Raw genomic sequence first — 40,911 nt, 5'->3', positions numbered from 1 at the left:
CGAACCCGGAAGCTAAGCCTTTCAGCGCCGATGGTACTGCAGGGGGGACCCTGTGGGAGAGTAGGACGCCGCCGAACAATCATTGTGGAAAAGCCTCGTGCCCTTGTGGCACGGGGCTTTTCTGCGTTCACGGACCAAAACTGGACCCACACTTGGGCCAGATGCCGGCCGGCCGTGACGGGGGAGCGTCTGGTGGGGCGAGGGGATGGGCCTGCCCTCGGAGGCCCTGGTGGGGCGCCAAGGTGACGGTGCGACAGGCGGTTTTGCACACCCCCTGGTTCGGGGTATGCTTTAGCTCGTTGCCGCAGGGCAGCAAGGCCCCAATAGCTCAGTCGGTAGAGCGTCTCCATGGTAAGGAGAAGGTCTGCGGTTCGATTCCGCATTGGGGCTCATATATGTGAAAGGCCCCCGCCTTCAGGCGGGGGCCTTTCACATATATGAGGCCTTTTCGGACTGCTCGATGCTGACAGCGCTAAACGGTGGGCTGTGGCTCTGGGACGCGCATCGCGAGGATGGCCATGTCGTCCGAGGCCGGCTCGGCGGCGAATCGCTCGACCGCCCGCAGAATGCGTGCCGCAACGGCGCCGGCTGTCAGCCCCGTGCAGTTGGCCAGAACGTCCGCCAGGCCGTCGTCACCAAGCATGCGTGCGCCCTCCCGGCGCTCTGTGACCCCATCGGTGACACACAGCAGGACATCGCCCGGTTCCAGGGTCACCGTCTGCTCGTACAGCTCCAGGTCCTCGATCACGCCCAGCAGGGGCTGAGGCTCCGCCGCCGACTCGACCGAGCCGTCCTGACGCAGGCGCAGCGGCAGCGGATGACCGGCACACACCACCTTCAGAAGGGCGCTGCCGTCCTCCTGGGGCCACAACTCCCCGTACAGAAGCGTCAGGAAGCGACTGCGGGCGCCCTCGTCGAGGATGGCGGCGTTCAGCCGCTCCAGGACGGCGGGGCCGCCGAAACCCTCGCGGGCGAGCAGGCGCAGGGCGTGACGGGCCAGACCGGTGACGGCCGCGGCCTCCGGACCCGTACCGCACACATCGCCGATGGCGAAGCCGTAGGCGCCGTCGCGGATCGGGAAGATGTCGTAGAAGTCGCCGCCCACTTCGTTGCCTTCGCCGGCTGCCCGGTAGATGACCTCGATCTCGACATTGGGCACATCGGGCAGACCCGGAGGCAGCAGGCTGCGCTGGAGGGACTGGCTGATCGCCGTGCGCTCCGAGTACAGACGGGCGTTGTCCAGGGCCAGAGCGGCCCGGCGCGACAGGTCCTCGGCCAGTTCCAGGATCTCCTGGCGGAAGTGGTCGTCGGACGGCTTGCCGAGCGTGAGCATGCCGATGACCCGGTTACGGGCGACAAGCGGGAGGACCACGGTCTCCCCGCCGACGGCGGCTGCCGTGGCGAGTGTCGTCCGGATGCCCGCGCCGAGTCCGCCCGGGTCTCCGAGGCCGATGCTGCGCATCGAGGTGCGCAGCGCCGCCTGATGGGCGGCCTCGGACGGTGCGGACCACACACGCGCTCCGAGCGTCGGCACCGGGTCCGGCGGGGCGATCTTGGAGAGCAGGGCCTTGAGGCCGTCGATGCGCTCCTCGTCCTCGTGCAGCACGTACGAGAGGTCCGGATCCGAGGACTGGTCGGCGATCGTGTAGACGGCGCACCACGTGGCCAGGGTGGGGACGGTCATCTGTGCCATCAGAGCGAGCGTCTGATCCCGGTCGAGCGTGCCGGCCAGCAGATCGGACGCCTCGACGAGGAAGGAGAGCGAGCCGCGGCGCAGCCGTTCCAGCTCTCCCAGACGGGCGGACTCGACGGCCAGGGCGATGCGGTCGGCGGCGAACTGGAGGCGCAGCGCCTCCTCGTTCGAGTACCGGCCTGCGGCTTCGGCCGCGACACCCAGCGAGCCCGTGAGCCGGCCCTCGACCTTCAGCGGGACCGTGACCACCGAGCGCATGCCCGTGTCGCCGAGCAGCGGGACGGCGCCCGGCACGGCGTCGAGGTCCTCGTGGACGGCGGGCATGCGCGCGGAGCCGTACCGTCCGGTGCCGGCCTCCACGGGGACTCGGGCGAAGCGCTGACGGGCGGAGGGCAGGCCGGTTGTGGCCCGTACCTCCAGTTCGGTCTCGTCGTCCGTCGCCAGCAGCAGGAAGGCGGCGTCGGCGTCGAGCATGTCGCGGGCCCGCTCGACGGTGCGCTGGAGGAGGCCGTCGAGGTCGTCGGGCGCGGGGGAGCCGATGAAGACCTTGAAGGGGTCCGTGGCGCGGTTCTCGGTGGTCGCGTCGGAGACGGGCGTGCGCGCCGGTGACTGGAGCACGGCCCGCTCGTAGTCGCGGACCAGCAGGCACACGGTCGAGGGTTCGCCCTCGGTGTCCCGTACGCGCAGATGGGAGCCGTAGACCGGGATCGTACGGCCGTCGCCGCCCCGGATGCCGTAGCTGCCCTCCCAGCGTGAGAGGCGCAGCGCGTCGGCGATGCCGGTGTTGGTGCCCGGGGTCTGCGGCCACGCGGTGAAGTCGGTGAACTGCTTTCCGGTGACCTGCTCCGCCGCATGCCCGAAGAGATACGAGGCGTCGTCGTTCCACGCCGCGATGGAGCCCGAGCTGCTGATCTGGACGACCGCTACCCGGACCCGTTCGTCGGTGACGGGGAGCAGATCGACGGGAAGCAGCGGGCCCGCCGAGCGGATGCCCACCGGCCGGTCGGGCAGATCGAGCTGGAACCAGACATGTTTGTGGGTGGGGGAGTACTCGACTCCCCAGCGGGAAGCGAGGGCCGCGCACAGGAGGAGGCCGCGGCCGCCTTCCCGGTCGGGGCTGCCGAAGTCCAGTGCGGTGGACTGGAGCGGGATCTCCCTTTCCGGATAGTGGTCGGACACCTCGACCCGGACGCCGTCCTCCGTGCGCAGGCACAGGACGTCCGCCGCCGTGCCCGCGTGGACCACCGCGTTGGTGACGAGCTCGCTGGTGAGGACCACGGCGTCGTCGACGACGTCGGTGTACCCCCACCCCTGGAGCGTGTCCCGGACAAAGGCGCGGGCCGTCGCGACGGAGCGCCCGACCGGGTCGAAAGTGGCAGCCGCGCGCGCCGTGATCACAGCACTCCCCATATGGTGTCTCGTCGCTTCCCCGAGTCCTGTGCCCGTTTCTCGCCGCTTCGATTCGCCTTGCCAGGCTAGACGCTCGGTGTGGGTACCGGATACACGAGGGCCGGTTCGGGCAAGGACGGGCAGGAACGGGCCTGGGACCGACAAGTGTGGGCTTCCCCGTGGAGGGATGTGGCACAACCATGGGAGGTTCCGCCCCGACCTGTTCCCGCCTGGTACGTTTCAACGATTTGACGGCCGCATGGTCACCCGTCGACGGTGGTCCCTGGCGGTGAGCCATTGAGGATCTGGGCAAGCTCTCGGACAAGGCCCGAGCGATTTCGGTCAACCCCTGCGGGAGGGACACGGTGGAGTCTGACGTGGCGGCGCGGGGAACAGGCACGCGCAGTAGAGGCGGACAGTCCGTGAAGAAGCAGCGTAATGGAACCGTCGAAGTCGACGCGGCGGCACTCAACAGACTGCTGTCGGGTCTGGTGGCCATGCGTGACGGGAACTTCCGCCGGCGGGTGACGGTCTCCGGCGACGGTGTGATGGCCGAGCTCGCTGCGGTCTTCAACGAAGTCGCCGACCGTAACGTGCATCTCACCGGTGAGCTCGCGCGCGTGCGGCGGGTGGTCGGCCGGGAGGGCAAGCTCACGGAGCGGCTGGAGACGGGGGCCTGCGAGGGCTCCTGGGCGGCCGCGATCGACGCGTCCAACGAGCTGGTCGATGATCTCGCGCGTCCCGTCTCGGAGGTCGGACGGGTGCTTTCGGCGGTCGCCGACGGTGATCTCGAACAGCGGATGGAGCTGCGTTCGCACACGGCGGACGAGACGGTGCGGCCGCTGCGCGGCGAGTTCCTGAAGGTCGCCCGGACGGTCAACAACCTGGTCGACCAGCTGTCGGCCTTCACCGAACAGGTGACACGGGTCGCGGTCGAGGTGGGGACCGAGGGCAAGCTGGGCGGCCAGGCCCAGGTGCGGGGGATGTCCGGGTCCTGGAAGGACCTCACGGACTCCGTGAACACCATGGCGTACCGGCTGACCGCGCAGGTGCGCGACATCGCCCTGGTGACGACTGCGGTCGCCAAGGGCGATCTGTCGCGGAAGGTCACCGTCCACGTGGCCGGTGAGATGGCCCAGCTCAAGAACACCGTCAACACGATGGTCGACCAGCTGTCCTCGTTCTCCTCCGAGGTGACCCGCGTCGCCCGGGAAGTGGGCACCGAGGGCGAGCTCGGTGGCCAGGCGACCGTGCCCGGGGTGGCAGGCGTCTGGAAGGACCTGACGGACTCCGTCAACACGATGGCGGGGAACCTCACCTCCCAGGTGCGCGGCATCGCGGAGGTGACGACGGCGGTCGCCAACGGTGACCTGTCGCAGAAGGTCCGGGTGAGCGCGCGGGGCGAGGTCGCGCAGCTCGCCGAGACGATCAACCAGATGACCGAGACGCTGCGCACCTTCGCGGACGAGGTCACGCGTGTGGCCAGCGAGGTCGGCGGCGAGGGCCTGCTCGGCGGCCAGGCGCAGGTGCCGGGCGCCGCGGGCACCTGGAAGGACCTCACCGACTCGGTGAACACCGTCTTCCGCAATCTGACGACCCAGGTGCGCGACATCGCCCAGGTGACCACGGCGGTGGCCAGCGGAGACATGTCGCAGAAGGTCACTGTCGATGTGGCCGGCGAGATGCTGGAGCTGAAGAACACCGTCAACACGATGGTCGACCAGCTTCAGTCCTTCGGTTCGGAAGTGACCCGGGTGGCCAGGGAGGTCGGCGTCGAGGGCCGGCTGGGCGGCCAGGCCGAGGTGCCGGGTGCGGCGGGTACCTGGAAGGACCTCACGGACTCCGTCAACACGGCGTTCCGGAACCTGACCGGTCAGGTGCGCGACATCGCCCAGGTGACGACGGCGGTCGCCAACGGTGACCTGTCGCAGAAGGTCACTGTCGATGTGGCCGGCGAGATGCTGGAGCTGAAGAACACCGTCAACACGATGGTGGCGCAGCTGTCCTCGTTCGCCGACCAGGTGACGCGCATGGCGCGGGACGTGGGCACGGAGGGCCGCCTCGGCGGTCAGGCGCGGGTCGACGGTGTCTCCGGTACGTGGAAGGAGCTCACCGACTCCGTCAACTTCATGGCGGGGAACCTGACTTCCCAGGTGCGTCAGATCGCGCAGGTGACCACGGCGGTGGCGCGGGGTGACCTGTCGCAGAAGATCGACGTGGACGCGCGCGGTGAGATCCTTGAGCTGAAGAACACCATCAACACGATGGTCGACCAGCTTTCCGCCTTCGCGGAGCAGGTGACCCGGGTGGCCCGCGAGGTGGGCACGGACGGGCGTCTGGGGGGTCAGGCGCAGGTGCCCGGCGTGGCCGGGGTGTGGCGTGATCTAACAGATTCGGTGAACGGCATGGCCGGGAACCTCACCGCTCAGGTCCGTAACATCGCGCAGGTCGCCACGGCGGTGGCGCGGGGTGACCTGTCGCAGAAGATCGACGTGGACGCGCGCGGCGAGATCCTTGAGCTGAAGAACACCCTCAACACGATGGTCGATCAGCTGTCGAACTTCGCCGAGCAGGTGACCAGGGTCGCCCGCGAGGTGGGTACGGAAGGCATCCTCGGCGGTCAGGCCGAGGTGCAGGGTGTGTCCGGTACGTGGAAGGACCTCACCCAGTCCGTCAACGGCATGGCGAACAACCTGACGCTTCAGGTCCGCAACATCGCCGAGGTCACCACCGCGGTCGCCAACGGTGATCTCTCCAAGAAGATCACTGTTGACGCCAAGGGCGAGATCCTCGAACTGGTGACGACGGTCAACACCATGGTCGACCAGCTGATGAACTTCGGTGACGAGGTGACGCGGGTGGCCCGTGAGGTGGGCACCGAGGGCATCCTCGGCGGCCAGGCCCGGGTGCGCGGTGCCACGGGCATCTGGAAGGACCTCAGCGAGAACGTCAACCTGATGGCCAACAACCTGACCAGTCAGGTGCGGAACATCTCCCGGGTCTCGTCCGCCGTGGCCAACGGCGACCTGACGAAGAAGGTCACCGTGGAGGCGCGCGGTGAGGTGGCCGAGCTGGCCGACACCGTCAACACGATGGTGACGACCCTGTCGTCGTTCGCCGATGAGGTGACGCGAGTCGCCCGTGAGGTGGGCACCGAGGGCGAGCTGGGCGGTCAGGCGCGTGTCCCCGGCGTCTCCGGTACGTGGAAGGACCTCACCGAGTCCGTGAACTCGATGGCGTCCAACCTGACCGGTCAGGTGCGCCAGATCGCCACCGTCACCACGGCCATCGCCGAGGGCGATCTCACCAAGAAGATCGACATCGACGCGCGCGGGGAGATCCAGGAGCTCAAGAACACCATCAACACGATGGTCGACCGGCTGTCCTCGTTCGCCGAGCAGGTGACCCGGGTGGCCCGTGAGGTGGGAACCGAGGGTCAGCTGGGCGGTCAGGCGCGGGTGCGCGACGTGGACGGCACCTGGCGCGACCTCACGGAGTCGGTGAACGAGATGGCCGGAAACCTGACCCGTCAGGTGCGTGCCATCGCGGCCGTCGCCACTGCGGTGACCAGGGGCGATCTCAATCTCAAGATCGATGTGGACGCCGCAGGCGAGATCCAGTCCCTCCAGGACAACATCAACACGATGATCGCCAACCTGCGCGACACCACCGCCACCAACAAGGAGCAGGACTGGCTCAAGGGCAACCTCGCCCGGATCTCCGGTCTGATGCAGGGGCGCCGCGACCTGGACGACGTCGCCTCGCTGATCATGAGTGAGCTGACCCCGGTCGTCTCCGCGCAGCACGGAGCCTTCTTCCTCGCCATGGCGACGGGAGACACCGACGCGCTCGGTGCGGACGGCGACCGGGAGGGCGCGTACGAACTCCGGATGCGGGGCAGCTACGGCTACTCCGCCGGCTCCATGCCCACGTCCTTCCGGCCGGGGGAGACGCTCATCGGCACGGCCGCCGAGGAGAAGCGGACGATTCAGGTGGACAACGTGCCGCCGGGATACCTGAAGATCTCCTCCGGTCTCGGCGAGGCGCCGCCCGCGCATGTGATCGTGCTGCCCGTGCTCTTCGAGGGGAAGGTCCTCGGTGTGATCGAGCTGGCCTCCTTCCAGCCGTTCACCCATATCCAGCGGGACTTCCTCAACCAGCTCGCCGAGATGATCGCGACCAGCGTCAACACGATCAGCGTCAACACCACGACCGAGAAGCTGCTGGAGCAGTCACAGGAGCTCACGGAGCAATTGCGCGACCGGTCCCAGGAGTTGGAGAACCGGCAGAAGGCACTCCAGGCATCCAATGCCGAACTGGAGGAGAAGGCCGAGCTGCTGGCCCAGCAGAACCGTGACATCGAGGTCAAGAACACCGAGATCGAGGAGGCGCGGCAGGTCCTGGAGGAGCGCGCCGAACAGCTCGCCGTCTCCATGCGCTACAAATCGGAGTTCCTGGCGAACATGTCGCACGAGTTGCGGACACCGCTCAACTCGCTGCTCATTCTCGCCAAACTTCTGGCGGACAACGCCGAGGGCAATCTGTCGCCGAAGCAGGTGGAATTCGCCGAGACGATCCATGGGGCGGGTTCCGATCTGCTCCAGCTGATCAACGACATCCTCGATCTGTCCAAGGTCGAGGCGGGCAAGATGGACGTCAGTCCGACCCGGATCGCCCTGGTGCAGCTGGTCGACTATGTGGAGGCGACGTTCCGGCCGCTGACTGCGGAAAAGGGGCTGGATTTCTCCGTACGGGTGTCACCGGAACTCCCGGCCACGCTGCACACCGACGAACAGCGGCTGCTTCAGGTGCTGCGCAATCTGCTCTCCAACGCGGTGAAGTTCACCGACAGCGGTGCCGTCGAGCTGGTGATCCGGCACGCCGGTGCCGAGGTGCCGAACGCCATTCGTGAGCAACTGCTGGAGGCCGGCTCGCTGCGGGACGCCGATGCCGATCTGATCGCCTTCTCGGTGACGGACACCGGTATCGGGATCGCGTCCAGCAAGATGCTGGTGATTTTCGAGGCGTTCAAGCAGGCGGACGGGACGACCAGCCGCAAGTACGGCGGTACCGGTCTCGGTCTCTCCATCAGCCGCGAGATCGCACGGCTGCTGGGAGGCGAGATCCATGCGGCGAGCGAGCCCGGCCGGGGTTCGACGTTCACGCTGTACCTGCCGCTGCACCCGAGCGAACTGCCGCCGCAGGGTTACCCGCAGATCGGCCCCGCGCCCATCGAAGCGCATGGCGCGGCGGTCGAGAGCGGGCGGCTTCCCGAGGCGGTCCAGGGGCAGGGACTGGGACAGGGGTCCGGACCGGGCTTCGAGACCTTCGGCGAGGCCGCGGGGACGCCGGGAAGCGTGTACGACCAGGGCGGTGCGGCCTCGCTGTTGAGGCGTCGGCGCAAGGCACTGGGCGGTGCGCGGCAGCAGCCCGCGCTGCCGCCGCGGGCTGCTTCTCCGGCGGATCGGCAGAGTCCGCAGGAGCCGTGGGCGCTCGGCGGCCAGGAGGAGCCGGCTGTCCGCAGGACGTTCCGGTTCGCAGGCGAGAAGGTGCTGATTGTCGACGACGACATCCGGAACGTCTTCGCGCTCACCAGCGTGCTGGAGCAGCACGGGCTGTCGGTTCTGTACGCGGAGAACGGGCGCGAGGGGATCGAAGTCCTGGAGCAGCACGACGATGTGACGGTTGTACTGATGGACATCATGATGCCGGAGATGGATGGCTATGCGACCACTTCGGCGATTCGCCGGATGCCGCAGTTCGCCGGCCTGCCGATCGTCGCGCTGACCGCGAAGGCGATGAAGGGGGACCGAGAGAAGGCGATCGAGTCCGGAGCGTCCGACTACGTCACCAAGCCGGTCGACCCTGATCATCTTCTTTCGGTTATGGAGCAGTGGATGCGCGGAGAGTGATCGTCAATTGATCGAATCAATCGTGTTTTGTTGACTGGCTGTGTCGGAAGGAGTGTGGGAGCGAGGTTTCCGGGGAACCTTCTCGTCTCCCGCCACGTTTTCCCTGTGTGCACAGTGACATCGCGGTGACAGGGTGTGGTGACGGGCAGGGTGCGGCTACCATGACCGGCACAAGGACGGACGGCGTAAGGGAGCCGTCCCCTGGGGCGGCGCCCGGTGTAATTCCGGGGCGAGGAGGACGGGCCATGGTGCAGAAGGCCAAGATCCTCCTGGTCGATGACCGGCCGGAGAATCTGCTGGCGCTGGAGGCCATCCTCTCTGCGCTCGATCAGACACTGGTGCGGGCATCGTCAGGGGAGGAGGCGCTGAAAGCGCTGCTCACGGACGACTTCGCGGTCATTCTGCTGGACGTCCAGATGCCAGGCATGGATGGTTTCGAAACCGCGGCGCACATCAAGCGCCGGGAGCGGACCCGGGACATCCCGATCATTTTTCTCACCGCGATCAACCATGGTCCGCACCACACCTTCCGGGGTTATGCGGCCGGCGCGGTGGACTACATCTCGAAGCCGTTCGACCCCTGGGTGCTGCGCGCCAAGGTCTCGGTCTTCGTCGACCTGTACATGAAGAACTGCCAGTTGCGTGAGCAGGCGGCGCTGTTGCGGCTTCAGCTGGAGGGCGGCGGGAACGGAGGCTCGAACCACGAGAAGGAGCCCGCCGGACTGCTGGCCGAACTCTCCGCGCGGCTCGCGGCCGTCGAGGAACAGGCCGAGGCCCTCTCCAAGCAGCTCGACGACGAGTCGGCGGACGCCGGGGCCGTGGCCACCGCCGCGCATCTCGAACGGAAACTGACCGGGCTGCGCCGGGCGCTGGACGCGTTGGAGCCGGGTACCGCGGGCGGGCCCGCCAAGCTGCCCTCGTAACACGGCTGTCGGCGGCGCCGTTCCTCTCCGGCCGGTCCTTTCGGGCCATCGAGGCGTCAACTGACCGGAGAGTGCGGCGCTGTTCGGCTGTGTGATGCGGACCGGGCCTGCCGATGACACCTGTGTGGCAGGCCGGGGGCCGGTGAGTGCGCGTCAGTTTGCAGCCGCCGTACGGCGACACGGTCGGGTGAACCGGCACGCGCACGTGTTCACTGCCGCGGACACCGGTAACCTCGGCCCCATGGCCTCACGTACGTCCGGCAAGGGTTCCCAGGGCACGGCGGGCACCGCGAAGCGCGTCGGTGGCGGAGCGGGCCCGGCGAAGAAAGCCGCGCCCGCGAAGAAGGCCGCCGCCAAGAAGACCGCGCCCGCGAAAAAGGCTCCCGCGAAGAAGGCGGCGGCCAAGAAGACCGCCGCGCCCAAACCCGCGCCGTCGCCCACCGGCGGTGTGTACCGCCTGGTGCGCGCAGTCTGGCTCGGTGCGGCCCACGGCGTCGGCGCTATGTTCCGCGGCATAGGACGCGGCGCCAAGGGGCTCGACCCCGCGCACCGCAAGGACGGTGTCGCGCTGCTGCTGCTCGGTCTCGCGCTGATCGTCGCCGCTGGCACCTGGTCGAATCTGCGCGGACCGGTCGGCGACCTCGTCGAGATGCTGGTCACCGGAGCCTTCGGCCGGCTCGACCTGCTCGTGCCGATACTGCTGGGCGCCGTCGCCGTGCGGCTGATCCTGTACCCGGAGAAGCCCGAGGCCAACGGCCGGATCGTCATCGGGCTCTCCGCGCTGGTCATCGGAGTGCTCGGGCAGGTCCACATCGCGTGCGGATCGCCGGGGCGCGAGGACGGCACCGAGGCCATGCAGGACGCGGGCGGCCTCATCGGCTGGGCCGCCTCCAAGCCGCTGATCTTCACCATGGGCGAGGTGCTCGCCGTACCGCTGCTCCTGCTCCTGACCGTCTTCGGGCTGCTGGTCGTGACGGCGACCCCGGTGAACGCCATCCCGCAGCGGCTGCGGCTGCTCGGTGCCAAGCTGGGAATCATCGACCCGGTGTACGACCCCGAGGCGCTGGACGAGGACGACGAGAGCTACGACGAGCAGTGGCGTGAGGCGCCGGCCGCCCGTTCGCGCCGTTCCACCGCCCGTGCGTCCGAGGCGCCCGAGGGGTACGACCCCGACCGGGCGGAGTCCGACGCGCTCTCCAAGCGGCGCAGGCCGCGCAGGCCCTCCGTGCAGCCGGCGATGAACCGGACCATGGACGCCGTGGACGTCGCGGCGGCAGCAGCCGCCGCCCTCGACGGCGCGGTGCTCAACGGAATGCCGCCCTCACCGGTCGTCGCCGACCTCACCCAGGGCGTCTCGGCGGACCGCGAGCGCACCGGCACCCCGGTGCCCGGTGCCAGGGAGGCGGAGTCCACCCGGCGGCCGGGGGCGAAGGCGTCCTCGCCCGCCGGGGGCGTACCGGACCTGACGAAGCCCGCCCCCGACCGCTCGCAGTCGCAGCCGTTGCCGCCCCGCGCCGAGCAGCTCCAGCTGTCCGGCGACATCACCTACTCGCTGCCCTCGCTCGATCTGCTGGAGCGAGGCGGCCCGGGCAAGACCCGCAGTGCCGCCAACGACGCCATCGTCGCGTCGCTGACCAACGTCTTCACCGAGTTCAAGGTCGATGCCGCCGTCACCGGCTTCACCCGCGGCCCCACGGTGACCCGGTACGAGGTCGAGCTCGGGCCTGCCGTGAAGGTCGAGCGGATCACCGCGCTCGCCAAGAACATCGCGTATGCCGTCGCCAGCCCCGACGTCCGGATCATCTCGCCGATCCCGGGGAAGTCCGCGGTCGGCATCGAGATCCCCAACTCCGACCGCGAGATGGTCAACCTCGGCGACGTGCTGCGGCTGGCCGACGCCGCGGAGGACGACCACCCGATGCTGGTCGCGCTCGGCAAGAACGTCGAGGGCGGCTACGAGATGGCCAACCTCGCGAAGATGCCGCACGTGCTGGTGGCCGGCGCCACCGGTTCCGGCAAGTCCTCCTGCATCAACTGCCTGATCACTTCGGTGATGGTGCGGGCGACGCCGGAGGACGTCCGCATGGTGCTGGTCGACCCCAAGCGCGTCGAGCTGACCGCGTACGAAGGCATTCCCCACCTGATCACCCCGATCATCACCAACCCCAAGAAGGCGGCCGAGGCCCTCCAGTGGGTCGTACGCGAGATGGACCTGCGCTACGACGACCTCGCCGCGTTCGGCTACCGCCACATCGACGACTTCAACCACGCCGTGCGCACGGGCAAGCTCAAGACGCCGGAGGGCAGCGAGCGTGAGCTGTCGCCGTATCCGTACCTGCTGGTGATCGTCGACGAGCTGGCCGACCTCATGATGGTGGCCCCCCGGGACGTCGAGGACTCGATCGTCCGCATCACCCAGCTGGCCCGCGCCGCCGGTATCCATCTGGTGCTCGCCACCCAGCGGCCGTCGGTGGACGTCGTCACCGGTCTGATCAAGGCGAACGTGCCCTCCCGGCTCGCCTTCGCCACCTCCTCGCTGGCCGACAGCCGTGTCATCCTCGACCAGCCCGGCGCCGAAAAGCTCATCGGGAAGGGTGACGGACTGTTCCTGCCGATGGGGGCCAACAAGCCGACCCGTATGCAGGGCGCCTTCGTCACCGAGGACGAGGTCGCGGCCGTCGTCCAGCACTGCAAGGACCAGATGGCCCCGGTCTTCCGCGACGACGTCGTGGTCGGCACGAAGCAGAAGAAGGAGATCGACGAGGACATCGGCGATGACCTGGATCTGCTCTGCCAGGCCGCTGAGCTGGTCGTCTCCACCCAGTTCGGATCCACCTCGATGCTCCAGCGCAAGTTGCGGGTGGGGTTCGCGAAGGCCGGCCGGCTGATGGACCTGATGGAGTCGCGGAACATCGTCGGCCCCAGCGAGGGCTCCAAGGCGCGCGATGTCATGGTGAAACCGGACGAGATCGACGGGGTGTTGGCGCTGATCCGCGGGGAAACCGGTTCGTAAGGTTTTTGGGGGCAACCGTTTCCGCGGGCCGTACGTCAAGTTGAGGGGAGGGACAGCAGAATGTTCCTTCCCGGGGCGGTCCGGCGCGTCAGACTCTGTTCGAGTCTGATGGCGTACAAAGTCATCCTCCCGGTTGCCCCACCCTTTCGTACCCCCCCTAGACTGAACACCCAGCAGGTGGCTCACGCTCGAAAGGCGCCCCCGTGTCCATCGGCAACTCCCCCGAAGACGACCGGCCTTCGATCGGTCGAGTGCTTCAGCAGGCTCGTATCGCCGCAGATCTCACGGTCGAAGAGATCAGCACGTCCACCCGGGTGCGCATCCCCATCGTGCACGCGATCGAGGAGGACGACTTCTCCCGCTGCGGCGGCGACGTGTACGCCCGCGGCCATATCCGAACGCTCGCACGTGCCGTAGGCACCGATCCGGAACCGCTGGTCTCGCAGTACGACGCCGAGCACGGCGGCCGTCCCGCGCCCACGTCGGCGGCCCCGATGTTCGAAGCCGAACGGATTCGTTCCGAACCCCGGCGGCCCAACTGGACCGCTGCCATGGTCGCCGCCATCGTGGCCGTGGTCGGATTCGTCGGCTTCACCTTCTTCAAGGGCGGTGACGAGCCCTCGACCGCCGGCCAGGTGGCCGAAGGCCCCACGTCCGACAAGATCACCCCCAAACCGGCGTCCAGCAAGCCCGTCGACCCCAAGCCGGCCCCCTCGGACAGTGCCATCGCGGCAGCGCCCCAGGACAAGGTGACGGTCAAGCTCAGCGCCAGCCAGGGCAAGAGCTGGATCTCCGCCAAGGACCACAACGGGCGGTCCCTCTTCGACGGAACCCTCCAGCAGGGCGAGACGAAGACCTTCCAGGACAAGGAGCGGGTCGACCTCGTCCTCGGTGACGCCGGATCGATCGATCTCTTCGTCAACGGCAAGAAGGTCGAGGACCAGTTCCAGCCCGGACAGGTGGAGCGGCTCTCCTACACCAAGGGCGACCCCGAGGTCGGCTGACCGCGGAACCCCGCAGTTCACAGGGCGGCGAGCGCCCGGCCACCGCGCCGGGCGCTCGCCGCTTTGTCACTCCCTGTAACGAGTGAACCCTGCACGGCGGGGCCAGTGCCGGGACAAAGTAGTCTTGAGCCCATGCCCGAACGCCGTACCGTCGCCCTTGTCACTCTTGGCTGCGCCCGTAACGAGGTGGACTCGGAGGAGCTCGCAGGCCGCTTGGCAGCGGACGGCTGGGAGCTCGTCGAGGATGCCTCCGATGCCGATGTCGCCGTGGTCAACACCTGTGGATTCGTCGAGGCCGCCAAGAAGGACTCCGTCGATGCCCTGCTCGAAGCCAATGATCTGAAGGACCACGGCCGGACCCAGGCCGTCGTCGCCGTCGGCTGCATGGCCGAGCGCTACGGAAAGGACCTCGCCGAGGCCCTGCCGGAAGCGGACGGAGTCCTCGGCTTCGACGACTACGCAGACATCTCCGACCGTCTCCAGACCATCCTCAACGGCGGCATTCACGCCTCCCACACCCCGCGCGACCGCCGCAAGCTGCTGCCCATCAGCCCGGCCGACCGCCAGGACGCGGCCGTGGCCCTGCCGGGCCACGCCCAGGAGGCCGCCCCGGTCCCCGCCGATCTTCCGGAGGGAATCGCCCCGGTCTCCGGTCCGAGGGCGCCCCTGCGGCGCCGGCTGGGCACCAGTCCGGTCGCCTCGGTCAAGCTGGCCTCGGGCTGCGACCGCCGCTGCTCCTTCTGCGCCATCCCGTCCTTCCGCGGCTCCTTCATCTCGCGGCGTCCCTCGGACGTCCTGGGCGAGACGCGCTGGCTTGCCGAGCAGGGTGTGAAGGAGGTCATGCTGGTCTCCGAGAACAACACCTCGTACGGCAAGGACCTCGGCGACATCCGCCTCCTGGAGACACTGCTCCCGGAGCTCGCGGACGTCGAGGGCATCGAGCGGATCCGGGTCAGCTATCTGCAGCCCGCCGAGATGCGGCCCGGTCTCATCGACGTACTGACCTCGACGCCGAAGGTCGCGCCCTACTTCGACCTGTCCTTCCAGCACTCGGCCCCCGGCGTGCTGCGTGCGATGCGGCGCTTCGGCGACACCGACAGCTTCCTGGAGCTCCTGCACACCATCCGGAGCAAGGCACCGCAGGCCGGGGCACGCTCCAACTTCATCGTGGGCTTCCCCGGCGAGACCGAGGCGGACCTCGCGGAGCTGGAACGGTTCCTCACCGGTGCCCGTCTCGACGCCATCGGCGTCTTCGGTTACTCCGACGAGGACGGCACCGAGGCGGTCGGATACGAGAACAAGCTGGACGCGGACACGATCGCCGAGCGGCTGGCGCACATCTCGCAGCTGGCCGAGGAGCTGACCTCGCAGCGTGCCGAGGAGCGTGTCGGCGAGTCGCTCCAGGTGCTGGTCGAATCGGTCGAGGCCACCGAGGACGAGTCGCGCGCCGTGGGCCGCGCCGCCCACCAGGCGCCCGAGACGGACGGTCAGGTGCTCTTCACCGCACGCGAGGGACTTGTCCCGGGTCGTATGGTCGAGGCAAAGGTAGTGGGCACCGAAGGCGTGGACCTGGTGGCCGAGTGCTGTGAACTTGCGGAGGTAGCCAGATGACCGGAGCACCGGCATCCGCGGCAGGTGGTACCGGCACGACGCCGGCCCGCGGCGGAAAACTGGGTGCTGCGGCCGTCAACCAGGCCAGTCTGTGGAACATCGCCAATCTGCTCACCATGGCGCGGCTGGTGCTGGTCCCCGGGTTCGTCGTGCTGCTGCTTCACGCCGGCGGATACGACCCGGCCTGGCGTTCCATCGCCTGGGCCGCGTTCGCCGTCGCGATGATCACCGATGTGTTCGACGGACATCTGGCGCGTAAGTACAACCTGGTCACCGACTTCGGGAAGATCGCAGACCCGATCGCGGACAAGGCGATCATGGGTGCGGCGCTGATCTGTCTGTCGTACCTCGGTGATCTTCCCTGGTGGGTCACGGGCGTGATCCTCTTCCGGGAGCTCGGCATCACGCTGATGCGGTTCTGGGTGATCCGGCACGGTGTGATTCCGGCCAGCCGCGGTGGCAAGTTGAAGACGCTGGCCCAGGGGACCGCCGTCGGGATGTACGTCCTGGCCCTGACCGGTCCGCTGGCCACGCTGCGCTTCTGGGTGATGGCGCTGGCCGTCGTGCTGACGGTCGCCACCGGCCTGGACTATGTCCGCCAGGCCGTCGTGCTGCGGCGCCAGGGACTCGCTGAGGAGAGGACGGCGGCGGCCCAGGAGGCCGCCGAGAACGCCGAGGCGGCCCTGGAGAGCACCAGGAGCGAGGGACAGGCCTCTCGCCGCTCCGGGGCTGCGGGTACTGCCGGGACGGTCTCCGACGGGCCCGGCGGCGTGGAGCGAGCTTCCGGGAACCGTGGTGTCGGGGAGCAGGCCCCCAGTGCCCACAGCGTCGAGCAGGCCTCCGGGAACCGTGGTGCCGCGGAGGCCGAGCGGTGACAGCCGCCGCCCAGGCGCTGCGGCTGCTCGTCGAGCGGGGCGAGACCCTGGCCGTGGCCGAGTCGCTGACCGGTGGCCTGGTCGCGGCCGAGCTGACGTCGGTCCCCGGTGCCTCGCAGGCGTTCCGGGGTTCGGTGACCGCCTACGCGACCCCCCTCAAGAGTGAAGTCCTGGGCGTGGACGCGGAGCTTCTGGCGGCGCGAGGGGCGGTGGACGCCGAGGTCGCGCGCCAGATGGCGACAGGCGTACGCCGGGCGCTCGGCGCAGACTGGGGAGTGGCGACAACCGGTGTCGCGGGCCCTGACGCACAGGACGGCCAACCGGTCGGAACGGTCTTCGTCGCAGTCTGCGGGCCCCGTGACGTCGGAAAAGTGGCCGCGCTGCGGTTGAACGGCGGACGGGCGGACATCCGTAGAGAGAGCGTACGGAGCGTGCTCGAACTGCTCTCCGGCGAACTCGGCGGGTACGCGAGCGCACAGGATACGGAACACAACGGGGGGAATTGATGTTTGCAGCCCTGAGTGAACACGACATCGCTCCCCGCACGGCCGCAGCGCTAGGCGGTACGGTGGGGCGTGAAGGATGCGGCTACGCGGTCCGAGGAGGGAGCCACCGATGATTCTGCTCCGTCGCCTGCTTGGTGACGTGCTGCGTCGGCAGCGCCAGCGCCAAGGCCGTACTCTGCGCGAAGTCTCCTCGTCCGCCCGAGTTTCGCTCGGCTATCTCTCCGAGGTGGAGCGGGGGCAGAAGGAGGCATCCTCCGAACTGCTCTCCGCCATTTGCGACGCGCTGGATGTACGGATGTCCGAGCTCATGCGTGAAGTGAGCGATGAGCTGTCTCTGGCTGAACTGGCCGAGTCGGCAGCAGCCAGCGATCCGGTACCAGTACCGGTGCGCCCCATGCTCAATTCCGTCTCCGTTTCCTCGGTGACGGGTGTACCGACGGGGCGGGTGACCATCAAGGCGCCCGCGGAAGCGGTGGATGTCGTCGCCGCCTGACCCGTTCGGTTCGGTGTGAAGCCGGAGCCCCGGTCCTCCCCTCAGGGGGCGGGCCGGGGCTTCTGCGCGTCCCGGGGCTTCCGTGCGTTTCGGGTCTTGTGCGTCCGGGGGCTCGCGTCTGTTTGCGGGCCCGGGCCTCTGCGTGTGTGGGGGAGGCGCGAGGGATGTGACGGCTGGGTCGGCGGTTGGGGTGTCGGCGGACATTCGACGGGCAGGCGCATGGATGAGAGCGGGGAACGATCTTTCCGAACGCTTCCCCGAATGACCGTTTTGCTTCGTTTGTGCCATCGTGGTTCGTGCTGAACAGAACGGATACCAGATCGGAGACGTACATGTCTGTGGTGAAGAGCCCGCTGTCGGAGACCGACCTCAAATCCGTGGGGGATGCCCTTCAGGGTGCCCTCGTGGACCTCGTCGACCTCTCCCTGGTGGCCAAGCAGGTCCACTGGAATGTGGTGGGGCCTCGGTTCAGGTCCGTGCATCTTCAGCTCGACGAGGTCGTCGACACCGCCCGCCTGCACTCCGACACAGTGGCCGAGAGGGCCTCCGCGCTGGGCGTCAACCCGGATGGGCGGTCGGGGACGATCGCGAAGACCACGGCCATCGATTCGGTGCCCGGTGGCTGGGTCAAGGATGTCGATGCGGTACGGGCCCTGGTCGACGCTCTGAGTGTGGTGATCGGCCGGATGCGCGAGCGGATCGAGGTGACGGGTGACCCTGACCCCGTGAGCCAGGACATCCTCATCGCGCTGACCGCCGATCTTGAGAAGCATGCCTGGATGTTCCAGGCGGAGAGCGCCTGACCGGGCTCTTTGTTCCACCCGGCAGGCTGTACCAGCCTGCCGGGTCTTTCCGACCGGCCCGCTCGGTACCGGGCGGGCCGGCCCCGAAGACGCGAGGAGTGACGATGACCGACGAGAGTGCGAAGGACAAGATGGCCGGCAAGGCCAAGGAAGCCATGGGCAAGATGACCGGCAACAAGCGCATGGAGTCCGAGGGCAAGGCGGACCAGGCGAAGGGCAAGGCCAAGGGAGCCATGGGTGAGGCGCGGGAGCGCGCCGAGGGCGTCAAGGACTCCCTGAGCCGCGACGACAAGGACTGAACGGCGGCTGGCGGAGCCCCCACCGGAGGCGGTGGGGGCTCCGGTCGCCGAGGTGGGCCTCCGAGGCGGGCCGCGCGGCGGGAATGCGGAGCGCGCACGGCGGGAATGCGGAGCGCGGCGGGCGGGGAGTGAAAGCGCGGGACTGCGGCATGTGAGCCACACGGCGGGACTGCGGGGTGCGTGCCGCGGCGCGTGACTGGGGCTCGTGAGCCACGGTGTGTGACCGCGGAATGTGCGCCGGTACTGCGTTGGTGCGCTCTCCCGCAGGGGGATCGCGCCGGGCTATGGTCTTCCGTTCGGGTCAGGACGGATTCCACGAGCCCGCAGTGCTCCGAACGACAGGCCCCGGGGTTCGCCCGAAGGAGGCAGCCATGGTCCGGCGATGGGTGCCGGCGCTCGTGCTCGGCGGTGTGTGGTGGTGGGCCGTACTGAGGCTGGTGCTGGAGCCCACGCACGCGGGGCCTGTCGAGGGCGTGGTGGCGGCCGGGGGGTGGGGGCTCAGCCTCCTGCCTGTGCACGTGGCCGAGACGGTCCGCCCTACCGGGATCTTCGACGCGGGCACCAGGCTGCTGCGACGGTGCGCCGCGGGTGTGCGTGGGTCGGGCCGCAGTCGGCGGTCGCTGATATCCCAGTCACTGATATCCGGCTCGTCCGCACCGGCCTCGTCCGCGATTTCCGGCTCGTCCGCGGCAGGATCGTCCGAGTCTGCGTCCGCGTCCGCATCCGCGTCCCTCTCGTCGCGGCGTGAGGTCGGCCGGTCCCGGCATGTGTCCATCCCTCCGGGGTGTGCGAAGGGGCCGCTCCGGCGCAGGGGTGGCAGGTCCTGGTCCGTCGGAAGGACGTGGCGCGCTACCAGGGCATGGCGACGCCGCCGTTCGGGCGGAGGATCTGGCCGGTCATGAAGGCCGACGCGTCCGATGCCAGATGCAGCACCGTCTGTGCTACGTCGGTGGGCTCGCCGACCCTTCCCAGCGGCGATATGCGCGCCATCATGGCCTCGGCCCGGTCCTGCTGCTCCGCATCGTGCCGGGCGGTCATGGGGGTGCGGATCCAGCCGGGCGCGACCGCGTTGACCCGGATGCCGTGAGGTCCCAGCTCGGTCGCCAGTGTTCTGGTCAGCTGGACCACGGCGGCCTTGGCCGCGCTGTAGCAGAGCAGGTTCGGGCTCGCGGAGTCGACCGCACCCGAGGCCATCGTGATCAGCGAGCCGGGGGCGCCGCGCGCGATCATCCCTCGGGCGGCCTCCTGGCAGGCGTACAGGACCCCCTTGAAATTGACCGAGAGCACCCGGTCGAGGTCCTCGTCCGCGGTCTCCAGAACGCTGCTCGTATGCATGATCCCGGCGATGGCGGCCAGGATGTCCAGTTCGCCCGCGGCCGCGACCTCGGCCCGGACCTGGTTGCGGTCGGTGACGTCGAGCGGGTGCGTGTGGGCTTCGCCACCTGCGGCGGCGATCAGGTCGCGGGTCTCCAGGAGGCCTTTTTCGTCGAGGTCGGCGCAGTGCACGACGGCACCTGCCTGCGCCAGCAGGACAGCGGTGGCACGGCCGATTCCGCCGGCGGCGCCGGTGACGAACGCGGAGCGGCCGGTGAGGTCGTACGCGGCGAGAGGCATGACCGGACCGTACGACTGTTTCTGACGGGTCGTCAACTATGGTGCGACTGTGGGGCGTCCGCTATGGAGTGGGTCCCGACTGGCAGTGGGGGCACCAGTAGACGGGGCGGGAGTCCTGCTCCGCCGTGCGGATCGGTGTCCCGCAGCGCAGGCAGGGGCGGTGGGTCCGGCCGTAGACCCAGAGGTTCTCGCTCGGGCGGCGGGCGCGGGGAGCCGGGGCGGGGGTGGCGTGGGGGCGGGCGCCGGCGGTGGTGATACGGACCGGGCTGTCGCGGTTGGCTTCCAGAAGCTTCTTTGCCGTGCTGACCAGGAGCGCTGCCGTGGCTTCGGGCAGCCGGCCGATGGGGAGCCAGGGGGTGGCGCGGGCCAGGAAGCAGAGTTCGGACTTGTAGATGTTGCCGATGCCGGCCAGGTTGCGCTGGTCCAGGAGGGCCTCGCCGAGGGGGCGGGCAGGGTCGGTGAGCAGACGGCGCAGTGCGGTGTCAGCATTCCAGTCGGGGCCCAGCAGGTCCGGCCCGAGATGGCCGACGGCCTGCTCCTCGTCCCTGGTGCGCAGGAGTTCGAGAACGGGGAGGCGGTAGCCGACGGCGGTGTGCGCGGTGTTGGCCAGAATGGCGCGGATCTGGTGGGCGGGGCCACCGCGCCAGCGATCGCCGGGGGCGTACACACGCCAGGCGCCGTCCATCCGCAGATGGCTGTGGAGGGTGAGACCGCCCTCGACGCGGGTCAGGAGGTGCTTGCCGCGCGCGGAGACGTCGAGAACGGCCCGGCCGGTGAGATCGGCGGTGGCGAACCGGGGGACGCGTAGATCGGACCTGATGAGGACCTGGCCGGCCAGCGCGCTGTTCAGCCGTTTCGCGGTCTGCAGGACGGTGTCTCCTTCGGGCATACGTCCATGATGCGCGGGAGGGCGGGTGTGGGCGGGGAGACCGTCCGATCCGTGGGGGTGGCGGTCACGGCCCGTGGGAGCAGCGGCCACGGCCCTTGGTTGGCGGCCACGGCCCGTGGCGCGTGAGTCCAGGGGCCGTGGCCGCCGGGGCCGTGGGCCGCCGGGGGACGGTCGGGTGCGCCCGCATGGGGCGTGGCGCTCTCGGCGTGTCTTCGGCGCGGAGGTGGAGGACCGGGAGCTCAGGCGCGCAGACGCAGGCCCCTCGGGGTGGCGAGGAAACCCGCCGACTCCAGAGTGCGGCCGAGGGGTGAGGTCAGCGACGATATGCCGTTGGTGCGCTCGACCGTGACCGTGCCCAGGGCTCCGGCACGGGCGGCGGCGGCCAGGGCGGTCGCGGCCGCCCGGAGCGCGGGGGCGTCAGGATCGGCCGGCCAGGCCAGCAGCGTCTTGCCGCCACGCTCCATGTACAGCGTCAGCTCCCCGTCGACCAGGACCACGAGGGAACCCGCCTTGCGCCCGGGTTTGTGCCCGGCCCCGGCCGGTGGCTCGGGCCACGGCAGGGCCGCGCCGTAGGCATTGGCGGGGTCGGCCGCGGCGAGGACCAGGGCACGGGGATCCGCGCCCGGCTCCGTCCGGTCGCGAGCGGTGGACACCGCGCGGAGCCGGTCGACCGCGCCGTCCATGGCGAACTGTGCCGCCCCCAGCCCCTCCACCACATAGCCGCGGCGTGCCTGCCCGTTGTCCTCGAAGGCGGACAGCACGCGGTACGCGGCGGAGAACCCGCCCTCGACACCCTCGGCCTGGACCGCGCCGCGGGTCACCACCCCGTGCCGGTCCAGGAGGGTGCGAGCCAGGGCGTGGGCCCGGTGTGTCGGCTCGGGTTCGGCGGGCGGCAGCAGCGACCAGCGGCCCGAGACCGTGGGCGGGCCGGTACGGGAGACGGGGCGCGCCGAAGCGCTCAGCGAGCCGTAACGGCCGCGCGGAACACTCCGCTTGGCGCGGTGAGCGGTCGATCCGGCCGTGCGTCCGGAACCGAGCAGCGCACGCAGCGGGGCGAGCGTGTCGTTGGTGAGCCGGCCCGACCAGGCGAGATCCCAGACTGCGTCGGCCAGTTGTGGATCGGTGGAGTCCGGATGCGTGGTGGCCCGGACCTGATCGGCGATCTGGCGGAAGAAGAGCCCGTACCCGCCGCTCAGGGCGGTGAGAACGGACTCGTGCAGGGCACTGATTTCGAGCGGCCGAGGGGGAGGCAGGAGCAGGGGGGCGCTGTCGGCCGGGTAGAGGGAGAGCCAGCCGTCCTTGCCGGGGAGGGCTCCCGCACCGGCCCATACGACCTCGCCCGTGGTGGTGAGTTCGTCCAGCAGCGCGGGTGAGTAGCCGCTGACGCGGCCGGGCAGGATGAGCTTCTCCAGGGCGGAGGCGGGCACGGGTGCGCCCTGCAACTGCTCGATGGCGCGGGCCAGTCCGTCGATTCCGCGCAGGCTGTTGCCGCCCAGATGCTGCCACTGGGGGAGGAACCCCGCCAGTGCCGCCGGCGGCACCGGCTCCAGCTCATGGCGCAGCGCGGCAAGCGAGCGGCGTCGCAGCCGCCGCAGCACCGTGGCATCGCACCACTCCTGGCCGATACCGGCGGGGTGGAACTCGCCCTGGACGATCCGCCCCGAGGCCGCGAGCCTTTGCAGCGCCCCGTCGGTGACGGCGGTGCCGAGCCCGAACCGGGCCGCTGCCGTGGTGGAGGTGAACGGGCCACGGGTACGGGCGTAGCGGGCGAGAAGGTCACCGAGGGGATCCTTCACCGGTTCGGTGAACGCCTCGGGGACGCCGACCGGGAGCGCCGTGCCCAGAGCGTCGCGCAGCCGGCCCGCGTCCTCGATGGCCGCCCAGTGGTCGTCACCGCCGATCCGGACCCGGATGGCCCGGCGCGCCGATGCCAGCTCCGGCGCCCACTGGGGCTCGGCCCCCCGCTCGGCAAGCTCCGCATCGGTGAGCGGGCCGAGGACCCGCAGCAGATCGGCGACCCCTTCGATGTCCTTGATCCGGCGGTCCTCCGCCAGCCACTGGAGCTCCCGCTCCAGCTCGGTCAGGACCTCTGCGTCGAGCAGCTCGCGCAACTCCGCGCGGCCGAGCAGCTCGGCCAGGAGACTGGAGTCGAGCGAGAGGGCGGCGGCCCGCCGCTCGGCCAGCGGCGAGTCGCCCTCGTACAGGAACTGCGCGACGTAGCCGAACAGGAGCGAGCGCGCGAACGGGGAGGGTTCCGGGGTGGTCACCTCGACCAGACGGATCCGGCGGGCTTCCAGATCGCTCATCACCTCGGTGAGCCCGGGGACGTCGAAGACGTCCTGAAGGCACTCGCGGACCGCCTCCAGAACGATGGGGAACGAGCCGAACTCGGAGGCGACCTGGAGGAGCTGGGCGGCCCGCTGCCGTTGCTGCCAGAGCGGCGTGCGCTTGCCGGGACTGCGGCGCGGCAGCAGCAGCGCACGGGCCGCGCATTCGCGGAACCGGGAGGCGAACAGGGCTGAACCGCCTACCTGGTCCGTGACGATCTGCGCGATCTCGCCCTGGTCGAAGGCCACATCGGCCGCACCGACCGGGGGTTGGTCGCTGTCGAGGGCGGCGTTGGCCGGGGGGAGCGGTGTGGTGCCGGAATCCGGGGCCGAGTCCCGCGCGGGGTCGAAGTCGAGGAGGTCCAGGCCCATCATGTCCGCGTCCGGCAGCCTCAGCACGATGCCGTCGTCGGCATGCATGACCTGGGCGTCCATGCCGTACCGCTCGGCGAGGCGGGCACTGAGGGCGAGCGCCCACGGGGCGTGCACCTGGGCACCGAAGGGGGAATGCACGACGACGCGCCAGTCGCCCAGCTCGTCACGGAAACGCTCGACGAGGATCGTCCGGTCGTCCGGTACATGGCCACAGGCCCGGCGCTGTTCGTCGATGTACGACAACACGTTGTCCACGGCCCAGTCGTCCAGGCCCGCGGCCAGCAGCCGCTCCCGGGCGTCCTCGGGGGACAGCCCGCCGAGCTCGCGCAGGAACGCGCCGAGCGCACGCCCCAGCTCCAGCGGACGGCCCAGCTGGTCGCCCTTCCAGAACGGCAGCCGCCCCGGAACGCCGGGGGCGGGTGACACCAGGACCCGGTCGCGGGTGATGTCCTCGATCCGCCAGGACGTGGTACCCAGCGTGAAGACGTCACCCACCCGGGACTCGTACACCATTTCCTCGTCCAGCTCGCCGACCCGGCCACCGCCCATCCTGGGGTCGGAACCCGCCAGGAAGACACCGAAAAGCCCACGGTCGGGGATGGTGCCGCCGGAGGTGACGGCGAGCCGCTGAGCGCCGGGGCGGCCCGTGACCGTACCGGCGACCCGGTCCCAGACGACGCGTGGTCGTAGCTCGGCGAAGGCGTCGGACGGGTAGCGGCCGGCGAGCATGTCGAGCACGGCGGTGAACGCCGACTCGGGGAGCGAGGCGAAGGGGGCGGCACGGCGGGTCACCGCCAGCAGGTCGTCCACCTGCCAGCTGTCCAGGGCGACCATCGCGACCAGCTGCTGGGCCAGCACGTCCAAGGGGTTGGACGGGACCCGCAGCGCCTCGATGGATCCTGTGCGCATCCGCTCGGTGACCACGGCCGCCTGCACCAGGTCGCCCCGGTACTTCGGGAAGACGACCCCGGTGGAGACCGCACCCACCTGGTGCCCGGCACGGCCGACGCGTTGCAGCCCGGAAGCGACCGACGGCGGGGACTCCACCTGGATCACCAGGTCGACCGCCCCCATGTCGATGCCCAGCTCCAGGCTGGAGGTGGCGACCACCGCGGGCAGCCGGCCCGCCTTGAGGTCCTCCTCGACCTGGGCACGCTGCTCCTTGGAGACCGATCCGTGGTGGGCCCGGGCGAGGAGCGGGGGCGCACCCTTCGCCGCACCTGACTCCGCCATGATCTCGGCGGGGGAGTGGGCCTCGGGCATGGTCTCGCCGGTGGCACGCTCGTAGGCGATCTCGTTGAGCCGGTTGCAGAGCCGCTCGGCGAGACGACGGGAGTTGGCGAAGACGATCGTGGAGCGGTGGGCCTGGACGAGATCGGCGATCCGCTCCTCCACATGGGGCCAGATCGATGGTTTGTCCGCCTGGCCGGAGGAGTCCGGGTCGGTGGCCGGGGAACCGCCGAGCTCGGCCAGATCCTCGACCGGCACGACCACCGACAGATCGAACCGCTTGGTGGAAGGCGGCTGGACGATCTCCACCTTCCGCCGGGGCGAGAGGAAACGCGCGACCTCGTCGACGGGGCGGACCGTGGCCGACAGGCCGATCCGCCGGGCCGGCCGGGGCAGCAGCTCGTCGAGCCGTTCGAGCGACACGGCGAGATGGGCGCCCCGTTTCGTCCCCGCGACCGCGTGCACCTCGTCGAGAATCACCGTTTCGATGCCGGCCAGCGCCTCCCGTGCGGAGGACGTCAGCATGAGGAAGAGCGATTCGGGCGTGGTGATCAGGATGTCCGGCGGCCGCGTCGCCATCGAGCGGCGCTCGGCGGGCGGGGTGTCACCGGAACGGATTCCTACCCGGACCTCGGGTTCGGGCAGTCCCAGACGCGCCGATTCCTGGCGGATACCGGTCAGCGGGGAGCGGAGATTGCGCTCCACGTCGACCGCGAGCGCCTTGAGGGGCGACACGTAGAGCACCCGGCAGCGCTTCTTCGCCTCGGCGGGCGGCGGAACCGCGGTCAACTGGTCCAGGGCGGCGAGGAAGGCTGCCAGGGTCTTGCCCGATCCGGTCGGCGCGACGACCAGGACGTCCGACCCCTCCCCGATCGCCTTCCAGGCACCCTCCTGCGCGGCCGTGGGCGCGCTGAAGGCGCCCGTGAACCAGCTGCGGGTCGCGGGGGAGAACGAATCGAGTGCGGAGCCGGTCATGTCCCCCATCGTGCACCCCGCCACTGACAACGGCTCCGGAAAGGACCGGTCAGCCGCCGTGCAGCGGTCGCCGGTCGCCGGTCGCCGGTCTATGGTCTGCGGCCGTCGTGCAGCGGTTTGCGGTCTGCGGTCCGTGGTCCGTGGTCTGCGGCATCGGTCTGCGGGCCGTGGCCCGCGGCCACCGTCGTAGCGGCTCGTGCCCGCGCACGCCCGCGCACGTTGCTGTACCGGAGCCGGAGCCGGAGCCGGAGCCGGAGCCCGGTAGCCTCGCCGCCGTCACTCCACCGGAGCCCCGCAGCCGGCGGACTGCGAGAATCCGGGCATGGTGGGAACGACGGAACTGTCGGGACCGGCGGGACCGGCGGAGTGGGCGAGGTACTGGCAGTACGCGGAGCTGCCCGACCTCGACCTGCTGCGGGCCCGTTACATCCGCCACACCTTCCCGCGCCACAGCCACGAGGGCTACGTCCTCGGCACCATCACCCAGGGCGTCGAGGACGTCGGCCTGCCCGGCGGAACCGTTCACGCCGGCCCCGGCCTCGTCGTCATGATCAATCCGGAGGTCCCGCACACGGCCCGCGCCGGTGTGCCCGAAGGGTGGGTGTACGCCACGCTCTACCCGTCCGCCCGGGTGATCAACGACATCGCGGCCGATACGACGAGTCTGCGGGGCACGGTCGGCTTCACGGAGACCGCCGTCGTCGATCCGTACGCGGCCCGGTTGATCGGAGAGGTCCACAGGGCGGCGGAGGAGGGCAACGCGCTTGCCGCCGACAGTGTGCTGCGGGTCGTGGTCACGCGCCTGCTCACCCGGCACGGCGGCACACTGCCCGTCCGCACGGCCAGGGCGGCGGGCTCGCGGGACGCGGCGCGTGCCCGCGCCGTGCTGGAGAGCAGGATGGCCGCGCCGCCCACCCTGGAGGCACTGGCCACCGAGCTCGGCACGAGCCCGTTCGCCCTCCTCCGGGCCTTCAAGAAGCAGTACGGGATGCCGCCGCACACCTGGCTCACCGACGCCCGGGTCCGCCGTGCGCGGCGGATGCTCGACGCGGGCACGGCCCCTGCCGCGGCGGCCGCGGCGGTCGGCTTCACCGATCAGCCGCATCTCAACCGCCACTTCACCCGGATCGTGGGGGTGCCACCCGGCGCCTACCAGCGTGAACGCGCAAGAACGTACAAGACCGGTCCGGACCTGCCCGGGTAGCTTTCAGGACGTGGCAGAACAGACAGCACCCCCTCAGAGCGCGGCAGGCCCGCCCGAAAACAGTGTGATCACCAACAGTGTGATCACCGCCGAGGCCAAGCCGGACGCGGCCGTCGTGCGTGACGCGCTCGGCGTCGGCGTAGCTGTCGGCCTCTCCGGCTTCGCCTTCGGCGTCACCTCGGCCGGTTCCGGACTGACTCTGCTGCAGACCTGTGCGCTCAGCCTCCTCGTGTTCACCGGCGCCTCCCAGTTCGCCCTGGTGGGCGCCCTGGCCGCCGGCGGCAATCCCTACACCGCGGCGGCTGGTGCCTTCTTCCTCGGCGTGCGCAACTCCTTCTACGGTCTGCGGCTGTCGCAGCTGCTCGCCCTCCCGCGCGTCGCGCGCCCCCTCGCCGCCCAGTGGGTCATCGACGAGACGACCGCCGTGACGCTGTCCCAGCCCACCCGCCGCGCCGCCCGTATCGGTTTCACCGTCACCGGGCTCACGCTCTATGTGCTGTGGAACCTCACCACGCTGGTGGGCGCACTGGGCGCCGACGCGCTGGGTGACACCGCCGCCTGGGGACTGGACGCGGCAGGCCCCGCCGTCTTTCTCGCCCTGCTCGCCCCGATGCTGAAGGGCACGACGGAGCGGGTCACCGCCGCGCTCGCCGTTCTGCTCGCCCTCGGCCTCCTGCCGGTACTGCCCGCAGGGGTGCCGGTACTGCTGTCCGCGCTCGCGGCGCCCGTCGTCCTCTTCCTGGCGGGACGGGGCAAGGACGTGTTCCCGACGGGACGGGGCAAGGGCACGGCGCCCGGAACGAAGGATCCCCGGGAAGCCGGGGAACCGCGCACCTCGATGTCCAAGGACGGCCGATGAACGTCTGGATCGCCATCGCGCTGACCGCCGTCGGCTGCTACCTGGCCAAGCTCCTCGGCCTCCTGGTGCCCGCCGGCGCCCTGGAACGCCCCCTCGTGCAGCGTCTTGCCGCCCTTCTGCCCGTGGCCCTGCTGGCCGCCCTGACCGCGCAGCAGGCCTTCGGCGATGGACAACACCTGGTGTTCGACGCACGGGGCGCGGGCCTTGCCGCCGCGGCGCTCGCTCTCGTCCTGCGCGCGCCCTTCCTTGTCGTCGTAGGTGTGGCCGTGGCCGTGACCGCCGGAGTGCGTGCGCTCGGCTGAGCGCTGTCCCGGCCGGCGCCCGACGACGGGTACGGCACCTCGCCGCGTTGCCGGAACGCCCGGATACGTTCCGTACGAGGGCGCTCGTTTCCCGTGCGTACGTTCCGTATGCGGGCGTTCCTCCGCTGCACCATGCGGGCGTCCCTCCGCCTTGCGGCGCGTCGCGTCCGATGCCGCGGGCTGATCCCCGGAGGGAGGGGTGCGGGACAGCCCTTGGCCGGGGCGCACGGACGGTCCTGCGCGGTGTGGTCAGTCCAGGTCGCGCCCGTACGCCCGCAGAGTCTGCAGGGCCCTGAGCGTGACCAGGGGGCGTCCCTCCAAGGCGGTTCCCGGTGCCCACTGCCGCCAGGTCACCGGCCAGCCGCCGTCCGCCTTCTGCCCGGCCGCCAGATGGTCCAGCGCGCGATCCATCTCCGCGTCGGTGAACCAGCGCACGGCGAGCGATTCGGGCGCGCGGGCGTAGTCGTACGGAAAGTGCTGCTCACCCGGCGCGTATCCGGGCGCCACCGGGTACTCCGCGCGCCGTTCCGGGTCCAGAACGGCGAGCCGCTGGTCGCGCACCAGGCGTCCGAGCCGGTCGGCCGCAGCCTCGGCCCGCGCCCGGTCCGGCGCACCGTCCAGGAAGGCGACCGCAGCCTCGATCTCGTAGGGATGCGACACCTCCAGGGCGTCCACGGCCGCCCAGCAGAAGTCCGTGGCCCGGAACAGCCAGGCATGCCACACCGAATTGCGGTGGAGCAGCCCGACGACGGGCCCCGTGGCCAGGAGCTCGGCAGGGGGGTGATCGACGATCGGGATGAACGGCGCGGCCGGGTAGCCGCGCTGTGAGGGAAGCAGGGCGGGTAAGGCTCCTTCCTTGGTGGACACCTCGGTGAGGAATCGGCAGATGCGCTCCACTCGGAGCCCTCCGCAGCGGTCGATGGAGTCGAGGACACTCAGTGCGTGTGCTGTGTGCAGCGGCTGACTGACAGGGCCGCGCAGATCGGGTTCGAGCGCGTGACCGTACCCGCCGTCCTCGTTGAGATAGGCGGCCAGCGCCGTTTCCACGGCGTCCGCGCTTCCCTTCAGGAAGTAATGGGCGAACCGCCGCTGTTCGAGGACACGGGCCGTGAGCCAGATGAACTGCTCGGCACGGTTGAGGAGACTTGTTCCGGTTCCAGCCATGGACCGACCGTAGGACGGTAAGCGCTCCCGGTAAGGCCGGGCGGCCCGGCTGCACTCTCAGGAGCGGGATACTGGTGGCATGCGGTTGACGATTTTCTGGGAACGGATGGCGGACCACTTCGGCACGGGGTATGCCGATTCCTTCGCGCGTGACCATGTGATGGCGGAGCTCGGAGGGCGCACGGTGTGGCAGGCCCTTGACGAGGGGTGGGAGGCCAAGGACGTGTGGCGCGGGGTATGCGCGGCGGTCGGCATCCCCGCGGACAAGCGATGACGCGCCGCGCGACGCGGGGTGGCGGCGGGCTGCCCCCAGGGGCGCGCACCCGATTGGCTCAGCGGTAGGCGAGACTTGCTCCGTGGCACCGACAGACGAGACCGCTCAGACCCAGCCGCCCCTCACCCCGCCCGTTCCGCCGGCCGCGCCACCCGCCCCGCCGTCCGGAGCCGGGAGTGCCCGCATGCCCCGCTGGCTGCCGCGTGCCATGGTGCTGGCGCTGGCGCTCTACGCCTGTTTCCGGCTCGGCAGCTGGGCGTTCGACCAGCTCATCGGTCTGTTGATCAATGTGCTGATCGCCTTCTTCCTGGCGCTCGCGATCGAGCCCGCGGTGAGCCGGATGTCGGCCCGCGGTATGCGCCGGGGCTTCGCCACCTTCCTGGTCTTCCTCTGTGTGCTGATCGCCGGCGCGGGTTTCGTCGTGCTGCTCGGCTCGATGCTCGCGGGCCAGATCGTCGACATGGTGGACGACTTCCCCGACTACCTCGACTCAGTGATCAACTGGGTCAACCAGACCTTCCATACGGAACTCTCCCGCGTCGAGGTGCAGGACAGCCTGCTGCACTCCGACTGGCTGCAGAAGTATGTCCAGAACAGTGCGACCGGCGTGCTCGACGTGTCCACCACGGTCCTCGGTGGGCTGTTCCGGCTGCTGACGATCTTCCTGTTCTCGTTCTACTTCGCGGCCGACGGCCCTCGGCTGCGCCGCGCGCTGTGCTCCGTCCTCCCGCCCGCCCGCCAGGCGGAAGTGCTGCGGGCCTGGGAGATCGCGGTGGACAAGACGGGCGGATATCTCTACTCGCGCGGCCTGATGGCGCTCATTTCCGGCATCGCGCACTACATCCTGCTGCTGGCCCTCGGCGTGCCGTACGCGCCGGTGCTCGCGGTCTGGGTCGGACTCGTCTCGCAGTTCATTCCCACGATCGGTACGTATCTGGCCGGCGCCCTGCCGATGCTGATCGCGTTCACCGTCGACCCCTGGTACGCGCTCTGGGTCCTCGGGTTCGTCGTGGTGTACCAGCAGTTCGAGAACTACGTGCTGCAGCCCAAGCTGACTTCCAGGACGGTCGACATCCACCCGGCGGTCGCCTTCGGCTCGGTCATCGCGGGTACGGCTCTGATGGGTGCGGTGGGCGCGCTGATCGCCATTCCTGCCGTGGCCACGCTGCAGGCCTTCCTGGGCGCCTACGTGAAGCGCTACGACGTCACGGACGATCCGCGGGTGCACGGGCGCCATCAGTGGCGGCGGGGTGAGGCCGTGTCCGTGCGGCTGCGCCGGCTCTGGCACGCCCCCGAGGGCGAGGCCGAGGGCGGGCAGAGGCGGGGCGAGGAGCGGCAGGACCGCGGCGAGGAGCGACAGGGCGAGGAGCGGCAGGACCGCGGCGAGGGGCGGCAGGACCCTCGGGCGGGCTCCTGAGACAGCGTTCCCGGTCCGTGTCGTCCCTGTACGGCCGGGATTACGTGTGGCGTCGCACACGTGTCATTGACCCCCGGGGTGCTTGATGCTAGGGCGGTATCCTGGGGGCGAGTCGGTGCGGCGTGGTGCGCTTGACACCAAAATCGAACATCCATTCTCATGGGATTCCGGCCGGGTTTCCCGGGCTCGACCGTGGAGTTGTCCACAGGCCGGGAGGACGTCGAGGCCCATTGTCAGTGGCAGGGGTTAGCGTCTTTGACGTGAAGCGATCGACTCAAGCAAATCGGGTGGAACCCATGGCAGGAAACGACCGCGAGAAGGCGCTGGACGCCGCACTCGCACAGATTGAACGGCAATTCGGCAAGGGCGCGGTGATGCGCCTCGGCGAGCGGCCGAACGAGCCCATCGAAGTGATCCCCACCGGCTCGACCGCGCTGGATGTCGCGCTCGGTGTCGGCGGCCTGCCGCGCGGCCGTGTGGTCGAGGTGTACGGGCCGGAGTCCTCCGGCAAGACGACGCTGACGCTCCACGCGGTGGCGAACGCGCAGCGGCTCGGCGGCTCGGTCGCCTTCATCGACGCGGAGCACGCGCTCGACCCGGAGTACGCGAAGAAGCTCGGCGTCGACATCGACAGCCTCATCCTGTCCCAGCCGGACAACGGCGAGCAGGCCCTTGAGATCGTGGACATGCTGGTCCGCTCGGGCGCGCTCGACCTGATCGTCATCGACTCCGTGGCGGCGCTCGTCCCGCGTGCGGAGATCGAGGGCGAGATGGGCGACTCGCACGTGGGTCTGCAGGCCCGTCTGATGAGCCAGGCACTCCGGAAGATCACCAGCGCGCTCAACCAGTCGAAGACCACCGCGATCTTCATCAACCAGCTCCGCGAGAAGATCGGTGTGATGTTCGGCTCGCCGGAGACCACCACCGGTGGCCGCGCGCTCAAGTTCTACGCCTCGGTGCGCCTCGACATCCGCCGGATCGAGACGCTCAAGGACGGCACCGACGCGGTCGGTAACCGCACCCGCGTCAAGGTCGTCAAGAACAAGGTCGCGCCGCCGTTCAAGCAGGCCGAGTTCGACATCCTCTACGGCCAGGGCATCAGCCGCGAGGGCGGCCTGATCGACATGGGCGTGGAGCACGGCTTCGTCCGCAAGGCCGGCGCCTGGTACACGTACGAGGGAGACCAGCTCGGCCAGGGCAAGGAGAACGCCCGCAACTTCCTCAAGGACAACCCCGATCTCGCCAATGAGATCGAGAAGAAGATCCTGGAGAAGCTCGGGGTCGGAGTCCGGCCCGACGCGGAACCCGCCGAGGGTGCGGACGCGGCAGGTGCGGCGGCTCCGGCCGACGGCGCGGCGAAGTCGGTGCCCGCTCCCGCCGGCAAGGCCAAGCCGGCCAAGACGGCGGCGGCCAAGAGCTAGACCGTGACGCGTCGTACGGAGTGGCCGGGCAGCGCCGCCGAATCCGGCGCGGGTCCCGGCCCCGAATCCGCCGCCGGACACACCACCGGATCCGACAGCGGGTCCGACCCCTTCCACGACCCGGCAACGGGGGCCGGCTACGGCAGGGGTACGGGCCCGGATTCGGGATTCGGCGAGGGGGCCGGGCGCCGTTCCCGCTCCCGTTCCAGAAGCAGCGGCTCCCCCTCCTCGTCGAGGGCCGAGAAGGGGGAGCCGCGAGACCCGGTCGAGCAGGCGCGCAACATCTGTCTGCGGCTGCTCACCGGGACAGCACGCACCCGCCGGCAGCTCGCGGATGCCCTGCGTAAGCGGGAGATCCCGGACGAGGTGGCCGAGGAAGTGCTGTCGCGCTTCGAGGACGTCGGGTTGATCGACGACGCCGCGTTCGCCGATGCGTGGGTGGAATCCCGGCACCATGGCCGCGGTCTGGCCCGCCGTGCGCTCGTCCGTGAGCTGCGGACCAAGGGCGTGGACGCCTCCCTGATCGACGAGGCCGTCGGGCAGCTCGACTCCGAGCAGGAGGAGGAGACGGCGCGTGAGCTCGTCGCACGAAAGCTCCGGGCCACCCGGGGCCTGGAGCGCGACAAACGGATCCGCCGCCTCGCGGGCATGCTCGCCCGCAAGGGATATGGGGAGGGAATGGCCCTGCGTGTGGTGCGCCGGGCACTGGAGGAGGAGGGCGAGGACACTGAGGGGCTGGACGACCCGTTCTGAACGTTCGGCGGTGGGCCGGTGAGAGTGTCACGGTCCGGTGAGAGCGCTACGGTCCGGTCCTCGCCGTGGGTTCACCCTCGCCCGGCTGCTACTGCCCGGCACGGGCGGCTCGGCTGATGGTGGCGTCGATCAGGGCGAGGGCGTCCGCGGCGGTGCGCCCGGGGTAGCGGTTCCACGGCCCGATCAGCCCGGTCCAGCCCTGAGAGCGGAGTTCGGAGATCAGCCAGGCACCGGCCCGGTCGACGGTGTGCACCGATCCGTAGCCCAGACGGTGGGCAGTGAGCATGGCACCGCAGACGCAACGGGCGCCGCGGGCGTTGCGGAGCCGGTACGGGGTGTTCTGCCATCCCCATTCGGTCAGGATCTGCCGTGCGTGGGCGAGATGGACGGAGGGCCGTACCTCCGGCTGTCCGATGCGCCGCCAGGTATGGAGCCGGTCGGGCAGTACGGCGCCGAGACGCCCGGGAAGCGGGCGCTCGCGCGGTACGGCGGGCGGCAGCGCGCGCACCGTGTCGGCGATGAGCTGGTCCACGGGTACGGACAGCAGATCACGCCAGTCGCCCGACGGTTCCGGCCGCTGCTGGGCTTCGCCGGGTGAGACGGGGCGCGGGGGCTCCGGGACAGTGAGTTCCCAGCCCGTGACGATCTGCTGCCAGGCTTCCGTGTCGTGGAGGCGTGCGGCCTGGGCGTCGAGTTCGTCAGGGGTGAGGGCAGTGGTCGGCATGGGCGTGGGCTCCCCGTCGTAGCGGTGGCATGGCGACGCCGTAGCGGTGCGATGGCAAGGTCGCAGTGGCCCGGGCGTTGAGCCGAATGTCCGTCCGGTCTGCGGTTCGCTCCACCGGAGCGAGGCCATACGGGTGTGTCGCCCGGGATTCCGGTGAATCCCGCCGCTGGTTCCCCTGCGATGCGGGGGCCGGCGGAAGCGGGAGGGCGGAAGCGGGATGGGCGGGCCCTCGGTTCCGGGGGAAAGCCCCCCTACGAAGACGCCGGAACGCTCCAGTGCACAGGTATCTGTGCACAGAGCAGTGTGTGACGCATGCCAGAGAAGCCCGGCGGTACCGAGATCACGGAGCTGGCCGCTCTGAAGGCCCTTGCCCAGCCGCGACGTCAGCAGATCCTTCAGCACCTCACCCTGCACGGCCCCGCGACGTCGGCGATCCTCGCCCGCGCTCTGGGCCTGAACACAGGTGCCACCAGCTATCACCTGCGTGAGCTGGCCCGGTACGGCTTCGTGGCCGACACCGACACCGACACCGACACCGACACCGACACCAGCACCGGCACCGGCACCAGCACCGACATCAGCACCAGCACCGGCACCGGCACGGACACGGAGTCAGAGGCGGACGCGGGCACCGATGGTGACAGCGACGCAGCCCCGCTCCGGCCGGGCCCGCGCCGGGCGAGGTGGTGGCGGGCCGTACCCGGCGACCGCCGATTCCCGCCCCCGTCCCGCCGGACCCCCGGAACACAGCTGGTCATGGACGAGCTGAACCGTCACGCGTACGCCGCCGACCTTGCGCTCTTCGAGCGGCTCCAGCGAGAGAGCGGCACAGGGGCCGGCGGCCGGGGCGCCGACGCGTGGGCCGATGGTCACGCCTACTCGCGCGGCTCCCTGCGGCTCACCCTTCCCGAACTCCAGGAGTTCTTCGAGGAGTACATCGCTCTCATGAACCGCTACAAGCGCCCCGAAGCCGAGATCCCGCCGGGCGCCCGCACAGTCCACACGCGGCTGCTCGCCTTCCCGAGCCCGGGTGGAGACATCCCAGGTCCTGGTGATTCCGCTATGGACGGCGCCAACAGCAGAGAGAAGGACGCGTCATGATGCTGCGCTACGCCTTGCGGACGATCCGCGACCGGAAAGGAGGGTTCCTCGGGGCGCTGCTGGCCCTCATGTGCGCCGCCGCTCTCGTCACCGCCTGCGGCACCCTTCTGGAGACCGGTCTGCGCGGACGCGTCGCCACCGAGCGCTACGCGGCGACGCCCCTCGTCGTCTCCGCCGACCAGAACGTCCACCGGACCACTGTGAAGCACAAGGGGAACGGGAAGACGAAGGCCAAGCACAAGGCCAAGCCCGTCGCCGAACGCGCTTGGCTCCCCGCCACCATCGCCGACCGGATCCGCACCCTTCCGGGTGTGCGTGCGGTTGTCCCCGAACTCACCTTCCTGGCCGTGCCGTTGACGGCCTCGGACGCGGATGCGGGAGGCGGCGGCACACCCTCGTACGGACACTCCTGGGCATCCGCCGCGCTCACCCCGTTCGCCCTCACCGCGGGGCGGGCCCCTGGCTCGGCCGACGACGTCGTGATCGATCGGCGCCTTGCCGAAAGGTCGGGCCTGACGACCGGGGACCGGCTCACCGTGCAGTCCACGCAGGCTCCGCGCGCCTACCGTGTCAGCGGCATCGCGGCCCCGGACGGACACCGTGAACTCCGGCAGCAGACCTCACTGTTCTTCTCCGCGGCGGAGGCCGAACGCCTCGCCGCCCGTCCCGGCCAGGTCTCCGCGCTGGGTGTGCTGCCCACCGCCGGTACGGACACGGAGCAGCTGAAGCAGCAGCTCGCTCGGGCTCTCGCGGGCACCTCCGCCCAGATCTCGACGGGCGACGCTCGCGGCCCGGTCGAGTTCCTGGACGCTGCGGGTGCACGCGTCAAGCTGGTCTCCATGGGCGGCGCGATGGGCGGTACCTCGCTTCTGGTCGCGGTACTCGTGGTCGTCGGGACCTTCGCGCTCTCCATCCAGCAGCGTCACCGCGAGCTGGCCCTGCTGCGTACCGTCGCTGCCACATCGCAGCAGATCCGCCGCCTGCTCGGCCGTGAGGCGTTGATCGTCGGCGCCGTCGGCGGAGTGCTGGGCGCCCTTGCCGGACTGCCGCTCGCACGATGGCTGCACAGTCGATTCATCGACATGGGCGTGATTCCGCCGACGCTGGAGCGGACGGCCGGGATTCTCCCCGCCTGCGCGGCCCTGGCCGTCACCCTCCTCGGTGCCTGGGCCGCCGCCCGGATCGCCGGCCGCCGTATCGCCCGCCTCCGCCCGGCCGAGGCCCTGGCCGAGTCCGCTGTCGAGCGACGCCGCCCGGCCCGGGGCCGCATCGCCGCCGGCCTGGTCCTGCTCATCGGCGGCGGGGCGCTCGTCGCCGTCCTGAGCATCCTGCACACCGAGGCTGCCTCCACTCCCGTCACCTTCCTGGCGGTGGTGGTGCTGGCCACAGCGGTGTCGCTGCTGGGCCCGCTCCTCGTCCGGGCGGCCTCCTTCCTGCTGGTGTGGGTGGTCCGGGTGAGCGGCCACGCCGGGGCCCTGGCAGTCGCGAACATCCGTGGGAACTCCACCCGGATGGCCTCCGTCGTCACCCCGCTCACCCTGCTCATCGGCATGGCCTGCACGGTTCTCTTCGTCCAGCCGACCCTCGGCGACGCCGCCCTCGGCCAGGCCCGTGAGGGCACTCGCGCCACCTGGGTGCTGGGTGCGCAGGGCCCCGGTGTGCCGTCAGAAGCCGCCGAGGCCGTCCGCGTGACACCCGGGGTCACCGCCGCCACGGAGGTGGTCCGCACCACTGTCCGGGTCGGGCTCACCAAGTACCCGGCCCAGGGCGTCACCGCGGCAGGTCTCGCCCGCACCTGGGACCCCGGTGTGACGGGAGGGTCCCTCGCGGCGTTCACCGCGGACCCCCGTTCCGCCGCCATCAGCGAACTGGCAGCCGACCGGCTCGGGTTGCGTCCCGGCAGCGAACTGAAGCTGCACCTGGGCGACGGCACCCCCGCAACTCTCACGGTCGCGGCCGTCTACCGCCGAGGGCTGGGCTTCGGCGACCTGACGCTGCCGCACGACCTGCTCGCCCGGCACATGGACAATCCCCTCGCCGCGACGGTACTGGTCGCAGGCGACGCGAGCCGCGGTGAACTGGCCGCCGCGCTGGCCGGGTTCCCGGGTGTCGCGGTCGTCGCACCAGCCGAGGCGGACCGGCTCCAGGCGGAACGTCAGCAGGAGAACGCCGAGGTCAATCTGCTGGCCATGGGGCTGGTCCTGGCCTTCACCGCCATCGCCGTCGTCAACACGCTGGCCATGTCGGTGTCCGAGCGGCTCAAGGAGTTCGCGCTCCTCCGGCTGGCCGGGGCGACCCGACGCCAGGTGCTGCGGATGCTTCGTGTCGAGGCCCTGTCGGTCCTGGCCGTCGCCGCCGTCCTCGGTACCGGGATCGCGCTGGCCGTTCTGACCGCCTTCAGCATCGGCATGACGGGCGGCGCGGCACCCTCCGTGAGGCCGCTGGTGTACGCGACCGTGGTGGGCGCCGCCGCCCTGCTCGCTCTGATCGCGACGGCGATTCCCGGCCGGATGGCCCTGAAGGCCTGCCCGGTGGAGGCCGTCACGAGCCGGTGACGGAGGGGCGGCCCGAGGCGGCGGGGCTCCCCGGGCGGCGGGCTGCCGAGGCACCGGGCCTCCCGGTCATGCCTCGGCTGTCAGCCCCGCCGCGTGTCGGGGCTGCCGGTCACACCTCGACCGGGAGCCCCGCCGCGCGCCACGCCTGGAAGCCGCCGATCAGGTCCGTCGCCCGGTACAGCCCGAGCCGGTGCAGCGATTCGGCGGCAAGGCTGGACGCGTACCCCTCGTCGCAGATCACCACCACCCGCAGACCGTGGCTCACGGCCTCCGCCGCGCGATGGCTTCCCCGTGGGTCCAGCCGCCATTCCAGCTCGTTGCGTTCGACGACCAGCGCCCCCGGAATCAGCCCGTCCCGCGCCCGCAGTTCCGCGTAGCGGATGTCCACGAGCAACGCGCCTTCCTCGGCCGCCGCCTTCGCCTCCCGCGGTCCGAGCCGCTCGTATCCGGCCCGGACCCGCTCCAGGAGCTCGTCGATCCCGGCCCGCTCGCCGTCGCCCCTGCCCCTGCCCTCGCCCTCGCCCCTGCCCTCGCCCTCGTGCCGTACGTCGCTCACTGCCAGTCCTCCGGGCGTTCGGTCTGCTCAAGGCGGAGCACCGCGCCGGTGCGGCTGTAGCGCCGGATCTGCGGCAGCGGCGGGTAGTACGCGTGGACGGAGACGGCGTGCTCCGTGGCCGACTCGTTCAGCACCTCGTGGACGTGGTGCCGGCCGAACGCCTTGCCCTGGCCGGTCGTCAACTCTCGTGTGCGGTCGATGCCTTCGGACAGCTCCAGCGTCTTCCAGCCATCGGTGGGCAGCCGGGCCACGAGCGCGTGCTCCTTCAGCGTGCCGGCCGCCGTGAGGAAGGCGCCGATCGAGTCGGCGTGGTCGTGCCAGCCGGTTCCGGTACCGGGCGGCCAGCCGATCAGCCAGGCCTCACTGCCGCCGGGTCCGTCGAGCCGGATCCAGGTACGGCCCTCGGGATCGAGGGGGAGCGAGGCGATGAGCGCGGGGTCCGCGGCGGTGCGGCGGACGAAGGCGAGGAGTTCCGCAGCCGTCGGACCGGGGTCGGACGTACGTACGGACGCAGGGGAGAGGGAGGCAGACACAGGGACCGTCCTGAGAGTTCGCGAGGACGCTCCCGCCGTGCGTCACAGCGCGCGGCGGAGCGGGAGAGGGCGATTCAGCAGGACGGGCGACACACACAGCCCGCATAGCGGAGGAGGTCCATATGGACCCTCCGCCACAGGCGCACATCGGTGTCGGTCATGTTCGGGAGTACACCATGGGCGCCCGCGTCGGTCAATTGATGTCTGCGGTCCGGTCGGAGCGCACGGAGGTGAGAACCGCGCCGCCGCGCGCCGCGTCCGCCGCCGCGAGAAGTTCCGCCGGCCGGACCCCGCCGAACGACTCCACCAGATGTCCGTCCGGCCGGACCAGCAGCACGGTGTGCGCGGAAGCTCCGGGATAGCTCTCGGTGACCAGCAGTTCGGCCTTCACGGGCAGGCCGTCGACCGTCTCGACGAGCCGGGGCATGACCCCGGCCCGCATCCAGTGCCGCCGGTCCCAGACCCCGGTGCCCGGTGCCACGAGTACCACGAGCAGACGCCCCCGCCCCAGCCGCTCCCTCAGCCGCACGGACGTTCCGTCCGGCGCGGTGACCCGTACATCCGCGACCGGCGCACCGGGGGGCGTACCCACTGCGGTGTGCGCCTCGGCGCGTGGGGGCGCAAGGGGGGAATGAGAGTAGGAAGGGGGCGCACCGAGGGGGCCACAACCCAGATGCCCGTCGGTGAGCAGCGAATCGTGCCCCCGTGCGCTCCCCGGGACCAGGGTCCGCAGACCCCCGCCGCCCCGCAGTATCGGCAGCGACTGGTCGGCGGCGCGCAGCCGGGAGGCGACCGCGGCCCGGCGCTCGGCCTGGTAGCTGTCCAGGAGCACATCGGATGCGCCCTGATGCCAGGCCAGTGCCAGCTTCCACGCCAGGTTCTCGGCGTCCCGCAGTCCCTCGTCGAGCCCCTGGGTGCCGAGCGCGCCGAGCAGATGCGCGGCGTCCCCGGCGAGGAACGCCCTCTTCACCCGCCACCGCCTGGCCAGCCGGTGGTGGAGCGTGTAGACGCCGGTGTCCAGCAGTTCGTACGGGGGTGTCTCGCCGCACCAGCCCGCCAGGGTGTCCCGGACCCGGGTGACGAGGGCGTCCGGTGTGACGAGTTCGCCGCGTGGCGGCAGCAGCCAGTCCAGCCGCCAGACCCCGTCCGGCAGCGGCCGCGCGGTGATCTCGGCGCCACCGGTGCGCCAGGGCGGCAGCCGGTGCAGTACGGCTTCGCCGGGCCAGGGCAGCTCGGTGCGCAGCGCGGCGACGGCATGCCGCTCCACCGCCGTACGCCCGGGGAACCGGATGTCGAGGAGCTTGCGCACGGTGGACCTCGCCCCGTCGCAGCCGACCAGGTAACTCCCGCGCCACCAGGTCGAACCGGGCTCCCGGGTGTGCACCGTGACGCCGTCCCGGTCCTGCTCCAGCGTGTCGATCCGGCTGAGCCGCGCCGTCTGCACGAGTTCCTGCGCGGCGACCGCGTCCCGCAGCCCCCGCGCCAGCGTGTGCTGCGGGACGTGGACGGGTGCGGAAGGCCCGGCGCCGTCGGCCGCGCCCTCGCCGAGCGGGAGTTCGCGTACGAGCTGCCGGCGTCGCACGGACCGCCAGCCGCTCCACCGGAGGCCCCCGTCCTGGAGCGTCTTGCAGCCGAGCCGTTCCACCAGGTCGGCGGTGTCCTCGCGCAGCACGACCGTGCGGGCGGGACGTGTCTCGTCCTTGCCGGGGTCCTCGTCCAGGAGCACGGACGGCACACCCTGCGCGGCGAGGGCGAGCGACAGCACCAGGCCCACGGGCCCGGCACCGACGATGATCACCGGGTCCACGGCACGGCCCCCGGACCACCTGCGGTCGGACGCGCGGACGCGCACGACAGGAGCGAGGAGGCCGGCACGGCCCCCGGGACGCAGGGCGGTGTCGAAGGAGATGCGGCAGCGGAGGCTCGGGGCGCGATCACAGAACGTATGCAACCTACTGGGGGTGCGTGCGTCAAGTGACACCCGGAACGCGGCGGGGGGGGGGGGGGGGGGGGGGGCCCCCCCCCCCCCCCCCCCGCCGGCCCCGCGGGGGGGGGGGCAGGGGGGCGGACAGGCGCCCGGCGCCCCCCCCCCGCGCGGGCGGGCCCCCCCCCGCGCG

29 protein-coding genes, 1 tRNA gene and 1 rRNA gene are annotated in these 40,911 nt (G+C 70.6%); 21 read left to right on the top strand and 10 right to left on the bottom strand.

Going from position 1 to position 40,911, the window contains the following annotated elements; all coding sequences use genetic code 11:
• Positions 1-77, top strand: a 5S ribosomal RNA gene (rrf, locus tag ACZ4LX_RS33915); the annotation flags it as partial.
• Positions 78-317: 240 nt separating this feature from the next.
• Positions 318-390 (top strand) — tRNA-Thr (locus ACZ4LX_RS33910).
• Positions 391-472: 82 nt separating this feature from the next.
• Here ACZ4LX_RS33910 and ACZ4LX_RS33905 read toward each other — a convergent pair.
• On the bottom strand, positions 473-3,091 hold the full coding sequence (locus ACZ4LX_RS33905; protein ID WP_467641669.1) for a SpoIIE family protein phosphatase: 2,619 nt from the start codon (positions 3,089-3,091) through the stop codon (positions 473-475).
• A 413-nt stretch (positions 3,092-3,504) separates the two neighbouring features.
• Here ACZ4LX_RS33905 and ACZ4LX_RS33900 point away from each other — a divergent pair, with 413 nt between their 5' ends.
• The 10 genes from ACZ4LX_RS33900 (at position 3,505) to ACZ4LX_RS33855 (ending at position 18,521) form a co-directional block, all read left to right on the top strand.
• Complete coding sequence (locus ACZ4LX_RS33900; RefSeq protein WP_467641667.1) at positions 3,505-8,994, top strand: HAMP domain-containing protein; 5,490 nt, start codon at positions 3,505-3,507, stop codon at positions 8,992-8,994.
• Positions 8,995-9,239: 245 nt separating this feature from the next.
• Positions 9,240-9,917 (top strand): response regulator, encoded by a 678-nt coding sequence (locus tag ACZ4LX_RS33895; RefSeq protein WP_467641664.1) that lies wholly within the window; start codon positions 9,240-9,242, stop codon positions 9,915-9,917.
• A gap of 241 nt (positions 9,918-10,158) precedes the next feature.
• Positions 10,159-12,930, top strand: a complete 2,772-nt coding sequence (locus ACZ4LX_RS33890; RefSeq protein WP_467641661.1) for a DNA translocase FtsK — start codon at positions 10,159-10,161, stop codon at positions 12,928-12,930.
• Between the two features lie 203 nt (positions 12,931-13,133).
• Positions 13,134-13,934, top strand: coding sequence for a helix-turn-helix domain-containing protein (locus tag ACZ4LX_RS33885; protein ID WP_467641658.1), 801 nt, complete (start codon positions 13,134-13,136; stop codon positions 13,932-13,934).
• A 132-nt stretch (positions 13,935-14,066) separates the two neighbouring features.
• Positions 14,067-15,545: a 30S ribosomal protein S12 methylthiotransferase RimO gene (gene rimO, locus ACZ4LX_RS33880; protein ID WP_467641655.1), complete on the top strand. Its 1,479-nt coding sequence runs from the start codon at positions 14,067-14,069 to the stop codon at positions 15,543-15,545.
• Positions 15,542-16,420 carry a CDP-diacylglycerol--glycerol-3-phosphate 3-phosphatidyltransferase gene (gene pgsA / locus ACZ4LX_RS33875; protein ID WP_467641652.1) on the top strand — a complete coding sequence of 293 codons (879 nt, stop codon included), beginning with the start codon at positions 15,542-15,544 and terminating at the stop codon, positions 16,418-16,420. Before rimO ends, pgsA begins: the two co-directional genes overlap by 4 nt.
• On the top strand, positions 16,417-16,926 hold the full coding sequence (locus tag ACZ4LX_RS33870) for a CinA family protein (protein WP_467641649.1): 510 nt from the start codon (positions 16,417-16,419) through the stop codon (positions 16,924-16,926). Before pgsA ends, ACZ4LX_RS33870 begins: the two co-directional genes overlap by 4 nt.
• A gap of 109 nt (positions 16,927-17,035) precedes the next feature.
• On the top strand, positions 17,036-17,419 hold the full coding sequence (locus ACZ4LX_RS33865) for a helix-turn-helix domain-containing protein (RefSeq protein WP_148021270.1): 384 nt from the start codon (positions 17,036-17,038) through the stop codon (positions 17,417-17,419).
• A gap of 332 nt (positions 17,420-17,751) precedes the next feature.
• Entirely contained in the window at positions 17,752-18,222 is a 471-nt protein-coding gene (locus tag ACZ4LX_RS33860) for a Dps family protein (RefSeq protein WP_467641645.1), read from the top strand.
• 104 nt (positions 18,223-18,326) lie between these two features.
• Complete coding sequence (locus ACZ4LX_RS33855) at positions 18,327-18,521, top strand: CsbD family protein (RefSeq protein WP_467641641.1); 195 nt, start codon at positions 18,327-18,329, stop codon at positions 18,519-18,521.
• Between the two features lie 849 nt (positions 18,522-19,370).
• Here the strand turns inward: ACZ4LX_RS33855 and ACZ4LX_RS33850 are convergent.
• From ACZ4LX_RS33850 to ACZ4LX_RS33840, 3 genes are all read right to left on the bottom strand, one after another.
• Complete coding sequence (locus ACZ4LX_RS33850) at positions 19,371-20,135, bottom strand: SDR family NAD(P)-dependent oxidoreductase (RefSeq protein WP_467641638.1); 765 nt, start codon at positions 20,133-20,135, stop codon at positions 19,371-19,373.
• A 61-nt stretch (positions 20,136-20,196) separates the two neighbouring features.
• The gene (locus ACZ4LX_RS33845) at positions 20,197-21,024 is read right to left on the bottom strand and encodes a DNA-formamidopyrimidine glycosylase family protein (protein WP_467641635.1); all 828 of its coding nucleotides are present in this window, start codon (positions 21,022-21,024) and stop codon (positions 20,197-20,199) included.
• Positions 21,025-21,263: 239 nt separating this feature from the next.
• On the bottom strand, positions 21,264-25,931 hold the full coding sequence (locus tag ACZ4LX_RS33840; protein ID WP_467641632.1) for an Lhr family ATP-dependent helicase: 4,668 nt from the start codon (positions 25,929-25,931) through the stop codon (positions 21,264-21,266).
• 322 nt (positions 25,932-26,253) lie between these two features.
• Between ACZ4LX_RS33840 and ACZ4LX_RS33835 the strand changes: the two genes are divergently transcribed.
• The 3 genes from ACZ4LX_RS33835 to ACZ4LX_RS33825 are packed head-to-tail and all read left to right on the top strand — an operon-like array spanning position 26,254 to position 28,296.
• Entirely contained in the window at positions 26,254-27,135 is an 882-nt protein-coding gene (locus ACZ4LX_RS33835; RefSeq protein ID WP_467641628.1) for an AraC family transcriptional regulator, read from the top strand.
• Between the two features lie 10 nt (positions 27,136-27,145).
• Entirely contained in the window at positions 27,146-27,994 is an 849-nt protein-coding gene (locus ACZ4LX_RS33830; protein WP_467641625.1) for an AzlC family ABC transporter permease, read from the top strand.
• Complete coding sequence (locus ACZ4LX_RS33825; protein WP_467641622.1) at positions 27,991-28,296, top strand: AzlD domain-containing protein; 306 nt, start codon at positions 27,991-27,993, stop codon at positions 28,294-28,296. The genes ACZ4LX_RS33830 and ACZ4LX_RS33825 overlap by 4 nt, the downstream gene beginning before the upstream one ends.
• A 249-nt stretch (positions 28,297-28,545) precedes the next feature.
• On the opposite strand, the gene ACZ4LX_RS33820 is transcribed toward ACZ4LX_RS33825, so the two are convergent.
• The gene (locus ACZ4LX_RS33820) at positions 28,546-29,460 is read right to left on the bottom strand and encodes a hypothetical protein (RefSeq protein ID WP_467641619.1); all 915 of its coding nucleotides are present in this window, start codon (positions 29,458-29,460) and stop codon (positions 28,546-28,548) included.
• 79 nt (positions 29,461-29,539) lie between these two features.
• On the opposite strand from ACZ4LX_RS33820, the gene ACZ4LX_RS33815 reads away from it, so the two are divergent.
• The 4 genes from ACZ4LX_RS33815 (at position 29,540) to recX (ending at position 33,325) form a co-directional block, all read left to right on the top strand.
• Positions 29,540-29,734 carry a DUF3046 domain-containing protein gene (locus tag ACZ4LX_RS33815; protein WP_467641616.1) on the top strand — a complete coding sequence of 65 codons (195 nt, stop codon included), beginning with the start codon at positions 29,540-29,542 and terminating at the stop codon, positions 29,732-29,734.
• Between the two features lie 184 nt (positions 29,735-29,918).
• Positions 29,919-31,151, top strand: a complete 1,233-nt coding sequence (locus ACZ4LX_RS33810; protein WP_467641704.1) for an AI-2E family transporter — start codon at positions 29,919-29,921, stop codon at positions 31,149-31,151.
• Between the two features lie 296 nt (positions 31,152-31,447).
• On the top strand, positions 31,448-32,572 hold the full coding sequence (recA, locus tag ACZ4LX_RS33805; protein WP_467641613.1) for a recombinase RecA: 1,125 nt from the start codon (positions 31,448-31,450) through the stop codon (positions 32,570-32,572).
• A gap of 3 nt (positions 32,573-32,575) precedes the next feature.
• Positions 32,576-33,325 carry a recombination regulator RecX gene (recX, locus tag ACZ4LX_RS33800; protein ID WP_467641610.1) on the top strand — a complete coding sequence of 250 codons (750 nt, stop codon included), beginning with the start codon at positions 32,576-32,578 and terminating at the stop codon, positions 33,323-33,325.
• A gap of 88 nt (positions 33,326-33,413) precedes the next feature.
• On the opposite strand, the gene ACZ4LX_RS33795 is transcribed toward recX, so the two are convergent.
• Entirely contained in the window at positions 33,414-34,049 is a 636-nt protein-coding gene (locus ACZ4LX_RS33795; RefSeq protein ID WP_467641608.1) for a DUF6197 family protein, read from the bottom strand.
• Positions 34,050-34,361: 312 nt separating this feature from the next.
• On the opposite strand from ACZ4LX_RS33795, the gene ACZ4LX_RS33790 reads away from it, so the two are divergent.
• Both ACZ4LX_RS33790 and ACZ4LX_RS33785 read left to right on the top strand, forming a co-directional pair.
• Positions 34,362-35,150, top strand: a complete 789-nt coding sequence (locus ACZ4LX_RS33790) for an ArsR/SmtB family transcription factor (protein WP_467641605.1) — start codon at positions 34,362-34,364, stop codon at positions 35,148-35,150.
• Positions 35,147-37,705, top strand: a complete 2,559-nt coding sequence (locus ACZ4LX_RS33785) for an FtsX-like permease family protein (RefSeq protein ID WP_467641602.1) — start codon at positions 35,147-35,149, stop codon at positions 37,703-37,705. Before ACZ4LX_RS33790 ends, ACZ4LX_RS33785 begins: the two co-directional genes overlap by 4 nt.
• Before the next feature lie 109 nt (positions 37,706-37,814).
• Here ACZ4LX_RS33785 and ACZ4LX_RS33780 read toward each other — a convergent pair whose 3' ends face one another.
• The 4 genes from ACZ4LX_RS33780 to ACZ4LX_RS33765 form a co-directional block, all read right to left on the bottom strand.
• Positions 37,815-38,183 (bottom strand): rhodanese-like domain-containing protein, encoded by a 369-nt coding sequence (locus ACZ4LX_RS33780; RefSeq protein ID WP_467641701.1) that lies wholly within the window; start codon positions 38,181-38,183, stop codon positions 37,815-37,817.
• A 74-nt stretch (positions 38,184-38,257) separates the two neighbouring features.
• Positions 38,258-38,794 (bottom strand): cupin domain-containing protein, encoded by a 537-nt coding sequence (locus tag ACZ4LX_RS33775; protein ID WP_467641599.1) that lies wholly within the window; start codon positions 38,792-38,794, stop codon positions 38,258-38,260.
• Positions 38,795-38,868: 74 nt separating this feature from the next.
• Positions 38,869-38,955, bottom strand: a complete 87-nt coding sequence (locus ACZ4LX_RS33770; RefSeq protein ID WP_311307652.1) for a putative leader peptide — start codon at positions 38,953-38,955, stop codon at positions 38,869-38,871.
• A 32-nt stretch (positions 38,956-38,987) separates the two neighbouring features.
• On the bottom strand, positions 38,988-40,601 hold the full coding sequence (locus ACZ4LX_RS33765; RefSeq protein WP_467641596.1) for an FAD-dependent monooxygenase: 1,614 nt from the start codon (positions 40,599-40,601) through the stop codon (positions 38,988-38,990).
• Positions 40,602-40,911: the final 310 nt, after the last annotated feature.

It is taken from the genome of Streptomyces sp. NPDC026062 (genome assembly GCF_055568375.1).
This window is presented reverse-complemented; position numbering and strand designations above follow the sequence as displayed.

Coding starts and splice junctions, on each gene's coding strand:
- ACZ4LX_RS33895 (WP_467641664.1), top strand. CDS start 9,240: ATGGTGCAGAAGGCCAAGATCCTCCTGGTCGATGACCGGCCGGAGAAT.
- ACZ4LX_RS33890 (WP_467641661.1), top strand. CDS start 10,159: ATGGCCTCACGTACGTCCGGCAAGGGTTCCCAGGGCACGGCGGGCACC.
- rimO (WP_467641655.1), top strand. CDS start 14,067: ATGCCCGAACGCCGTACCGTCGCCCTTGTCACTCTTGGCTGCGCCCGT.
- pgsA (WP_467641652.1), top strand. CDS start 15,542: ATGACCGGAGCACCGGCATCCGCGGCAGGTGGTACCGGCACGACGCCG.
- ACZ4LX_RS33865 (WP_148021270.1), top strand. CDS start 17,036: ATGATTCTGCTCCGTCGCCTGCTTGGTGACGTGCTGCGTCGGCAGCGC.
- ACZ4LX_RS33860 (WP_467641645.1), top strand. CDS start 17,752: ATGTCTGTGGTGAAGAGCCCGCTGTCGGAGACCGACCTCAAATCCGTG.
- ACZ4LX_RS33855 (WP_467641641.1), top strand. CDS start 18,327: ATGACCGACGAGAGTGCGAAGGACAAGATGGCCGGCAAGGCCAAGGAA.
- ACZ4LX_RS33850 (WP_467641638.1), bottom strand. CDS start 20,135: ATGCCTCTCGCCGCGTACGACCTCACCGGCCGCTCCGCGTTCGTCACC.
- ACZ4LX_RS33845 (WP_467641635.1), bottom strand. CDS start 21,024: ATGCCCGAAGGAGACACCGTCCTGCAGACCGCGAAACGGCTGAACAGC.
- ACZ4LX_RS33840 (WP_467641632.1), bottom strand. CDS start 25,931: ATGACCGGCTCCGCACTCGATTCGTTCTCCCCCGCGACCCGCAGCTGG.
- ACZ4LX_RS33835 (WP_467641628.1), top strand. CDS start 26,254: ATGGTGGGAACGACGGAACTGTCGGGACCGGCGGGACCGGCGGAGTGG.
- ACZ4LX_RS33825 (WP_467641622.1), top strand. CDS start 27,991: ATGAACGTCTGGATCGCCATCGCGCTGACCGCCGTCGGCTGCTACCTG.
- ACZ4LX_RS33820 (WP_467641619.1), bottom strand. CDS start 29,460: ATGGCTGGAACCGGAACAAGTCTCCTCAACCGTGCCGAGCAGTTCATC.
- ACZ4LX_RS33815 (WP_467641616.1), top strand. CDS start 29,540: ATGCGGTTGACGATTTTCTGGGAACGGATGGCGGACCACTTCGGCACG.
- ACZ4LX_RS33810 (WP_467641704.1), top strand. CDS start 29,919: ATGCCCCGCTGGCTGCCGCGTGCCATGGTGCTGGCGCTGGCGCTCTAC.
- recA (WP_467641613.1), top strand. CDS start 31,448: ATGGCAGGAAACGACCGCGAGAAGGCGCTGGACGCCGCACTCGCACAG.
- ACZ4LX_RS33795 (WP_467641608.1), bottom strand. CDS start 34,049: ATGCCGACCACTGCCCTCACCCCTGACGAACTCGACGCCCAGGCCGCA.
- ACZ4LX_RS33790 (WP_467641605.1), top strand. CDS start 34,362: ATGCCAGAGAAGCCCGGCGGTACCGAGATCACGGAGCTGGCCGCTCTG.
- ACZ4LX_RS33785 (WP_467641602.1), top strand. CDS start 35,147: ATGATGCTGCGCTACGCCTTGCGGACGATCCGCGACCGGAAAGGAGGG.
- ACZ4LX_RS33770 (WP_311307652.1), bottom strand. CDS start 38,955: ATGACCGACACCGATGTGCGCCTGTGGCGGAGGGTCCATATGGACCTC.